The sequence below is a fragment of the Streptomyces sp. NPDC054796 genome (genome assembly GCF_053611545.1).
Window position 1 is genome coordinate 113,099 of record NZ_JBSHAO010000001.1, and the last position, 57,384, is coordinate 170,482.

Annotated in this window: 47 protein-coding genes (2 of these 47 only partly in view); 25 read left to right on the plus strand and 22 right to left on the minus strand. The window is 72.4% G+C overall.

Annotation, left to right across the window (positions count from 1 at the left end):
* The 4 genes from ACWGJ2_RS00490 to ACWGJ2_RS00505 all read right to left on the minus strand — a co-directional run.
* Positions 1–693 carry the 5' portion of a S1 family peptidase gene (locus ACWGJ2_RS00490; protein ID WP_453343677.1) on the minus strand. 831 nt of this gene lie to the left of the window's left edge, so 693 of the gene's 1,524 nt are visible here — the first part of the coding sequence; it begins with the start codon at positions 691–693; its stop codon lies off the left edge, out of view.
* Between the two features lie 540 nt (positions 694–1,233).
* On the minus strand, positions 1,234–2,202 hold the full coding sequence (locus ACWGJ2_RS00495) for a LysR family transcriptional regulator (RefSeq protein WP_453343678.1): 969 nt from the start codon (positions 2,200–2,202) through the stop codon (positions 1,234–1,236).
* A 127-nt stretch (positions 2,203–2,329) separates the two neighbouring features.
* Positions 2,330–3,166: an aldo/keto reductase gene (locus tag ACWGJ2_RS00500; protein WP_453343679.1), complete on the minus strand. Its 837-nt coding sequence runs from the start codon at positions 3,164–3,166 to the stop codon at positions 2,330–2,332.
* Between the two features lie 139 nt (positions 3,167–3,305).
* Entirely contained in the window at positions 3,306–5,132 is a 1,827-nt protein-coding gene (locus ACWGJ2_RS00505; protein ID WP_453343680.1) for an AMP-dependent synthetase/ligase, read from the minus strand.
* A 367-nt stretch (positions 5,133–5,499) separates the two neighbouring features.
* On the opposite strand from ACWGJ2_RS00505, the gene ACWGJ2_RS00510 reads away from it, so the two are divergent.
* Both ACWGJ2_RS00510 and ACWGJ2_RS00515 read left to right on the plus strand, forming a co-directional pair.
* Positions 5,500–6,606 (plus strand): bile acid:sodium symporter family protein, encoded by a 1,107-nt coding sequence (locus ACWGJ2_RS00510; RefSeq protein WP_453343681.1) that lies wholly within the window; start codon positions 5,500–5,502, stop codon positions 6,604–6,606.
* On the plus strand, positions 6,533–7,426 hold the full coding sequence (locus ACWGJ2_RS00515; protein ID WP_453343682.1) for a sulfotransferase family protein: 894 nt from the start codon (positions 6,533–6,535) through the stop codon (positions 7,424–7,426). Before ACWGJ2_RS00510 ends, ACWGJ2_RS00515 begins: the two co-directional genes overlap by 74 nt.
* A 61-nt stretch (positions 7,427–7,487) precedes the next feature.
* On the opposite strand, the gene ACWGJ2_RS00520 is transcribed toward ACWGJ2_RS00515, so the two are convergent.
* The 11 genes from ACWGJ2_RS00520 to ACWGJ2_RS00570 form a co-directional block, all read right to left on the minus strand.
* Positions 7,488–8,486, minus strand: a complete 999-nt coding sequence (locus ACWGJ2_RS00520; protein ID WP_453343683.1) for a transporter substrate-binding domain-containing protein — start codon at positions 8,484–8,486, stop codon at positions 7,488–7,490.
* Positions 8,461–9,276, minus strand: coding sequence for a hypothetical protein (locus ACWGJ2_RS00525; protein ID WP_453343684.1), 816 nt, complete (start codon positions 9,274–9,276; stop codon positions 8,461–8,463). The genes ACWGJ2_RS00520 and ACWGJ2_RS00525 overlap by 26 nt, the downstream gene beginning before the upstream one ends.
* Entirely contained in the window at positions 9,273–9,737 is a 465-nt protein-coding gene (locus ACWGJ2_RS00530; protein WP_453343685.1) for a hypothetical protein, read from the minus strand. The genes ACWGJ2_RS00525 and ACWGJ2_RS00530 overlap by 4 nt, the downstream gene beginning before the upstream one ends.
* 201 nt (positions 9,738–9,938) lie before the next feature.
* A complete protein-coding gene (locus ACWGJ2_RS00535; protein ID WP_453343686.1) occupies positions 9,939–11,849 on the minus strand; it encodes an exo-alpha-sialidase in 1,911 nt (636 codons plus the stop codon).
* A 211-nt stretch (positions 11,850–12,060) separates the two neighbouring features.
* Positions 12,061–12,915 (minus strand): formate dehydrogenase accessory sulfurtransferase FdhD, encoded by an 855-nt coding sequence (fdhD, locus tag ACWGJ2_RS00540; RefSeq protein ID WP_453343687.1) that lies wholly within the window; start codon positions 12,913–12,915, stop codon positions 12,061–12,063.
* Between the two features lie 6 nt (positions 12,916–12,921).
* Complete coding sequence (locus ACWGJ2_RS00545; RefSeq protein WP_453343688.1) at positions 12,922–13,782, minus strand: 2Fe-2S iron-sulfur cluster-binding protein; 861 nt, start codon at positions 13,780–13,782, stop codon at positions 12,922–12,924.
* On the minus strand, positions 13,779–15,872 hold the full coding sequence (locus ACWGJ2_RS00550; protein ID WP_453343689.1) for an NAD(P)H-dependent oxidoreductase subunit E: 2,094 nt from the start codon (positions 15,870–15,872) through the stop codon (positions 13,779–13,781). The genes ACWGJ2_RS00545 and ACWGJ2_RS00550 overlap by 4 nt, the downstream gene beginning before the upstream one ends.
* An 8-nt stretch (positions 15,873–15,880) precedes the next feature.
* Complete coding sequence (locus tag ACWGJ2_RS00555; RefSeq protein WP_453343690.1) at positions 15,881–17,848, minus strand: molybdopterin oxidoreductase family protein; 1,968 nt, start codon at positions 17,846–17,848, stop codon at positions 15,881–15,883.
* 10 nt (positions 17,849–17,858) lie between these two features.
* Positions 17,859–18,851 carry a 2-dehydropantoate 2-reductase gene (locus ACWGJ2_RS00560; protein WP_453343691.1) on the minus strand — a complete coding sequence of 331 codons (993 nt, stop codon included), beginning with the start codon at positions 18,849–18,851 and terminating at the stop codon, positions 17,859–17,861.
* 186 nt (positions 18,852–19,037) lie between these two features.
* The gene (locus ACWGJ2_RS00565; protein ID WP_453343692.1) at positions 19,038–19,169 is read right to left on the minus strand and encodes an MFS transporter small subunit; all 132 of its coding nucleotides are present in this window, start codon (positions 19,167–19,169) and stop codon (positions 19,038–19,040) included.
* On the minus strand, positions 19,166–20,569 hold the full coding sequence (locus ACWGJ2_RS00570; RefSeq protein WP_453343693.1) for an L-lactate MFS transporter: 1,404 nt from the start codon (positions 20,567–20,569) through the stop codon (positions 19,166–19,168). The genes ACWGJ2_RS00565 and ACWGJ2_RS00570 overlap by 4 nt, the downstream gene beginning before the upstream one ends.
* A 212-nt stretch (positions 20,570–20,781) precedes the next feature.
* On the opposite strand from ACWGJ2_RS00570, the gene ACWGJ2_RS00575 reads away from it, so the two are divergent.
* Positions 20,782–21,294 carry a phosphatase domain-containing protein gene (locus ACWGJ2_RS00575; RefSeq protein ID WP_453343943.1) on the plus strand — a complete coding sequence of 171 codons (513 nt, stop codon included), beginning with the start codon at positions 20,782–20,784 and terminating at the stop codon, positions 21,292–21,294.
* Positions 21,295–21,374: 80 nt separating this feature from the next.
* Here the strand turns inward: ACWGJ2_RS00575 and ACWGJ2_RS00580 are convergent, their stop codons facing one another.
* On the minus strand, positions 21,375–22,220 hold the full coding sequence (locus ACWGJ2_RS00580) for an IclR family transcriptional regulator (protein WP_453343694.1): 846 nt from the start codon (positions 22,218–22,220) through the stop codon (positions 21,375–21,377).
* A 23-nt stretch (positions 22,221–22,243) separates the two neighbouring features.
* Between ACWGJ2_RS00580 and asnB the strand changes: the two genes are divergently transcribed.
* Complete coding sequence (asnB, locus tag ACWGJ2_RS00585) at positions 22,244–23,833, plus strand: asparagine synthase (glutamine-hydrolyzing) (protein WP_453343695.1); 1,590 nt, start codon at positions 22,244–22,246, stop codon at positions 23,831–23,833.
* A gap of 133 nt (positions 23,834–23,966) precedes the next feature.
* Positions 23,967–24,644, plus strand: a complete 678-nt coding sequence (locus tag ACWGJ2_RS00590) for a GntR family transcriptional regulator (protein WP_453343696.1) — start codon at positions 23,967–23,969, stop codon at positions 24,642–24,644.
* A gap of 10 nt (positions 24,645–24,654) precedes the next feature.
* Here ACWGJ2_RS00590 and ACWGJ2_RS00595 read toward each other — a convergent pair whose 3' ends face one another.
* Positions 24,655–25,008, minus strand: a complete 354-nt coding sequence (locus tag ACWGJ2_RS00595; protein ID WP_453343697.1) for a hypothetical protein — start codon at positions 25,006–25,008, stop codon at positions 24,655–24,657.
* Between the two features lie 265 nt (positions 25,009–25,273).
* Between ACWGJ2_RS00595 and ACWGJ2_RS00600 the strand changes: the two genes are divergently transcribed.
* Positions 25,274–26,263, plus strand: a complete 990-nt coding sequence (locus ACWGJ2_RS00600) for a winged helix-turn-helix domain-containing protein (RefSeq protein WP_453343944.1) — start codon at positions 25,274–25,276, stop codon at positions 26,261–26,263.
* Positions 26,264–26,288: 25 nt separating this feature from the next.
* On the opposite strand, the gene ACWGJ2_RS00605 is transcribed toward ACWGJ2_RS00600, so the two are convergent.
* Positions 26,289–27,128 carry a helix-turn-helix transcriptional regulator gene (locus ACWGJ2_RS00605; protein ID WP_453343698.1) on the minus strand — a complete coding sequence of 280 codons (840 nt, stop codon included), beginning with the start codon at positions 27,126–27,128 and terminating at the stop codon, positions 26,289–26,291.
* A 102-nt stretch (positions 27,129–27,230) separates the two neighbouring features.
* Between ACWGJ2_RS00605 and ACWGJ2_RS00610 the strand changes: the two genes are divergently transcribed.
* The 18 genes from ACWGJ2_RS00610 (at position 27,231) to ACWGJ2_RS00695 (ending at position 49,296) form a co-directional block, all read left to right on the plus strand.
* A complete protein-coding gene (locus ACWGJ2_RS00610) occupies positions 27,231–27,944 on the plus strand; it encodes an SDR family NAD(P)-dependent oxidoreductase (protein WP_453343699.1) in 714 nt (237 codons plus the stop codon).
* A 186-nt stretch (positions 27,945–28,130) separates the two neighbouring features.
* Complete coding sequence (locus ACWGJ2_RS00615) at positions 28,131–29,312, plus strand: ROK family protein (protein ID WP_453343700.1); 1,182 nt, start codon at positions 28,131–28,133, stop codon at positions 29,310–29,312.
* Positions 29,313–29,660: 348 nt separating this feature from the next.
* The gene (locus ACWGJ2_RS00620; RefSeq protein WP_453343701.1) at positions 29,661–31,247 is read left to right on the plus strand and encodes a sugar ABC transporter ATP-binding protein; all 1,587 of its coding nucleotides are present in this window, start codon (positions 29,661–29,663) and stop codon (positions 31,245–31,247) included.
* A complete protein-coding gene (locus tag ACWGJ2_RS00625; protein WP_453343702.1) occupies positions 31,241–32,335 on the plus strand; it encodes an ABC transporter permease in 1,095 nt (364 codons plus the stop codon). Before ACWGJ2_RS00620 ends, ACWGJ2_RS00625 begins: the two co-directional genes overlap by 7 nt.
* Before the next feature lie 47 nt (positions 32,336–32,382).
* Positions 32,383–33,417 carry a substrate-binding domain-containing protein gene (locus tag ACWGJ2_RS00630; RefSeq protein WP_453343703.1) on the plus strand — a complete coding sequence of 345 codons (1,035 nt, stop codon included), beginning with the start codon at positions 32,383–32,385 and terminating at the stop codon, positions 33,415–33,417.
* Positions 33,418–33,659: 242 nt separating this feature from the next.
* Positions 33,660–34,799 carry a Gfo/Idh/MocA family protein gene (locus tag ACWGJ2_RS00635; RefSeq protein WP_453343945.1) on the plus strand — a complete coding sequence of 380 codons (1,140 nt, stop codon included), beginning with the start codon at positions 33,660–33,662 and terminating at the stop codon, positions 34,797–34,799.
* 107 nt (positions 34,800–34,906) lie between these two features.
* The gene (locus ACWGJ2_RS00640; protein WP_453343704.1) at positions 34,907–35,905 is read left to right on the plus strand and encodes a sugar phosphate isomerase/epimerase family protein; all 999 of its coding nucleotides are present in this window, start codon (positions 34,907–34,909) and stop codon (positions 35,903–35,905) included.
* Between the two features lie 313 nt (positions 35,906–36,218).
* Positions 36,219–38,714 (plus strand): PQQ-dependent sugar dehydrogenase, encoded by a 2,496-nt coding sequence (locus tag ACWGJ2_RS00645; RefSeq protein ID WP_453343705.1) that lies wholly within the window; start codon positions 36,219–36,221, stop codon positions 38,712–38,714.
* Between the two features lie 16 nt (positions 38,715–38,730).
* The gene (locus ACWGJ2_RS00650; protein WP_453343706.1) at positions 38,731–40,176 is read left to right on the plus strand and encodes a ThuA domain-containing protein; all 1,446 of its coding nucleotides are present in this window, start codon (positions 38,731–38,733) and stop codon (positions 40,174–40,176) included.
* Entirely contained in the window at positions 40,173–40,331 is a 159-nt protein-coding gene (locus tag ACWGJ2_RS00655) for a hypothetical protein (protein ID WP_453343707.1), read from the plus strand. Before ACWGJ2_RS00650 ends, ACWGJ2_RS00655 begins: the two co-directional genes overlap by 4 nt.
* 345 nt (positions 40,332–40,676) lie before the next feature.
* Positions 40,677–41,768, plus strand: coding sequence for an inositol-3-phosphate synthase (locus tag ACWGJ2_RS00660; RefSeq protein ID WP_453343946.1), 1,092 nt, complete (start codon positions 40,677–40,679; stop codon positions 41,766–41,768).
* On the plus strand, positions 41,765–42,964 hold the full coding sequence (locus ACWGJ2_RS00665) for a UbiA family prenyltransferase (RefSeq protein WP_453343708.1): 1,200 nt from the start codon (positions 41,765–41,767) through the stop codon (positions 42,962–42,964). The genes ACWGJ2_RS00660 and ACWGJ2_RS00665 overlap by 4 nt, the downstream gene beginning before the upstream one ends.
* Positions 42,961–43,995, plus strand: a complete 1,035-nt coding sequence (locus ACWGJ2_RS00670; protein ID WP_453343709.1) for a sugar phosphate isomerase/epimerase family protein — start codon at positions 42,961–42,963, stop codon at positions 43,993–43,995. The genes ACWGJ2_RS00665 and ACWGJ2_RS00670 overlap by 4 nt, the downstream gene beginning before the upstream one ends.
* Positions 43,989–44,777: an EboA domain-containing protein gene (locus ACWGJ2_RS00675; protein ID WP_453343710.1), complete on the plus strand. Its 789-nt coding sequence runs from the start codon at positions 43,989–43,991 to the stop codon at positions 44,775–44,777. The genes ACWGJ2_RS00670 and ACWGJ2_RS00675 overlap by 7 nt, the downstream gene beginning before the upstream one ends.
* The gene (locus tag ACWGJ2_RS00680; protein ID WP_453343711.1) at positions 44,777–45,643 is read left to right on the plus strand and encodes a TatD family hydrolase; all 867 of its coding nucleotides are present in this window, start codon (positions 44,777–44,779) and stop codon (positions 45,641–45,643) included. Before ACWGJ2_RS00675 ends, ACWGJ2_RS00680 begins: the two co-directional genes overlap by 1 nt.
* 13 nt (positions 45,644–45,656) lie before the next feature.
* Positions 45,657–46,859: a metabolite traffic protein EboE gene (gene eboE / locus ACWGJ2_RS00685; RefSeq protein WP_453343712.1), complete on the plus strand. Its 1,203-nt coding sequence runs from the start codon at positions 45,657–45,659 to the stop codon at positions 46,857–46,859.
* Positions 46,856–48,265 carry an alkaline phosphatase family protein gene (locus ACWGJ2_RS00690; protein ID WP_453343713.1) on the plus strand — a complete coding sequence of 470 codons (1,410 nt, stop codon included), beginning with the start codon at positions 46,856–46,858 and terminating at the stop codon, positions 48,263–48,265. Before eboE ends, ACWGJ2_RS00690 begins: the two co-directional genes overlap by 4 nt.
* Positions 48,262–49,296, plus strand: coding sequence for a sugar phosphate isomerase/epimerase family protein (locus ACWGJ2_RS00695; protein ID WP_453343714.1), 1,035 nt, complete (start codon positions 48,262–48,264; stop codon positions 49,294–49,296). The genes ACWGJ2_RS00690 and ACWGJ2_RS00695 overlap by 4 nt, the downstream gene beginning before the upstream one ends.
* Positions 49,297–49,430: 134 nt before the next feature.
* On the opposite strand, the gene ACWGJ2_RS00700 is transcribed toward ACWGJ2_RS00695, so the two are convergent.
* The 4 genes from ACWGJ2_RS00700 to ACWGJ2_RS00715 all read right to left on the minus strand — a co-directional run bounded on the left by ACWGJ2_RS00700 (position 49,431) and on the right by ACWGJ2_RS00715 (position 56,246).
* Positions 49,431–50,819 (minus strand): OFA family MFS transporter, encoded by a 1,389-nt coding sequence (locus ACWGJ2_RS00700; protein WP_453343715.1) that lies wholly within the window; start codon positions 50,817–50,819, stop codon positions 49,431–49,433.
* Between the two features lie 259 nt (positions 50,820–51,078).
* Positions 51,079–53,259 carry an acetate--CoA ligase family protein gene (locus ACWGJ2_RS00705; protein ID WP_453343716.1) on the minus strand — a complete coding sequence of 727 codons (2,181 nt, stop codon included), beginning with the start codon at positions 53,257–53,259 and terminating at the stop codon, positions 51,079–51,081.
* A gap of 4 nt (positions 53,260–53,263) precedes the next feature.
* Entirely contained in the window at positions 53,264–54,547 is a 1,284-nt protein-coding gene (gene frc, locus ACWGJ2_RS00710) for a formyl-CoA transferase (protein WP_453343717.1), read from the minus strand.
* Positions 54,548–54,557: 10 nt separating this feature from the next.
* The gene (locus ACWGJ2_RS00715; RefSeq protein ID WP_453343718.1) at positions 54,558–56,246 is read right to left on the minus strand and encodes a thiamine pyrophosphate-binding protein; all 1,689 of its coding nucleotides are present in this window, start codon (positions 56,244–56,246) and stop codon (positions 54,558–54,560) included.
* Positions 56,247–56,474: 228 nt separating this feature from the next.
* On the opposite strand from ACWGJ2_RS00715, the gene sucC reads away from it, so the two are divergent.
* On the plus strand, positions 56,475–57,384 hold the 5' portion of the coding sequence (sucC, locus tag ACWGJ2_RS00720) for an ADP-forming succinate--CoA ligase subunit beta (RefSeq protein WP_453343719.1). It continues 245 nt past the right edge of the window; the window shows 910 of its 1,155 coding nt (coding positions 1–910); it begins with the start codon at positions 56,475–56,477; its stop codon lies beyond the right edge, outside the window.

Genomic DNA, 57,384 nt, shown 5'->3' on the forward strand with positions numbered 1-57,384 from the left:
GCCCTTGGTGACGGGGAAGCCGACGGAACAGCGGCCCCCGCCCATGTAGTAGGCGTCGCCGCCGCGCAGGTCGTAGTACGGGCGCGGCTGCTCCGCCGACTTCACCACGCGCACGGCGGAGGCGTCGGCGCCGCTGCGGTCCACGAACTGCCGTGCCTCGGCGGGCCGTGCGGCGAAGACGGTCACCGTGTTGTGCCGGACGTCGACGGACCAGGCGGGGATGCTGCCCGGGGTGCGGCGCTCGGCGGCGCGGTCGAGCGCGGCCTTGGCGGCATCCAGTTCGGCGAGGCCGTGGTCGACGACCTTCGGGGTGGCACCGGCCGCTGCGATGGTGTCCGCCTCGGTCGCGCTGGTGGTGCCCACCACCAGCTTCGACGTGGGGCCCGTCGTCCAGGCGCCCCCGTAGCGGGTGCCCAGCTCCATGCTGAGGGCCTTCTCCACCGTCGGGGCACGGTGTTCGCTGGCCACTCTGGTTCTGACCTCGGCGGGGGTGAGGCCGAGGTCACGGCGCATGGCGTCGAGCATCGCTTCGGGGACCGGGGGCGCCGGACGGGCTTCGGCCGCCTTCGCCACGGAAGCGGCGTACGACGAGGGCGGGGGTGCGGGTTCGCCCGCTGTGGCGGGCATGGCGATGAGTGCGAGGGCACCGGCGGCCAGAGCCGATCCGGCGACCACGCCGACGTTGCGGAGCATGGGGGTCTCTCCTCGTGTCGGGGGGTGCGGATCAACGTAGCCGCGCGCCCGGTCGGCGTGTACCTGCCATTTCACCCCTCTCGCGATGCGATGCCTCAGCGCGCTCAGGCGCGCTGAGGAGCCGAGGGGACGCTCGCGGCCCCCGGCCGGCCCGGGGAACACCTCGCGGCCACCTGCCCGCCGACGCCCTCGCGGTCCGGGCCCGCCCTGGGACCAGGCCCTGGCCCCGCGGCGGTGGTGCGGCGGTGGTGCGCCCGGCGGCGCGCCCCACGGAGCGTGGCCGTGCGGCGGCGGCGCGGATCGGTGGCGCGCCAGGCGGCGCGTGCACGGTGCGTCCGGGTGCGGTGGCCGTGCGGATCGGCGGCGCGTGCACGGTGCGTCGACGGTGGGCGGTCGTGCGCATGCACGGTGCGGCGGTCGTGCGTCGACGGCCGCCCGCGTGGTGTGTCCACGGGGCGGTGGCCGTGCGTCGGCGCGTTCTTGGTGCGCCGGTGGCGCGTCGAGGGGTCCGCTCGCGTGGCCCTTACGCCGCATGGTGGGTCAGCCGTGGGCCTCGGCCCGGCCCGGCTGGGGCTCTCGCGCGAGCCACTCCGCGTAGCGCGGGTTGCGGTGCGCCGCCTCGTCGTGCGCCTGGCGGGCGTGCAGCAGCACGGCGGGCGCCGTCCCCGCGGCGGGGGATCCCGGGTGCCAGCCCAGCAGGTGCCGCCAGCGCAGCGGCGTCCCGCGCAACGGGACCGTCACGATGCCCGGCGCGGGCGCGAACGTGGCCCTGCACAGTCCGATCGCCCGCCCCACCTCCACCAGGTGGACCAAGGAGGCGGTGTCCGTCTCGTACACGGTCTGCGGGGTGAAGCCCGCCCGCGCGCAGGCGGCGGAGAAGCAGTCGCCGAAGCAGCCGTCGCCCGGTACGCAGGCCCAGCTCTCCCCGCCCAGTTCCCGCAGGCTCAGCTCCCGTTCGCCCGCGAGGCGGTGCCCCTCGGGCAGCATCACGAAGACCGGGTCACGGCCGACCGTGCGCCACGTCAGCCGTTCCGTGGCGGGCGGCGGGCTGTCGCCGCAGCAGCCCACCAGGGCGTAGTCGAGCCGCCCCTCGGTCACCAGGTCGCTGATCTCGGCGACGGACCAGGCGGTGTACGTGCTCAGCGGCGCCGACGGATGCACGGCGGCGATGCGGTCCACCAGCCTGCCCAGCAGGGGGCCGTGGGTGCCGCCGAGCCGGAAGCGGGGGATGCCCTCCCAGGCGTTGGCGAACCGGACGGCGTCGTCCTGGAGTTCGTGGATGGCGGGCAGCAGCACCCGCGCCCGGTCCAGGACGAGTTCGCCGAGCGGGGTGGGCCGCGCGCCCCCGCGGTCGCGGTCGAAGAGGGGCCCGCCGAGTGAGCGCTCGATGCGCTTGAGCTGGCCGCTGAGCGCCGACTGGGCGAGGCCGAGCGCCGTGGCGGCGCGGGTGAGGCTGCCCGCGTCGTCTATCGCGCGAATGATCTTCAGATGGCGCAATTCCAGCTCCATGTCCGGAAATTACGACGGGGCGCGCCGCGCGGCAAGGGAACGGCCGCGCGGCGAGGGAACGACGAAGGCCGCCACCCTCCGGCGGGGGAGGCGACGGCCTTCGTCGTGCGCGGTCACGCGGCGGGGCTCAGCCCAGCCAGTTCATCTCGTCCGGGTCGGCACCCAGCCGGGTGTCCGTGTTCAGGGACGCGATCCGCTCCAGGTCACCGGCGTCCAGCTCGAAGCCGAAGACGTCGATGTTCTCCTTGATCCGGGAGGGCGTCACGGACTTCGGGATCACGACGTTGCCGATCTGGAGGTGCCAGCGCAGCACGACCTGCGCCGGGGTCTTCCCGTGCTTGTCCGCGATGGCGGCCAGCGTGGGCTCCTTCAGCAGGTCCTTGCCCTGGCCCAGCGGGGACCACGCCTCGGTCGCGATGCCGTGGTCGGCGTGGAAGGCGCGCGGCAGGGGCTGCTGGAGGTGGGGGTGCAGCTCGATCTGGTTGACGGCGGGGACGGCGCCCGTCTCGTCGATCAGCCGCTGGAGGTGCGCGGGCTGGAAGTTGGAGACACCGACGGCCTTGGCGCGGCCGTCGGCGGCGATCTTCTGGAACGCCTTCCAGGTGTCGACGTACTTGTCCTGTTCAGGGACCGGCCAGTGGATGAGGTACAGGTCCACGTAGTCGAGGCCGAGCCGCTCCAGAGAGGCGTCGAAGGCGCGCAGGGTGGAGTCGTAGCCCTGATCCCTGTTCCACAGCTTCGTGGTGACGAACAGGTCCTCGCGGGGCAGCCCGGACGCCGCGATGGCCTGCCCGGTGCCCTTCTCGTTCTCGTAGATCGCAGCGGTGTCGATGCTGCGGTAACCCGCCTGGAGCGCGGTGCCCACGGCGTCCGCCGCCTCGTCGTCCGGGACCTGCCAGACGCCGAAACCGAGCTGGGGCATGGCGACGCCGTTGTGAAGAGTGATGGTGGGAACGTTGCGCACGAGCGATCGGTCCTCACGTTGAATCGTTGGTTCCGGTTGACACCAGGGTCAACGATCGCCGCGCTACGCGCATTCCCGGCGCGTTTGCCCAGGTCAGAGCGGTGCCATGTGAGGGGTGACGGTGAGCGGCGCGAGCAGCTCAGTTGTGGTAGAGCGCCTCGATCTCGACGGCGTACGCGTTCTCGATCTTCTGGCGCTTCAGCTTCAGCGAGGGCGTGACCATGCCCTGCTCCTCGGTGAACTGCGCGGCCAGTATCCGGAAGGTGCGGATCGACTCGGCCTGCGAGACCTGCGTGTTGGCTGCCACCACGGCGCGCCGGATCTCGGTCTCCAGATCCGGGTCGCGCACCAGGTCGGCGGCCTTCAGCTCGGGCTTCTCGCGCATCGCCAGCCAGTGCGCGACGGCCTCGGGGTCGAGGGTCACCAGCGCGGAGATGTACGGGCGGTCGTTGCCGACGACGATGCACTGCGCCACCAGCGGATGGGCCCGTACCCGCTCCTCCAGCACCCCCGGCGAGACGCTCTTGCCGCCCGAGGTGACCAGGATCTCCTTCTTGCGGCCCGTGATCGTCAGATAGCCGTCCTCGTCCAGCGAGCCGAGGTCGCCGGTGGCGAGCCAGCCGTCGTGCAGGGACTCGTGCGTGGCCTTGGGGTTGTTGAGGTAGCCCTGGAAGACCTGCCCGCCGTACAGCCAGATCTCGCCGTCGTCCGCGATGTGCACGGTCGTGCCGGGGATCGGGACGCCGACGGTGCCGAAGCGGGTCTGCTCGGGCGGGTTCGCGATGGCCGCCGCCGTCGACTCCGTCAGCCCGTACCCCTCGAAGATGCGCATGCCCGCGCCATCGAAGAAGAGCCCGAGGCGCCGCTCCATCGCCGAGCCGCCCGACATCGCGTGGCGGCACCGGCCGCCCATCGCGTCGCGCACCTTCGAGTAGACCAGCTTGTCGAAGACCTGGTGCTGGAGCCGCAGCGCGGCCCCGGGCCCCGGGCCCGTGCCGAAGGACTTCTGCTCGACGGCCTCCGCGTAGCGCACCGCGATGTCCACGGCCTTCTCGAACGGGCCGAGCCTGCCCTCCAGTTCCGCCTTGCGGCGCGACGCCTGGAAGATCTTCTCGAAGAGGTGCGGCACGGCCTGGATGAACGTCGGCCGGAAGGCGGCCAGGTCGGGCAGCAGTGCCGAGGCCGTCATCGACGGCTGGTGGCCCAGCTTGACCCGGCCGCGGATCGCCGCGACCTCCACCATCCGCCCGAAGACATGGGCCAGCGGCAGGAAGAGCAGCAGTGAAGCCTGCTCGCCGGTACGGGAGCGGAAGACCCGCTCATACTTCCCCACGACGTTGTCGGCCTCCGCCATGAAGTTGGCGTGGCTGATCACGCAGCCCTTGGGGCGGCCGGTGGTGCCGGAGGTGTAGATGACGGTGGCCGTCGAGTCCGGGGTCAGCGCGAGCCGGTGCCGGTGCACGACGTCGTCGTCGATGTGCGTACCGGCCCGCGACAGCTCGGCCTCCGCGTTCTCGTTGAGCTGCCACAGCCGCTTGAGCCCCGGCAGCCTGCCGATGACGGAGCCGATCGTCATCGCGTGGTCCTCGTGCTCGACGATCGCGGCCGAGACGTCCGCGTCGTGCAGCATCCAGAAGACCTGCTCGGCGGAGGACGTGGGATAGACCGGGACGACCTGGGCGCCGATGGCCCACAGTGCGAAGTCGAAGAGCGTCCACTCGTAGCGGGTACGGGACATGATCGCGACCCGGTCCCCGAAGCGGACGCCCTCGGCGAGCAGCCCCTTCGCCAGCGCCAGCACCTGGTCGCGGAACTCGCCCGAGGTCACATCGCGCCATGTGCCGCCCGCGTCCTTGCGGGCGAGCGCCGCCCGGTCAGGATCCTCGGCGGCATGGTCGAAGACGGCGTCAGCCAGCCCTCCTACCTGGGGCGCCGTCGCCACAGCCGGGACGGTGAACTCGTGCAATGGGTCTGCTCCTCGACGTGCAGGGCACCGCTGTATGACACAGCGCGAGCGACCGTATCGGATACGGAGCGCGCTGGGGAGGGGCGTCCGTGCTGGTCAGTCGGTCAATTGGGGTCACTTCGGTACGTGCGGGCCCAGGCCGTTGCAGATCGATCGACGTATCTGCACCGAACCTCCCCGAATCGGCGCACGGCCGGACAGGGAACGGGCGCCGCGCGGAGCGAATCGGGCCCGGCCCGGATGCGCGGCCGGGGTTCGGGGGACGCGGGGCCGGGGTTCCGGGGAAAAGGCCGGAAAGGTCCTTCCGTACTGTGGTACCCGTCCGGTGAAACGCCGCCGGGGTCGCCGCACGGTACCGAGGGAGCTCATGCGCCGCCTAGCACGTCTGGTCGATCCGTACATCGTCCTGCTCCTGGGCACGGTGCTGCTCGCCGTGCTGCTGCCCGCGGGCGGCGGCGTCGCCTCCGGCTTCGGCTGGGCCACCAAGATCGCAGTCGGGCTGCTCTTCTTCCTCTACGGAGCGCGGCTCTCCACCCGCGAGGCCGTGGACGGGCTGCGCCACTGGAAGCTGCACCTGGCCGTCGTCCTGTGCACCTTCGCGGTCTTCCCGCTGCTCGGCCTCGCCTCCCAGGGGCTCGTGCCCTGGCTGCTCACCCCCGAGTTGCAGTCCGGGCTGCTCTTCCTCTGCCTGGTGCCCTCCACCATCCAGTCCTCGATCGCCTTCACCTCCATAGCCCGCGGCAATGTGCCGGCCGCCATCTGCGCGGGCACGTACTCCAGCCTCATCGGCATGATCGCCACCCCGCTCCTGGTGGCCTGGCTCATCGGCGGCCACGCGAGCCTGAGCGCCGATGGACTCGTCGGCATCGCCTGCCAGCTCCTCGCGCCCTTCGTCGCGGGGCAACTGCTGCGCCGCTGGATCGGCGGCTTCCTCACCCGCAACAAGCGCGTCCTCGGCCTCGTCGACCGAGGCTCGGTCCTGCTCGTCGTCTACACCGCCTTCAGCCAGGGCATGAACGAGGGCATCTGGGGCCAGGTCACCCCGCTGCGGCTGCTGGCACTGCTCGGCGTCGAGGCGGTGCTGCTCGCCCTGATGCTGACGCTCACCTGGTACGGGGCACGCAAGCTCGGCTTCGTCCGCGCCGACCGCGTCGTGATCACCTTCGCGGGGTCCAAGAAGTCGCTGGCGGCCGGGCTGCCCATGGCCAGCGTGCTGTTCGGTGCGCAGGCCAGCCTCGCCGTGCTGCCGCTGATGCTCTTCCACCAGATGCAGCTCATGGTGTGCGCGTTTCTGGCCAAGCGCTGGTCGTCGCCTGCACTTCACCCCGAGTTTGCCGACGTCCCTTGGGATGGTGCCCCGACGGCGCCGAGGGACGAGCCGCGAGTGGAGAGTGGGTGGCATGGGGACCGTGCGCAAGGGGCTCAGGCGGAGGGGCAGGCTGCTGGCGGAGGCGCTGCGACCACCCGGCGTTGAGAGCGCGGCGGCGCGCGGCGGCCCGGGAACGGGGCCCGACGAGGGCTTCCGCGCCGACGGCTCCTTCGTCGCGCCCGTGGCGGGCCGCCTCGTGGAGTCGCCCGTCTTCATCCTCTCGCCCGTACGTTCCGGCTCCACCCTGCTGCGCGTGCTGCTCAACAGCCACTCGCGCGTCCGCGCCCCGCACGAGATGCACCTGCGCACCCTGCATGTGCGCATGGACCGCGAGTTCACGGCCGAGGCCATGCGCGAGCTGAGGCTGGACAAGGAGGAGCTGGAGCACCTGCTCTGGGACCGCGTCCTCGACCTGGAGCTGGAGCGCAGCGGCAAGGACGTCATCGTCGACAAGACCCCGCCCAACACCCTGATGTGGCCGCGCCTCCACCGCGCCTGGCCCCGGGCGCGGTACCTCTTCCTGCTGCGCCACCCCGGCGCCATCGTCACCTCTCTCGTCAACCGCAGAGACAAGCCGGACGTCGCGCTCATCCACGAGGAGGTGCTGGAGTACGCGGAGCGCCTGGAGGAGGCCCGCGCCGCGCTGAACGGGCACACGCTGACGTACGAGGACCTCACCGCCGAACCGGAGAAGGCCACCCGCGAGATCTGCGCCTACCTCGACCTGGAGTGGGAGCCGGGCATGCTCGCGTACGGCGAGCAGGACCACGGCACGTTCCGCCCGCAGATGGGCGACTGGAGCGAGAACATCAAGTCGGGCCGCGTCCAGGCCGCGCGCGGTGCCCGCGAGGCGGACTGCGCGGGCCTGCCGCCCCGGCTGCGGGAGATCGCCGGGGCGTGGGGGTACGAGGTCCCCGCGTCCTGAGCGGGGCGGTTCGCGGGCGCGACGGGCGCGGGCGCCGTGCTGATCGTGGGCGCGGCGCGGGTCACGGGCTGGGCCTGTCGCGGCACGACCGGGAGTCGATGGCGGCGGTGCTCGGCTTGTGGGTGCTGATCCAGCCGGGGTCCTGTGCGGGCAGTTGGGGCAGCGAGGTCTCGACGTCGCGTATCCACTCGCTCGTGCCGACGTACTCCTTGAGCCAGTCGGCCAGTCTCCGGCAGTCCTCCCGGAACCCTTTGCGCAGCCCGATGCCGTAGTGCTGGGGCGCGCCTATGGTGAGGTCCGCCACCACACGCAGGCCGTCCTTCGCGTGGTGGCGGGCGAAGCCGTAGAGGATGAGCTGGTCGGTGGTGACGGCGTCGACGGTGCCCTTCTTCAGCTCCTCGATGCAGTCCGACGCGTCGTCCAGCACCTGCGGGGTCACACCCGTGGCGGTCCTGACCTCGGCGAGGGCCGTCTCCGACGTGGTGCCGTCCCAGGTGCAGACGGTCTTGCCGCGCAGGTCCTTCAGCTCCTCGATGCCGCCGCTCCTCGGCCGGTCCTCGTCGACCAGGAAGCCCTGGCGGGTCTTGAGATACGGGCCCGCGAAGTCGATCCTGCGCATCCGGTCCGGGGTGATCGAGAAGGAGGCGATGACCATGTCGGCGTCCCCGTGCTCCAACTGCGAGATGCGGTCGGCCGACGACACGTCCACCGGTTCGCTGAACGAGACGCCCATGGCCTTCTCGATCCGCTCGTGGAGCAGGTGGTCGAAGCCGGAGCGGTCGTAGTTCTCGGAGTAGGAGATGCCGGGGAGGTCGTTGTGCATGGCCACGGTGACCCTGCTGGTGCCGAGGAACTGTCCGCTCTCGCCGGAGGCACAGGAGGCCACCAGGGCGAGGCCGAGGACGAGGACGAGAGGGAGCGTGACGGCGGGCGCGTCGGCGCGGATGTGCCGCAGCCCCCGCCTTCGCCCTCGTCCCCGCTGCTGTGACGGCCGTCGTAACGGCCGCCTTGAGCGCTGTCCTGACGAGGCGCCGTCACCCGGCGCTGTTCTGCGGTGCACGGTGACCCCCTGTGGCGTCGGTGTGGCAGTCGTGGAGGGTGGCCTCGGCCACGGAGAGGCGCATGAGGCACCCCTCGTCCGTCGTCACGGTGAAGCGGACCCGCACGTTCCCCTGCTGTCCGCCCAGGGGGAACTCGACGGCCTCGCCGGGCCGGATGCCCTCGGCCCTGCCGGGGGCGCCGCCTCCCACGAGAGAGGCGGCGAACTCCGTCTCCGGGGTGCACGTCTGGGCTCCGGGAGCGGAGTCCTCGGCCGTCAGCGCCAGCCGCAGCGTGGACCGCCGCGGCGTGTTGTCCACGAACAACTCGACCTCCGCGCCGTTCCCTGCCGGTGCGTTGGGTATGAGGCGGGCCGTGCCGGTGACGGCCACCTCGCCGTGGTCGGCGTAGTGGTCCATGCCGATGAGCCCGAGGACGGCCAGCAGCAGGGAACCGCCCGTCATCAGCCCGCGCCGGACCCCGGAGCGGCCGTCGGGCACGCCGACGACGCGCGCGAACGAGACGACGACGGCCACACCGAGCACGGCGTAGACCCAGCCGAGCTGCCGGGCGGGGCCGTCCGGCGCGGTGACCAGCGCGATCGTGGTCAGCGTCACGACGAGGAGGAACGGCGGCCAGTTCCAGCCGCTCCAGTGCTTGGCCCGCCCGTACAGTTCTCCGACATCTCCGGCGAAGAGGCTGAGAATCACCTGCCCGACCCGGCCTATCGCGGCGGAGTGCGGCCCGAACGTCTCGGCACGGGTCTCGTCGCCGTGACGGACGCCTCCGGGCGCGTCGCCCGGAGCGGTCACTCCCTCTCCTCTCGCCGGTCCCGGCGGCCGGTAGGGTCCGGCTGCTGCCCCATGTGCAGACCTCCGTAGAGCTGCCCGATGGCGTTCGACGACGGACCGTACGCCGCCACGGAGATGTTCCCGTGTGAGTGGTGCTCCTGGTGTACGAGGGCGAGGCGGCGGTGGAGCGCCGCGTCGCTCAGATCGCGGGCGGCGAGCCACTGCCCGAGCGCCTCGTCCAGCAGCAGCCGCTCCTCCTCCGGGAGGCGGCCGACGGCCTCCAGGGCCTCCTCCTCGTCCGGCGTGGCCGGAGGATCGCCTGGCTCGCGGCGCCGCATGCGGCTCAGCAGCTCACCGCCGTGGTCGAGCAGGCCCTCGGCGGCCCGGTTCTGGGCCGCCTGCACGACCGAGGCGGCGAAGGTCGTCGCCGCCGCGCTGGCGTAGGGAACGAGGGCCTGCGCCGTCGCCATCCATTCGGACATGGTCTTCCCCCGATTCTCGCGCACCCGCACGGCGACCCCCCGCTCGTGCGACCGACCGCGATGATGTGAAACCTGAAATGAGGGTGATTCCCCGATCCCAGGAGAATATCTGTCTGATTCTGGCCAAACTGCCCATACGCGCGAGCGGACTCGTGCGGCGGCGCAGCGGTGCAGCGTGCGGCAGTTCAGCGGTGCGGCAGTTCATCGCCCCCGCACATGGTCCAGCGGCAGCCACAGCACCGTCGTCCCACGCCCCGCGCCCTCGTCCGCGCGGACCCGGACATCGTCCAGGGCGCCGGTGAAGTGGGAGCGGCTGTCGGGCTTCTGGCCCAGGTGGACGCCGAAGGGGGAGGTGCGGCTCACCGTGCCCGGTACGTCGGGGGCCGTCACCGTGCTGTCGTCCACAGTCAGCCGCAGTTCGCCGTCCGCGCGGCGCAGTTCGGCGCGGTGCCAGCGGCCGTCGTTGTACGCGCGGTCCGTGGCGACCTCCGCCGTGGTCACGGGCGACGTGCCGCTGCGGGTGGTGATCGCGGCGGTGAGGCGGGAGCGCGCCGGATCGCCGACGAGCCGCACCTGCGGCTGGTTGGGCCCGACGCCGCCCATCCACAGCATCGGCTGCTCACCGCCCGTCGCCTCGTAGCGGAACCACAGGCTCGCCGTGAAGTCCCGTGTCCCGAGCGGGAGTTGGTGCCGGAGGGGCAGCCGGACGGCGTCGTCGCCGCCGTCGAAGGACAGGGCGCGCCCGCGCCCGTGCCGGTCCTCCGTGCGGGCCGCGCCGCCCAGCACCAGAGCGTCGCGGGCGCCCGGCGCGTGGTCGGGCGTGACGGGGTCGGGGCCGCGCCGCTCCCCGAGCCAGCCCTCGGTGAAGCGGGCGAAGCGGATCTCGTCGCGCGCGTCGACGGCGCCGCCCTCGTACAGCAGCCCCACCCGCTCGGGGGTGGCCTGCACCATGTCGGAGTAGCCGGACCAGTCCGTGGTCACCGTCCTGCCCCGGTCCACGCTCTCCCAGGTGGCGCCCTCGTCGTAGGAGGAGCGGATCATCATCGTCCGGCGGCGGTCGGGGTCGGCCGGTGCGGCGAACAGCAGCCGTCCGCTGTCGCCGAAGCGCAGCACCGAGCCCTGGACCTGCGGGGTGTAGAGGCCGGGCAGTGCGCGGAAGGGGCCGGTGAAGGTGCGCCCGCCGTCCCGGCTGACGGTCGCCGTCCGGTGCCCGAGGTCGGTGCCCTCGGTCTCCCTGCCGTTGACGTAGACGGAGCCGTCCTCGCGCTCGACGAGCGTCATCTCCTGCGGCTTCTGCCGAAAGGTGCCGTCGGCCTCGTACGGCCAGGTGTCGGTGGCCCCGCGCCGCCAGGTGTCCCCGCCGTCGTCGCTGTAGACGAGCGCAGCGTGGTTGTGGGTCTCGCCGCCGCCGCTCCACGTCTCCGCGTTGACGCCGAGGACGAGCCGTCCCGCGTGCCTGCCGCGCTGGAGCTGGATGCCGTGGACGGGGCCCGTGGCGTACCAGGAGTTCCAGTCGCGGGGAAGGATCTGGTCGCTCAGGTCACGGGGCTGCGACCAGGTCTCGCCGTCGTCGTCGCTGTACTGGAGGTGCGGTGTGCGGTCGCAGGGCGTCTCGCAGTTCCGGCCGTCGGTGCGGCCCGTGTTCCAGGTCTCCGCGAGCAGGACGCGCCCGGTGCGCTCGTCGACGACGGGCGCGGGGTTGCCGTGGGTGTCGCCGTCGCCCTCGCTGACGACCTGGAGCGGGCCCCAGGTGCGCCCGCCGTCGGTGGAGCGCTTGAGCACGAGGTCGATGTCCCCGGCGTCGGAGCAGTCCCGCACCCGGCCCTCGGCGAAGGCGAGCAGCGTGCCGTCGGTGGTGCGGACGACGGCGGGTATGCGGAAGCAGGCGTAGCCCTGCTCCTGCGACGCCTTGAACACCACCTGCTGGGAGAAGTCCGGCTCGGCCCCGGCCCCGGCCCCGGGCCCGGTTCCGGTTCCGGGCTCGGCGTGCGCGGGCGCCGCGAGCGGCCCCGTCGCGACGGCGAGGAGGGCCACGGCCGTCAGCGCGGCGCGGCGCACGGCGCCCCGGGCTCTGGTGCGGGATGTGGTGCGTGGGTCGACAACCGACGTCATCTTTCCGCCCCTTCACGCGACAACCGGACGTCGGATGTCCCACGTCCGGTGTCGCAGAAGGTACTGGGAGGGCCTGAACCCGACAAGAAGTCACGCACGGGTCAGATGTGACGCGTTCCGGCACCGTCGGCGGAGAGGCCCGGAAGGGCCCGGCCGGCGCAGGGGGCGCACCCCGCCGGCCGGACCCGTATCCCGTGCAGCGGGCGGACCGTCAAGCCCGGCCGGCCGCTGTGCGCAGGGCTAGCCGGTGCTCGCCCGCGTACACGTTCATGGAGGTGCCCCGCAGGAAGCCGACCAGCGTCAGCCCCGTCTCGGCCGCCAGGTCCACCGCGAGCGAGGAGGGCGCGGAGACGGCGGTGAGCGCCGGGATGCCGGCCATCACCGCTTTCTGGGCCAGCTCGAAGGAGGCGCGGCCCGAGACCATCAGCACCACGTCCCGCAGCGGGAGGCGGCCCTGCTGGAGTGCCCGGCCCACCAGCTTGTCGACGGCGTTGTGGCGGCCCACGTCCTCCCTTATGTCGAGCAGTTCCCCCTCGGGCGAGAACAGCGCCGCCGCGTGCAGGCCCCCGGTCCGGTCGAAGACCCGCTGCGCCGCCCTGAGCCGGTCGGGGAGGCGGGACAGGACGTCGGGCTCCAGCCGGACCGGGGCTTCGGGGAGGTCCTCGATGGCCCAGCGCGCGGTGGTCCGCACCGCGTCCAGGCTGGCCTTGCCGCACAGGCCGCAGGAGGAGGTGGTGTAGACGTTGCGCTCCAGGGCGATGTCCGGGAGCGGGACGCCGGGCGCGAGCTGGACGTCGACGACGTTGTACGTGTTGTGCCCGTCCTCCGTCGCGCCCGCGCAGTAGACGATGTTGCGCAGCTCGTCGGCCGAGCCGAGCACACCCTCACTGACGAGGAAGCCAGCGGCCAGTGCGAAGTCGTCGCCCGGGGTGCGCATGGTGATGGCGAGCGGTTTCCCGTTCAGCCGGATCTCCAGGGGCTCCTCGGCGACGAGGGTGTCGGGGCGGCTGCTGACCACCCCGTCGCGTACGCGGGTGACCCGCCGTCGCTCGGTGACCCGTCCCATGGGCGTTCACTCCCGAGTCTGTACGTGCTGATAGCCGAACCGGCCCTTGATGCAGAGGTTGCCGTGGGTCACCGGGTTGTCGTGCGGTGAGGTGACCTTGACTATGTCATTGTCCTGCACGTGGAGCGTGAGGTTGCAGCCCACACCGCAGTAAGCACATACGGTCGTCGTCTCCGTCTGCCGTTCCTCGTCCCATGTACCCGCCTCACGCATGTCGAACTCGCTCTTGAAGCTCAGCGCTCCCGTCGGGCACACCTCGATGCAGTTGCCGCAGTAGACACAGGCGGAGTCGGTGAGGGGTGCGTCGTGCTCGGTGGAGATGCGCGCGTCGAAGCCGCGCCCGGCGACGGCGATGGCGAAGGTGTTCTGCCACTGGTCACCGCAGGCGTCGACGCACTTGTAGCAGAGGATGCACTTGTCGTAGTCGCGCACATACAGATCGTTGTCGATCTTCGGTTCCTCGGCGAGGGTGGCGGCCTCCGGGCCGAAGCGGTCCGGCTCGGCGCCGTACTCCTCGATCCACTCGGCGGCCCTCGGCGTCGTGGACAGGTCGGTCGAGGACGCGAGCAGCTCCAGCACCACCTTGCGGCTGTGCCGGGCCCGCTCGGTGTCCGTGCGGACCTCCATGCCCTCCTCGGCACGGCGCGAGCACGCGGGCGCCAGCGTCCTGGCCCCCTCGACCTCCACCACGCACACCCGGCACGCGTTCTTCGGCGTCAGTGTGTCGCCCTGGCACAGTGTCGGCACGTCCTTGCCCTCGGCACGGCACGCGTCCAGGATCGTCGAGCCCTCGGGCACGCGCACGCTCTCCCCGTCCAGCGAGAACTCGACGAGGCGGCGCGGGGGCTGAAGCGGTACGGCGGTCATGCGTAGGCTCCCAAACGGTCGATGGCGGACTCCACGGCGTTCCACGCGGTCTGGCCCAGGCCGCAGATCGAGGCGTCCCGCATGGCGGTGCCCACCTCGCGCAGCAGCGCGATGTCGTCGGCCGCCTCGGCGCCCCTGCGCTCCAGCAGCCGGTGCAGCGCCTCCTCCTGGCGTACGGTGCCGACGCGGCAGGGCACACACTGGCCGCAGGACTCGTCGCGGAAGAACTCCGCGATGCGCAGCAGGATGCGCGGCAGCGGCACCGTGTCGTCCATGGCCAGTACGACGCCCGAGCCGAGCGTGGTGCCCGCCTCGCGGGTGCCCTCGAAGGTGAGCGGCACATCCAGCTCGTCGGGGCCGACGAAGCCGCCCGCCGCGCCGCCGAGCAGCACGGCCCGCAGCCCCTCAGCCGCGCCCGCCAGCTCCAGCAGCTCGCGCAGCGTGGCGCCGAACGGCAGCTCGTAGACCCCGGGCCGGGCCACGCTCCCCGACACGCAGAACAGCTTCGGGCCCGTGGACGTGCCCGTGCCGATCGCGGCGTACGCCTCGGCGCCCAGCTCCAGCACGGTGAGGACGTTGACGAGGGTCTCGACGTTGTTGGCCGTCGTCGGCTTCCCGAACAGGCCCTTCTCGACGGGGAACGGCGGCTTGCTGCGGGGCTCGCCGCGCTGTCCCTCGATGGAGTTGAACAGCGCGGTCTCCTCGCCGCAGATGTACGCGCCCGCGCCGCGCCGGATCTCGATGTCGAAGGCGTAGCCCTGGCCCAGCACGTCGGGGCCCAGCAGCCCGCGGGCGCGGGCCTGCGCGAGTGCGTGCGCCAGGCGGCGCAGGGCGCGCGGGTACTCGCCGCGCAGATAGATGTAGCCGAGGTGGGCTCCCGTCGCGTACCCGGCGACGGTCATCGCCTCGATCAGCGCGTACGGGTCGCCCTCCATCAGCACCCGGTCCTTGAACGTGCCCGGCTCGCTCTCGTCCGCGTTGCACACCACGTAGTGCGGGCGGTCCGGCTGCGATGCCGTGGCCTGCCACTTGCGGCCCGTCGGGAAGGCGGCGCCGCCCCTGCCGAGCAGCCCGGAGTCGGTCACCTCCCTGATGACCCCGGCCGGGCCGAGTGCGAAGGCACGGCGCAGTGCCTGGTAGCCGCCGTGTGCGCGGTAGTCGTCGAGCGAGGCCGGGTCGGCGACGCCGATCCGGCGCAGGAGGGTCAGCCCGGGGCCGCCCGCCTGCGGGACGGCCGAGCCAGGCGAGGGCTCGGCGGGGGCCGCGCCCGGATCCCGCGCGGCGTCGGCGACGGCCTCGGCCGTGGCGGGCGCGAGGACGGCGGTGGCGTACCGGGGCCCGGCCGCCACCGGCACGGCGCCGTCCCCGGCCAGGACGGGGCCACTCGTGGCGGGTGCGACAGCCTCCGCGCCCGGTGAGGTGTCGTCCCTGGCGGGTGCGGGAGTCTGCGTGTCCGGTGAGGTGGCGTCCCTGGCGGGTGCGGGAGTCTGCGTGTCCGGTGAGGTGGCGCCCCCGACCGGCGCGGCGTGACGTGTGCGGGTGTCCCCGGCCGCTGCGGCGGCGTCGGTGTGCGGTGCCGATGGCGAGCCCGCACCGGCCCGTACCGCCAGCGCCGCCGGGGCACGCTCGCACAGGCCCAGGCAGGGGCTGGGCTGCCAGACCGCGCCCCCGGCCGGGGTGCCCGCGGGGCCGAGACGCCGCTCCAGGCCGTCGCAGAGCGCGGCCGAACCGCTCCCGGCGCACGCGAGGTCCGTGCACACGTGCAGCACCGTCGCGGGGCGCGGCTTCAGCGAGAACATCGCGTAGAACGTGGCCACCCCGTACGCCTCGGCCGGGGGCACCGTCAGACGGCGGCACAGGTAGTCGAGCCCGCCCTCGCTGATCCAGCCGACGCGGTCGTTGAGCGCGTGCAGCCCCGGCAGCAGCAGATCGCGGCGCTCGCGTGCTTCCCTGCCGCCGCGCGCCCAGCGCAGATCCGCGTCGCTGCGGTCGTCCGCGCCCTCCCAGGCGGACTTGGGCGGGCCGAGCAGCGCGTCGACGGCCTCCCGTTCCTCGTCCGTCGGCTTGCTGTCACCGAAGTGCAGATCCATCGGGGGTCTCAGCTCCTCACGGCCGGGACGGGCAGCTTCTCGATCCGGATCGCCGACGCCTTGAACTCGGCCGTGCCCGCGATGGGGCAGTTGGCCTCGATCGTGAGTGTGTTGGTGTCGACCTCGTCCGGAAAGTGCATGGTCATGAACGCCAGCCCCGGGCGCAGCCCCGGGTCGATCCACACGGGCGCGACCACCTCGCCCCGCCGCGAGGCCACCCGCACCCTCTCCTCCGGGGCGACGTCAAAGCGATCCGCGTCCTCCGGGCTCAGCTCGACGTACTCGCCGCGCCGCATCGGGGAGGCGAAACTCCCGCTCTGCACACCGGTGTTGTACGAGTCCAGCCTGCGCCCGGTCGTCAGCCGCAGCGGGAACTCCTCGTCGGTCAGGTCGACCGGCGGATCGTGGTGGACGATGCCGAACGCGGCGAGCGTTCCGTGCCGCGCCGGTTCCCGCTCCCACAGCCGCCCGTGCAGGAAGCTGGGCTCGATCCGCTCGGTGCTGGGGCAGGGCCACTGGATGCCCTGGTGCTCGGCCAGCCGCTCGTACGTCATCCCGAAGTGGTCGGGGGAGAGGGAGCGCAGCTCGTCCCAGACGGCCTCCGCGTCCGCGAACTTCCAGTCGTGGCCCAGCAGTCCGGCCAGCTCGCAGATGATGTCGATGTCCTCGCGCGCCTCGCCGGGCGGGCTGACCGCCTTGCGTACGCGCTGGACACGGCGCTCGCTGTTCGTCGTCGTGCCGTCCGTCTCGCACCAGGCGGCGGTGGCGGGCAGCACGACGTCGGCCAGCTCGGCGGTCTTCGTCAGGAAGATGTCCTGCACCACCAGGTGGTCCAGGCGCCGCAGCCGCTCCACCGCCTGCTCGCTGTCGGCCTCGGACTGCGCCGGGTTCTCACCGATGCAGTAGACGGCGCGCAGCTCCCGCGACTCCATGGCCTCGAACATGTCGGTGAGGTTGAGCCCGTAGCGGGGCTGGATGGTGGTGTCCCAGAACGTCTCGAACTTCTCGCGTGTGGCCGGGTCGAGGATGTCCTGGAAGCCGGGGAAGCGGTTGGGGATGGCGCCCATGTCGCCGCCGCCCTGCACGTTGTTCTGTCCCCGCAGCGGCTGGAGGCCCGAGCCGTGGCGGCCCACGTGCCCGGTGAGCAGGGCGAGGTTGATGAGGGCGCGGACGTTGTCGGTGCCGTTGTGGTGCTCGGTGATGCCCAGGGTCCAGCACAACTGGGCCCGCTCGGCGGTGGCGTAGGTGTGCGCCAGATCGCGGATGGCCTCCGCCGGAACCCCGGTCACCTTCTCGGCGGCGCTGAGCGTCCAGGGCTCGACCTCGGCGGCGTACGCGTCGAAGCCGGTGGTCGCGCGCTCGATGAACGCGCGGTTGGCCAGCCCGGAATGGATGATCTCGCGCCCCACGGCGTGCGCGAGGGGGATGTCGGTGCCGACGTTCGGGCCGAGCCAGCTCTCGGCCCACTCGGCGGTCGAGGTGCGGCGCGGATCCACCGCGTACATGCGGGCGCCGTTGCGGATGCCGCGCAGCACGTGCTGGAAGAAGATCGGGTGAGCGAAGCGGGCGTTGGAACCCCACATGACGATGAGGTCCGTCGTCTCCACCTCCTGGTAGGAGGAGGTGCCGCCGCCCGAGCCCAGCGCCGCTGTGAGCCCCGCGACGCTGGGCGCGTGACAGGTGCGGTTGCAGGAGTCCACGTTGTTGGTGCCCATGACGACGCGGGTGAACTTCTGCGCGACGTAGTTCATCTCGTTCGTGGCCCGCGCGCACGAGAACATCCCGAAGGCGTTCGGCCCGTACGTGTCCCGTACGGCGCGGAAGCCGTCGGCCGCGCGCGTCAGCGCCTCCTCCCAGCTCGCGCGGCGGAACTCGCCTTCCTTGGTGTCCCGCACGAGCGGTGTGGTCAGCCGGGTGTACTGCCGGGGGCCCCTGGGATCCTTGGAGGCCCCGGGGGTGCGGTCGCGTTTCCTCATGGTGCGCTCCTCACGCTGCGCTCCGGAGGGTCCGGGCGAGCAGGTCGGTGACGGCGTGGATCGCGCAGAGCTTCGGCACCCGGGTGCCGGTCAGCGCGGCGAGTTCGACCACGGCGGCGAGCAGCACGTCCAGCTCGAGCGGCTTGCCCCGCTCCAGGTCCTGGAGGGTGGAGGTCTTGTGCTCGCCGACCCGCTCGGCCCCCGCCAGCCGCCGCTCGACGGAGACGTCGGGGCGGCAGCCCACCGCCTCGGCGACCGCGAGCGTCTCGCGCATCATCGTGGTCACCAGTGCCCTGGTGTCGTCGTGGCGGCAGATCTGGGCCATCGTCGCGCGGGACAGCGCGCTGAGCGGGTTGAAGGCGATGTTGCCGAGCAGCTTGATCCAGATGTCGTTGCGCACGTCGGGCTCGACGGGGCACTTGAGCCCTCCGGCCCGCATGGCCTCGCTGAACTCGTGGCAGCGCTTCGAGCCGTCGGCGGCGGAACCTTCGGGGTCCGGTTCGCCGATGGAGAAGCGGGTGCCCTCCAAGTGGCGTACGACGCCGGGGCCTTGCAGCTCGGTGGCCGCGTAGACGACGCACCCGATGGCCCGGTGCGGCGGCAGGACGGCGCTGACCGCGCCGTCCGGGTCGACGCTCTCGATGCGGCGGCCCTCGTACGGGCCGCGCAGGCCGTGGAAGTACCACCAGGGGATGCCGTTCTGGGCCGCGACGACGGCCGTGTGTGCGTGGAGAAGGGGGTGTACGAGCGGCCCGCACGCCGCGTACGAGTTGGCTTTCAGGCCCAGGAACACATAGTCGACGGGGCCGATCGCGGCCGGGTCGTCGGTGGCGTGCACCCGTGCGGTGAAGTCTCCGCGCGGGCTGAGCACCTGGACACCGTGCTGCCTCATGGCCGCCAAGTGCGGTCCACGGGCGATGAGATGGACGTCGGCTCCCGCGCGGTGCAGCGCGGCCCCGACGTAAGCGCCGATCGCACCGGCGCCGACGACTGCGACTCTCACGTGTAGCTCTCCGTTCGGTTGAGGGGGACCGACCGAGGGTTGAGCTCAGGCGCCAAATAGGCGACAGAATACTGTATACAGATCCGGAGCGAGAGGGGGCAAGAGTCGTGCGGCGGGTTCCTGACAGCGCGGTGGCCGGGACCCTGGGGTCCCGGCCACCGCGCCGCTGTTTCTCGTTCCTGCTTCCTAGCCCGTGAACAACTGGGTTGCCTTGCGGATGAGTTCGTAGAGGCCGTAGGCGAGGGGGACGCCCACCCAGAGCCAGGCGCCGACCGCCAGTGGTGTCCTGGACCTGGGCGTGCTGGTGTCGTCCGTCATCGGGAGGCCTCCTTGGTGGCGCTGGGCGCGGGATCAGGCGCCGATGCCTCGTCGCGCACGTGGTGTCTGGGATGCACGGGCCGCACCAGCTCGTTGGCGACGAAGCCGACGATCAGCAGCCCGATCATGATGGCGAGCGAGAGCCCGTAGAGCCCGGGACCGCTGTGTCCCGTCTCCTCCTGCGCGTCCGCGACGCGGTTGACGATGAGCGGCCCGAGCACGCCCGCCGTCGACCAGGCGGTGAGCAGCCGCCCGTGGATCGCGCCGACCTCGTACGTACCGAACAGGTCCTTCAGGTAGGCCGGGATCGTGGCGAACCCGCCGCCGTAGAAGGAGAGGATGACCAGCGCGCAGACGATGAACAGCGGCTTGGAGGAGTCGCCGAGCCGCTCGATGCCCAGGTACATCAGCGCGCCGACGCCGAGGTAGATCCGGTACATGTTCTTGCGCCCGATGAGGTCCGACGTGGAGGACCACAGGAGGCGGCCACCCATGTTGGCGAGCGAGAGCAGCGCGACGAAGCCCGCCGCGGCCGAGGCGGAGACGGGCGTGGAGGTGCCGGAGAAGAAGTCGGTGATCATCGGCGCGGCCTTCTCCAGGATGCCTATGCCCGCCGTCACGTTCATGCACAGCACGACCCACAGGCACCAGAACTGCGGCGTCCGCACGGCACTGCGCGCCGACACCTGTGCCGTGGTCACCATCGCGCGGCTCTCGCGCTGTTCCTGCGGCTTCCGGTTCGGCGGCTGCCACCCCTCCGGTGGCACCCGCACGAGCAGGACGCCCAGCGACATGAACACGGCGTAGACGATCCCGTGCACGAGGAACGCGGTGGCTATGCCGCCGCTGTCGGAGCCGAAGCCCTCCAGCATCTGCGACGACCAGGGCGAGGCGATCAGCGCCCCGCCGCCGAAGCCCATGATGGCGATGCCGGTCGCCATGCCGGGGCGGTCGGGGAACCACTTGATGAGGGTGGAGACGGGCGAGATGTAGCCGATGCCGAGTCCGATGCCGCCGACGAAGCCGTAGCCGAAGACCACCAGCCAGAACTGGTGGGTGGCCGCGCCGAGTGCGGCGAGGAGGAAACCGGAAGAGAAGCAGATGAGCGAGACGGTCATCGCCCAGCGCGGGCCGTTGCGTTCGACGAGGGTGCCGCCGAACGCGGCGGAGAGCCCGAGCATCACGATGCCGAGCTGGAAGGGCAGCGCACTGGCCGTGCCAGAGAGGTGGAGGGCCGATTCGAGGGCCGGCTTGAAGACACTCCACGCGTACGCCTGCCCGATGGAGAGATGCACGGAGAGTGCGGCGGGCGGTACCAGCCAGCGGCTCCAGCCTGCTGGGGCGACACTGCGAGAGCGGCTGAGCACGCCCTTGCTGAGGTTGGGGGGAGGCGACGTCATGGTTCGCAAGGCTAAGGAGATGAGGGCCGCCATGGCTAGTGGTTCAGAGCTGAACAATGAGGTGGGGAGGGGTGCCGGCGGGTGACGAGGGGGGAGAAAAGGGGAGATTGGAGGGTCGGGAAAGAGACACCGGGGCCGCGTCGGGCGGCCTGGCCGGTGCGCGCATAGGCTGGTCCCGTACGCGACCGGAGACGTCGGGAGGCACGCCAGTGGTGCGAGGGAAGGGTTCGCGGGCCCGGGACGGGGAGGCGAGGGCGCTCGCGGTCTTCGATCTGGACGGCACCCTCTCGGACACCCGGCACCGGCTGCACTTCGTGAAAGGGCCGAAGCGCGACTGGAACGCCTTCTTCCGCGCCGCTCTCGACGATGCGCCGCTCCCCGCGGGCATCGCACTCGCCCAGGAGTGGGCGCGCGAGTGCGACCTCGGCTATGTGACGGGCCGCCCCGAACGCTGCCGCCGCGACACCGTGCGCTGGCTCGAAGCGCAGGGCCTGCCGACGGGCGAGCTGTGGATGCGCGACAACGCCGACCGCCGCCCGGCCCGCGTCGCGAAGCCCGCGCTGCTGCGACGGCTCGCCGCCGAGCGTACGGTCGCCGTGGTCGTGGACGACGACGTGCGGGTCTGCGAGGCGTACCGCGCTGAGGGCTTTCACGTCATCGAGGCGGACTGGATGGCGGACTCGCCGACGCTCGAAGCGGCGCAGGAGGAGTCCGGCCGCACCTGATGCCCCCCGCCCGCATCCGGGGCCCCGCCGCCCGCACCGCCCCCACCCGTGACCGCAACCGCCACGCGTCACCGCCCCCGTCACGGACGGGCCCCGTTCAGCGCGGCGGACAGGCTGCGGGCCGCCTCCGTGACCGCCTCGGTCACCCGGGGCAGCGCCTCGGCGGGCAGCCGGAAGACGGGGGCCGAGACGTTGACGGCCGCCGCCACGGCACCCCGGTGGTCGTGCACGGGCGCGGCGACGGCGACCAGACCCGGCTCGTACTCCTCGGCGGCCACCACGTGCCCCAGCGCCCGCTCCGCACGCAGCCGTTCCAGCACAGCGCCCACCGAGCGCGGCGCTTGCTCCGTACCGGGCAGCGGGCCCGTACCGCCGCCCTCGTCGCCGCCCGGTCCGTCGGCGCCGAGCAGTGCCGTCACCTCGCTCTCTGGCAGGCCCAGCAGCAGTGCGCGCCCGGCCGAGGTGCAGTTGAGCGGGGAGGCGCGGCCGATCCACTCGTGTGCCTGAAGGCCGCGCGCGGGCCGTTCGGTGAGCACCGTGACGGCGCTGTGCGCGGAGAGGACCGTCAGGTAGGCGGGCTCGCCCAGGGCGTGGACGAGCCCGCGCAGCACGCCGGGTGCCTCGCGTTGCAGGCGGTCGCCGCTCGCCGAGGCGGCGAGCGCCAGCACCTCCCAGCCGATCCGGTACTCCAGCGTCCGCGCGTCGCGCTCCACGAAACCCGCCTCGGCCAGGACCTTCAACGTCCTGCTGACCTGCGACTTCTCCTTGCCCAGCGCTTCCGCGACGGACTGCACCCGCAGCGGCCCCGCACGCAGGGCGCGCAGCACGTCCAGCGCCCGGTGCACGCTGCTCAGACTCTCGTTCGCCATGGCGCCCACCCTGCCCGTCGCGTGCGTATGCGGCAACTCGCGATGCGCGATCGGCATCACACCTGCCTAGGGTCGGCGCCATGTGTGGAATCGCCGCGATACATGTGACCGATGAGGCAGCCCACGGGGCGCCCGACGAGGCCCTGGGCACGCGCATGCTCGACCGGCTCGCGCACCGGGGCCCGGACGACAGCGGTACGCGCGTGTGCGGGACACGCTCCTGGCTCGGGCACCGTCGGCTGTCGATCGTGGACCTCGACGGGGGCCGCCAGCCGCTGCCCGCGACCTCCCCGCCCCCGCCCCTGTCCCCGCCCCCGTACGACGGCTGGTCCCTCGTCTGCAACGGCGAGATCTACGGCCACGCCGAACTGCGCGCCGCCTTCGGCGAGGAGCACTTCACCTCCACCTCCGACTCCGAGGCGGCCCTCGTCCTGCTCCGCGAGCGGGGCCCGGAGGAACTGGACCTGCTGAGTGGGATGTGGGCGCTGTGCGCGGCGGCGCCCGACGGGCGGTTCGTCGCGGCGCGCGACCGGGTCGGGATCAAGCCGCTGTACTGGGCCCGCACGCCGGGCGCCGTCCACTTCGCCTCCGAACTGCGCGCCTTCGACCCCGAGGTGCGCCACGCGGCCGAGGCGTTCCCGCCCGGCTGCTCCTGGACGCCGGGGGAGGGGCTGCGCCGCTTCGCGGAGCCGGTGCCGCCGCGCGGGAGCCGGGCGTCGGCGGCGGACCGTTCGGACTGGGAGGGCCTGCCGGAGCGGGCCGTGGAGAAGGCCACGCGCGAGGTCGTCGCCGACTCCGTGCGGCGCCATCTGATGGCGGACGTGGAGGTCGGCGTCTTCCTCTCCGGCGGGCTCGACTCCGGCCTGGTCGCCGCCGTCGCCGCCGAGACGTATGCGCGCGAGGGGCGGCGGCTGAAGACCTTCGCCGTGGGCACCCCCGGCTCAGCGGATCTGCCGGCCGCGCGCGAGGCCGCCGCCTTCCTGGGCACCGAGCACCACGAGGCGGTGCTCGACCCGGCGGAGGCGGTCGCCGCGCTGGAGACGGTGGTCGCGTGCGTCGAGTCCTTCGACGCCAGCCTGATCCGCAGCGCCGTGCCCAACTGGTTCCTGGCGCGCCTCGCCGCGCGCCACGTCAAGGCCGTGCTGACGGGAGAGGGCGCCGACGAGCTGTTCGCCGGGTACGGCTACTACCACGAGGCGCACCCGGAGCCCGCGGCCCTGGAGCGCGAACTGCGCCGCACGGTGGGCGCGTTGCACGGCCTCAACCTCCAGCGCTGCGACCGCGTCACCATGGCGCACGGGCTGGAGGCGCGGGTGCCGTTCCTCGATACGGAAGTGATCGGGCACGCCATGTCCCTGCCCGCCGAGGTCAAGTCCCTGGAGCCGGACGGCATGGAGAAGGGGCACCTGCGGCGCGCGTTCGCGGGGTGGCTGCCGGAGGGGCTGCTGTGGCGGCGCAAGGAGGAGTTCGGTACGGGGAGCGGTGCGCGGGACGTGCTGGGCGCGGGCTGGGAGGAGCGGATCGGTGACGCGGAGTTCGCCGCCGCACGCGACGCGGAGGGTGCGCCGGAGCTGCGCGGCAAGGAGGAGCTGGCGTACTACCGCGCCTTCTGCCGTGCGCTGCCCGGCGTACGTCCGCAGGCCGTCCTCACCCGCTTCGCGACGGGGTGAGCACGCAGACCGTTCACGCGCCGCACCGCACCGCGCGCTGTGAAGCGGGTCACGGAGGCGTGAAGGGTGCTTCACAGTGCACTCCGTAGACTGTAGACAATAGCCACGCTGTCGAGTCGTCAGGGAGTCGTCCATGCTGTCAGCGGGACTGCCGCAAGGCGCCGTGCCCAAGCTGGAGCGTCCTGGGCCGCTGCGCGAGCGGGTCTACGACGCGTTGTTGGAGCTGATCACCACTCGCGCGCTGAAGCCGGGCCAGCACCTCGTGGAGAGCGAACTGGCCCAGCACCTCGGGGTGTCACGGCAGCCCGTGCGGGAGGCGTTGCAGCGCCTCAACACCGACGGCTGGGTCGATCTGCGCCCGGCGCAGGGCGCGTTCGTGCACGAGCCCACCGAGGAGGAGGCCGACCAGCTGCTGACCGTACGCACTCTGCTGGAGGCCGAGGCCGCGCGCCTGGCGGCGGCCAACGCGGACAAGGCGGGCATCACCGCGCTGGAAGAGCTGTGCGTACGGGGCGAGGCGGCGGTGGCCGAGGACGATGTGGAGGCGGTCGTCGAGGCCAACGCCGCGTTCCACGCGAAGGTCATGGACCTCGCGCGGAACGCGGTGCTGTCCGAGCTGGCCGCGCAGGTGGACCGCCGGGTGCGGTGGTACTACACGCCCATAGCGCGGCAGCGCGGCCTCCAGTCCTGGATCGAGCACCGCGAGCTGATCGCCGCCATCGCGGCCCGCGACGAACAGGAGGCGACGCAGGTCATGCGCACCCACACGGAGCACACCCGGCAGTCGTACCACGAGCGGGACCGCTCCTAGGCGGTGCGGCTTACCCCGGTGTGCAGGCCTGCTCGCCGTGGATCACCTGGCTCTGGCCCCCGAACACTTCCAGGACGGGGTAGACGCACTCCTTGGCCAGGTAGGTGTTCCACACGCGAGTGCCCGTGGTCCCTCCTGCCCCGAGGTAGTGGTGAGTGCCATCCATGTTGTAACCGCCGCCGCCGGTGTTCCGCCAGCCGACCCGCACCTCGACGGCCCCGCCCGCGTGCTTCCAGTAACCGACTCCGATGGCGCCGTTCGAACCGGCCGTGCCGGTGATGTCGATGCACAGCGTTCCGTTGCCGATGTCCGTGCACTTCTGTGTGTAAGCCTGCGCCGACTGATCGTCGGCCTGAGCGCTCATCGCGGGCATCGTCGCGATGAGGACGGACGCTCCCAGCGTGGCAAGCACGCGACCTCGTGACCGTAAAGGCATCGGAACTCCCCTGTCGTTGTGATGGGGCGCCCGCCTTGGGCGCCCCGGTCAAGACGGTCGGATCGTAGGCCGCTGGCACTTGCCAAAGCCCGGCTTTCGATCAGAATCAAAACCTCACGACACGCACCACGCGCACCACACGCACGTCACGCAGTTCACTCGCTCCCCTGGGGGTTCCTTGATACGCGTGCACATGCCGGCCGAGCGGCTCACCCGTCTGCGCTGGGCGGTGTCCCCGGTGGGCGAACTCGCCGCCGCGCTGGTCGCGGCCTCCGAGGCGCCCCCGGGGGATCCGTCGGTGGCGCGGGTCCGCGCGCTGCTGCGCTCCGGCAGGATGCCGACGCTCGCGGCCGTCGCGCGCGGCTTCACGGTGTATCTGCCGGAGCTGCTGACGCCACCGGCGCGCGGCTTCCTCCCCGGCGTCGAAGAGCAGTTGCACGCCGTCGCGACGGCGCGGACCAGCCAGGTCGGGGCGCAGTTCACGGCCTTTCTGGCAGGGGGGACCGCGCGTCGCCGACGCTGCCCGTGGCTGAAGGGCACGGATCTCGACGGCGCCGACGACCAGGTGCGCGCCCGCATCGAGACGAGCGAGTCAGGGCTGCGGGAGCGACTGGCCGGAGAACTTCATCTGCTGTGGTCGGAGCTGCTGGCCGGGCACTGGGCCGGGTTCGTCGCCGGGTACGAGGACTTCGTCGAGCGGCAGGCCCGTACGACGGCGCGCCACGGGCTCGGGGACAGTCTCGCGGCGCTGCACTCGTCGATGGCGTGGCGGGGCGGGGCGCTGGAGATCGCGTCCCCGCACGTGGGGGAGGTCGGCGGCGCGTCTCCCCTCACGCTGATCCCGTCACGGTTCCTGCGCCGCATCGCCCTGCACTCTCCGCTGCTGCGGCAGGGCGGGCAGCTCGTCGTTCCGGTGGCCGCGCCGGAGGACACGCGGCGGGTCCACGTCGCCCCGGTGCTCGGCGTGACCCGTCTGGCGATCCTGGAGAGCCTCACGCGGCCACGGACCACCACGGAGCTCGCCGCCCGCCACCACCTCACGCCGGGCACGGTGTCCTTCCACCTCTCCCGCCTGCTGGCCGCCGACCTGGTGCGACGTGCGCGCGCCGGGCGCCTCGTCCACTACAGCGCCACGGCGCGGGCGCGCACCCTCCTGCGCGAGGCGGGTGACCGGGGCGACTGAAACCGCGGCCCCCGGGGGCGCCGGGCTACCCCGCGAGCGTCTGCGTGCCGAGCACCGTGAGCAGCGCGAGGCGTGAGGCATCCTCGGTACCGGGCTCGGCGGTGTAGACCATGATGCGCAGATCGCTGCCCGTCACGGTGAGCACGTCGCAGTCCAGCGTCACCGCGCCCACCCGCGGATGGTCGACGGTCTTGCGCGTGGCCTCGTGATGGCCGACGGCGCCGGAGTCCCACAGCTCGGCGAAGCGTTCGCTGTGCGCCCGCAGATCCGCGATCAGGCGGCGCAGCCGCTGGTCGGCCGGATAGCGCGCCGCGGCGGTGCGCAGGTCCGCGACCAGCTTGGCCTCGAACGCGCGCCGGTCCTCCGGGGTGTGCCGGACCCGGGAGCCCTGGCCGACGAAATTGCGCCACACGCCGTTGCGCTCGTGGCCGCGCTGCCCCGACATGTCTCCCATCAGGGCCACGTAGGGCGGGTTGGCCACGAGAAGTGTCCAGGCGGCGTCGTAGACCGCGACGGGCGTGCCCGTCAGCCGGTCCAGCAGCCGCTGCACGCCCGGGGTGAGGTGCGCGGGGACGGTCTCCGGGCCGGGCGGCGCCAGCCCGGCCAGCTGGAAGAGGTGCGCGCGCTCCGTCGCCGTCAGCCGCAGCGCCCTGGTCAGCGCCTCGACGACCTGCGTCGACGGGTGGGAGGCGCGGCCCTGTTCGAGCCGGGTGACGTAGTCGACGGAGATCCCGGCCAGCAGCGCCAGCTCCTCGCGGCGCAGCCCGGCAGCCCGCCGCTGTCCGCCCGCGGGCAGCCCCGCGGCCTCGGGCGGTATCCGGTCGCGCCAGCGGCGCACGGCCTGCCCGAACTCCGCTCTCGCCATGTGCCTCAGTGTGCACCGCGCGCCGTCGGTGTGCCTGGTACCGGTGGTCCCAGGAAGCGGGGACGACTGGCCGGCCGTCCGACGCGGGCGGAACGTGGGGGCATGACCACCACACTGATCACCGGAGCGAACAAGGGTCTCGGCTTCGAGACAGCGCGCAGGCTCGTCGCCGAGGGGCACACCGTCTACGTCGGCAGCCGGGACGCCGGGCGCGGACGCCGGGCCGCCGAGAAGCTGGGCGCGCTGGCCCGGCCCCTCCTCCTCGACGTGACGGACGACGCGTCCGTCACGGAGGCCGCGCGGGCCGTCGAGGCCGACGGCGGACTCGACGTGCTGATCAACAACGCCGGGGTCGAGGGACGGGCCCCGGACGGCGGGGTCGTCGGCCCGGCCGACGTGACAGCGGACGCGATGCGCGCGCTGTTCGAGACGAATGTGTTCGGCCTGGTGCGCGTCACCCACGCGTTCCTGCCGCTGCTGCGCCGCTCCGCCGCGCCGGTCGTGGTCAACCTCAGCAGCGGGCTGGCCTCACTGACCCGGGTCTCCGAGCCGGGCACACCGACGCACGCCTACCCGGGCGTCGCCTACCCGGCGTCCAAGACGGCCGTCAACATGATCACCGTGCAGTACGCGAAGGCGTTCCCCGGCATCCGGATCAACGCGGTGGAGCCCGGCTACACCGCGACGGACCTGAACGGGCACACCGGCACCCAGACCGTCGCCGAGGGCGCCGAGATCATCGTCCGCATGGCGCTGGTGGACCCCGAAGGGCCGACGGGCGCCTACGTCGACGCCGAGGGGCCGCTGCCCTGGTAGCCCTGTCGTCCTTCCGCTCCGCGCCCCTTCGGGCACGGCTTTGTCCTGTAGCGGGAAAAAGTCGTGAGGTTTTCTGCGTAACTTCTTCCCCGTGGCGGTGACCGCTGCTACGTTCCCCGTTAATCCCGGCTGGCGTCCCGCCGGGGCCGATGCCGAGAGACGGCGGGAGGGGTAGCGGTGAGGCGGATGACAGCTCGGCCCGCGAACGCGCACCAGGCGCGTCTGCTCCGCCTGCTGCGTGACGGCGGCCCGAACTCCCGCGCCGAACTGGGGGACCAGGTCGATCTCTCCCGCTCCAAGCTCGCCGTCGAGATCGACCGGCTGCTGGAGACCGGGCTCGTGGTCGCCGACGGTCTCGCCGCCTCGCGCGGCGGGCGCCGCTCCCACAACGTGCGGCTCGCGCCCCAACTCCGCTTCCTCGGCATCGACATCGGCGCCACCTCGGTCGACGTGGCGGTGACCAACCCCGAACTGGAGGTGCTGGGACACCTCACCGAACCCATGGACGTGCGCGAGGGGCCCGTCGCGGTCTTCGAGCAGGCGCTCGCCATGGTCGCCAAGCTGCGCGACTCCGGCGTCGCCGAGGGCTTCGACGGCGCGGGCATCGGCGTTCCCGGCCCTGTCCGCTTCCCCGAGGGCGTCCCCGTGGCGCCCCCGATCATGCCCGGCTGGGACGGCTTCCCCGTACGGGAGGCGCTCAGCCAGGAGCTGGGCTGCCCCGTCATGGTCGACAACGACGTGAACCTCATGGCGATGGGCGAGATGCAGGCGGGGGTGGCGCGCCCCGTGCGCGACTTCTTCTGCGTCAAGATCGGCACCGGCATCGGCTGCGGTGTGGTCGTCGGCGGCGACGTCCACCGTGGCACGACGGGCAGCGCGGGCGACATCGGGCACATCCAGGTCGTGCCCGACGGGCGCCAGTGCGCGTGCGGCAACCGCGGCTGTCTGGAGGCGTACTTCGGCGGCGCCGCCCTCGCCAGGGACGCCAAGTCGGCGGCGGAGGAGGGGCGTTCGCGGGAACTGGCCGCGCGGCTGGAGAGCGCGGGACGTCTCACAGCGGCCGACGTGGCCGCCGCGGCGGCGGCGGGCGACGGCGCGTCGCTGGACCTCATCCGCGAGGGCGGTGCCCGCGTAGGGCAGGTCATCGCCGGACTCGTCAGCTTCTTCAACCCCGGCCTGGTGGTGATCGGCGGCGGGGTGACGGGCCTCGGCCACACTCTCCTCGCCAGCATCCGCACCCAGGTCTACCGCCAGTCGCTGCCCCTCGCGACCGGCAACCTCCCCATCGTGCTGGGCGAGTTGGGGCAGGCCGCCGGTGTGACCGGCGCGGCCCGGCTCATCAGCGACCACCTGTTCTCCCCGGCCTGACGCACCCTCACGGGCACGGAGCCCCGACGGCACGAGCGCGACACACGCACGGCACGCACCGCATGTACGTACGGCACGCACGGTAGACACGGCACGACGCACGGCACGAGCGCATGACTGCTCGCACGTACGACGGCTCGACCGCATGACGGCACGATCAGGCACCGCCGGGCACGGCCCGTAGCACCAGCGCCCAGCGGCCCCGCACCACAGGAACCGCGCCACCCGCACCCCGCACCACGCGCGCCCCCGCACCGCCCCGCACCCCCGCACCACGCGGCGGCCCCGCACGGCCGCTCGCGCGCGCCCCGAACGGCTCCGCTCTGCCCGCACGCACGGAGGTCCGCCTTGGCACCCCCACCCCTGCTCACCATGTCCCGTATCACCAAGTCCTTCCCCGGAGTACGGGCGCTCGACGGCGTCGATCTCGACGTCGAGGCCGGAGAGGTGCACTGTCTCCTCGGCCAGAACGGCGCCGGGAAGTCCACCCTCATCAAGGTGCTCGCCGGTGCGCACCAGCCCGACGCGGGCGAGATCGTCTGGCAGGGCGAGACGGTGCGGCTGCCCACCCCCGTGAGCGCCATGAAGCTGGGCATCGCGACCATCTACCAGGAACTCGACCTGGTGGAGCACCTGTCGGTCACCGAGAACGTCTTCCTCGGCCACGAGGTCGCCGCGCGCGGCTTCATCCGCGCCCGCGCGGCGCGGGCCAGGGCCGCCGCGCTGCTGGAACGCCTCGGCCACCCCGAGATCGACCCCGGCACGCTCGTCGGCTCACTCTCGGCGGCGGGGCAGCAGATCGTCTCCATGGCCCGCGCGCTCTCGCACGATGTGCGCCTCATCGTCATGGACGAACCCTCGGCTGCCCTCGATCCGGACGAGGTGGACAACCTCTTCCGCATCGTCGCAGGACTCACCGCCGAGGGCGTCGCCGTCGTCTACATCTCGCACCGGCTGGAGGAGATCCGCCGCATCGGGGACCGTGTCTCCGTCCTCAAGGACGGCCGTGTCGCGGCCCGCGACCTGCCCGCGCGCACCACGCCCACGCACGACTTCGTCACTCTGATGACGGGCCGCGACGTCGAGTACGCCTTCCCCCGCCGCGCCTCCGTTCCGACGGACGTCGCGCCGGCGGACGCCGTGCCTCCCGGCTCGCCACAGTCAGGCGCGCACGGTCCCGTCCGGGTCGCGCCCACCCCGCCGCCGGCGCTGCGTGCCGAAGGGCTCGCGCGGCAGGGGGAGTTCGAGCCGCTGGACCTGGAGCTGAACCCGGGCGAGATCGTCGGTCTCGCCGGGCTCGTCGGCTCGGGCCGCTCCGAGATCCTGGAGACCCTCTACGGCGCCCGTCGCCCCACCTCGGGGCGCGTCCTCGTCGACGGGCGCGCGCTGCGCCCCGGCAGCATCGTCGCCGCCGTGCGCGCGGGGATCGGCCTGGCGCCCGAGGAGCGCAAGTCCCAGGCGCTGCTGATGCTGGAGTCCGTCACCCGCAACGTCTCCGTCTCCTCCCTGCCGCGCTTCTCCACGGGCGGCTGGGTGGACCGTACGGGCGAACGCGCCGCCGCACGAGCGCGTACCAAGGAGCTGGCGCTCAGCCCCGACGACCCCGACAGGCCCGTGCGCACCTTCTCCGGCGGCAACCAGCAGAAGGTCGTCCTCGCCCGCTGGCTGCTGCGCGAGTGCCGGGTGCTGCTGCTCGACGAGCCCACGCGCGGTGTGGACGTCGGGGCCCGCGCCGAGCTGTACGCCGTCATCCGCGCGCTCGCCGACTCCGGCGTCGCCGTCCTCCTCGTCTCCAGCGAACTGCCCGAAGTCCTCGGACTCGCCGACCGCGTCCTGGTGCTCCGCGAGGGCCGCGTCGTGCACACAGCCCCCGCCCGGGATCTCGACGAGTCCCGGGTGCTCGACCTCGTCATGGAAGGGAGCCCGTCGTGGTGAACCCCAGCGGAGGGACGCCGCAGGCACCGCCGGCAGGGCCGGGCGACCCCCGGCCCGGCGCCGCAGGGGACCGGCAGGGAGGGTCAGCCGCACCCGGCGGGGGCGGCGACGCGCGCAAGGGGAACGGCGGGGCCCGGCGCGGGCCCGCCGCGCTCCGCGCCTTCGACCCGCTCCACCTCTCGCTGCTGGGCGTCCTGGCGGTGCTGGTGGTGGTCGGCGCAGCCACCAAGCCCGAGCAGTTCCTGAGCATCGACAACCTCCAGCTCATCCTCACCCAGGCGTCGGTGATCGGCGTCGTCACCGTCGGCGTCACCTTCGTCATCATCGGCGGGGGCATCGACCTGTCGGTGGGCGCGATCGTCGCGCTCGCCTCCGTGTGGGCGACGACGGTGGCCACCCAGGAGTACGGGCTCGGCGGCGTCCTGTTCACCGCCATGCTGGTGGGTGTCGGCTGCGGGCTGGTGAACGGGGTGCTCATCGCCTACGGGCCGATGGTGCCCTTCATCGCCACCCTCGCCATGCTCGCCTCGGCCCGTGGCCTCGCGCTCCAGATCAGCGACGGCAAGACCCAGGTGGTCACCGTCGAGCCGGTGCTCGACCTGGGGGTGCCCAGCTCCTACGTGCTCGGGGTGCCGCCGCTCGTGCTGGTCTTCGCGGCCGTCGCCGTGCTCGGCTGGCTGCTGCTGAACCGCACCACCTTCGGCCGCCGCACCGTCGCCGTCGGCGGCAACGCGGAGGCGTCCCGGCTGGCGGGCATCGCCGTCAAGCGGCAGCGCCTGCTGCTCTATCTGCTCTCCGGGCTCTGCTGCGGCATCGCCGCCTTCATGCTCGTCGTCCTCACCGGCTCGGGCCAGAACACCAACGGCAACCTCTACGAGCTGGACGCCATCGCCGCCGCGATCATCGGCGGCACCCTGCTGAGCGGCGGCCGGGGCACCATCACCGGCTCCGTGCTCGGCGTCCTGGTCTTCACCACCATCACCAACCTGTTCGTCCTCAACAACCTCCAGAGCGACGTCCAGCAGATCGCCAAGGGGGCGATCATCGTCGCGGCCGTCCTGGTCCAGAAGGGTCGTAAGACACCATGACCGAGCACCCGCACGCACACTCAGACCCGCGCACACCGCCACGCTCCATGACCTCCCGCAGAAACATGCTCTTCGGCACGGCAGCCGCCGGAGCCGCGCTCTTCGCGGCGGGCTGTACGAGCAACGAGAGCAACGAGGACGCCGGGAACGGCGCCGAGCAGGCGGGCGTCGCCGACGACAAGCCCGGCAAGAAGGTGACCATCGGCTTCGCCGGGCCGCAGGCCGACCACGGCTGGCTCAACGCCATCAACCAGCAGGCCAGGAACCGGGCCAAGAAGTACGAGGACGTCACGCTGGAGAGCACCGAGGGCTCCAACGACAACGCCCAGCAGATCGGGCAGATCGAGACCCTCATCAACAAGAAGGTCGACGTCCTCGTCATCCTCCCCGCCGACGGCAAGGCCCTCACCCAGGTCGGCCTCAAGGCGATGCGCGCGGGCATCCCCGTCGTCAACCTCGACCGTGTCTTCGCCTCGCAGCAGGCGTACCGCTGCTGGATCGGCGGCGACAACTACGGCATGGGCCTCAACGCGGGCCACTACATCGGCGAACAGCTCAAGGACAAGAAGAACGCGCGCGTCGTCGAGCTGGCCGGCATCGACAACCTGGAGCTGACCCGGCAGCGCACCGACGGCTTCGACGCCGCGCTCAAGAACTACCCCAACATCAAGAAGGTGGCGCGTCAGGCCGCCGAGTTCACCGTCGAGTCAGGGCAGGAGACGATGGCCCAACTCCTGCGCGCGGAGCCGAAGTTCGACGCGCTGTGGAACCACGACGACGACCAGGGTGTGGGCGCCGAGCGGGCCATCAAGCAGGCGGGCAGGGACGAGTTCCTGATGGTGGGCGGTGCGGGTTCCAAGCGGGCCATGACCGCCATCAAGGCCGACAACACCGTCATGAAGGCCACCGTCCTCTACCCGCCGACCATGGCCGCTTCCGCCATCGACCTCGCACGGGCACTGGGCCAGGGCAAGGGTGTCGGAGGGCTCGCCGAGTTCGAGATCCCCGCCTCCCTCACCCTCTACTCGGCCGTCGTCACCAAGGACAACGTCGAGGAGTACCTGCCCATCGGCTTCACGTGACCGTGCCCGCCGGTCCGCCCGGCGCCCAGGACCCCGGCAGCACCGCCGGCAGCGCCGCCACCGCACGTCCACGCCCCGGTCTCCCCGACGACCGGAAGCGCCCGACAGGGAGGAGCCCCATGTCGAACGACACCACCGAGCCTGCCCCGGCTCCCGCCGAGCCCGGCCCCCAGCACCAGGCCGGGGCCCAGCACGGGGCCGGCGCCCCACCGGGCGGGTCGGCGCCGCCGATCGGGGTGGGCATGGTCGGCTACGCCTTCATGGGGGCTGCCCACTCGCAGGGCTGGCGCACCGTGGGCCGGGTCTTCGACCTGCCGTTCGCCCCGGCCATGGCCGCCGTGTGCGGGCGCGACGCGGCGGGCGTGCGCGCGGCGGCGGGCAAGCTGGGCTGGGCGGCGGCCGAGACGGACTGGCGCGCCCTCGTCGAGCGCCCCGACGTGCAGCTCGTGGACATCTGCACCCCGGGCGACAGCCACGCCGAGATCGCCATCGCGGCGCTGGAGGCGGGCAAGCACGTGCTGTGCGAGAAGCCGCTCGCCAACACCGTCGCCGAGGCCGAGGCGATGGAGGCGGCGGCGAGCGCGGCCCGCGAGCGCGGTCAGTTGGCGATGGTGGGCTTCAACTACCGCCGCACCCCCGCGCTCGCCCTCGCCCGCCGCATGGTGGCGGAGGGGCGGCTCGGGGAGGTGCGGCACGTGCGCGTGACGTATCTCCAGGACTGGCTGGTGGACCCCGCCTTCCCGCTGGCCTGGCGGCTGCGCCGCGAACTGGCGGGGTCGGGTGCGCTCGGCGACCTCGGCGCGCACGCCGTCGACATCGCCCAGCACGTGGCGGGTTCGCCGCTGACGGGTGTGTCGGCGCAGACGGAGACGTTCGTCCGCGAGCGCCCCCTGCCGGGCGAGGGCCCCGACGGGCGGCGCGGGCCCGTCACCGTCGACGACGCGGCCCTGTTCACGGGCAGGCTCGCGTCGGGCGCGCTGGCGTCCTTCGAGGTCAGCCGGGTGGCGGCGGGTCGCAAGAACGCGCTGCGCGTCGAGGTCAACGGCACCGGCGGCTCGCTCGCCTTCGACCTGGAGCGGCTGAACGAGCTGCACTTCCACGACCACGCCGACGACGCGGCCGAGTCCGGCTTCCGCCGCATCCTGGTCACCGAGGACAGCCACCCCTACCTGGAGGCGTGGTGGCCGCCAGGGCACGGTCTCGGCTACGAGCACACCTTCGTCCACCAGGCCCGCGACCTGCTCCACGCGATCGCCTCCGGAACCCAGCCGGAACCGTCCTTCGCCGACGGGCTCCAGGTGCAGCGAGTACTGGCGGCGGTCGAGGAGAGCGCCGAGAAGAACGCGGTGCTCACGCCCGTGGGTCCACCGCGTACGGGTTGACGCGACGGGGGCGGGCGGGGCGCGGGGGCGCCTCGGCCTGACGGAGGAGGCCCGCCCCGAGACACGAACGAGACGAACACGCACGACCGAGCCGCGAGGAGTACCGCATGTCCCGACAGTTCACGCTCTTCACGGGCCAGTGGGCCGACCTGCCGCTGGAGGAGGTCTGCCGACTGGCCCGCGACTTCGGCTACGACGGCCTCGAACTCGCCTGCTGGGGCGACCACTTCGAGGTGGACCGGGCGCTGAAGGAGCCCGGCTACGTCGACGGGCGGCGCGCCCTGCTCGACAAGTACGGGCTCCAGTGCTGGGCCGTCTCCAACCACCTCGTCGGCCAGGCCGTGTGCGACCACCCCATCGACGAGCGCCACCAGGCCATCGTCCCGGCCCGCATCTGGGGCGACGGCGAAGCGGAGGGTGTGCGGCGGCGCGCGGCCGAGGAACTCAAGGACACGGCCCGCGCCGCGGCCGCCCTCGGTGTGCGGACGGTGGTCGGCTTCACCGGCTCGTCCATCTGGCACCTCGTGGCCATGTTCCCGCCCGTGCCCGAGGGCATGGTGGACCGCGGCTACGAGGACTTCGCCGACCGCTGGAACCCGATCCTCGACGTGTTCGACGCGGAGGGTGTGCGCTTCGCGCACGAGGTGCACCCGAGCGAGATCGCGTACGACTACTGGACGACGCGGCGCGCTCTGGACGCGGTCGGCAACCGGCCGGCCTTCGGCCTCAACTTCGACCCCAGCCACTTCGTGTGGCAGGACCTCGACCCCGTGGGCTTCCTCTACGACTACCGCGAGCGGATCTACCACGTCGACTGCAAGGAGGCACGCAAGCGCCTCGACGGGCGCAACGGCCGCCTGGGCTCCCACCTGCCCTGGGGCGACCCGCGCCGTGGCTGGGACTTCGTCTCCGCCGGGCACGGCGACGTGGCCTGGGAGGACGTGTTCCGCATGCTGCGCTCCATCGGCTACGAGGGGCCCGTCTCCGTCGAGTGGGAGGACGCGGGCATGGACCGGCTCACGGGCGCGCCGGAGGCTCTTCGCCGCCTGAAGGCGTTCGACTACGACCCGCCGTCGTCGTCTTTTGATGCGGCGTTCAGTAGCTGACGTCGCCTCCCAGCGGTCCAAGTGGCCTCGCGCCCCTGCGGGAAGGGTGCGCGAGGACTCACTTTGTCCTAGCAGTGGATGAAGGCGACTTCATTGCTGTTAAAAGTCTTCCCGAATCGTACGAAGGTGGCTACCGTCCTGATGTGTACCGGACATGAGCCGCTCCCCCCCCTCACCCCGCCCACGGCGGACCCCGCACACTCCGGAGCCACCCCCCCATCCGGCGCGACGGCGCGCGCCTGTGCAACGAACGACGGTCAACGCTTCACGGTTCACCCCGTCAACCACCGTTACCCCTCTCTGGAGGAGACGCGTGCACAGGACAATCCGCACACACCAACCGAAGCCACCCGGACGCCGCCTGCTCCGCAAGCAGCTCGCGGTCCTCACCAGCGCCCTGCTCGTCGGCGGGGGCCTGGCCTTCGGCACGGTCACCACGCACGCCGCGTCGCAGGACGGCCCGGCGCAGGGCGGCAAGCAGGCCGCCGCCGACTTCCAGCAGGTCACCCTCGCCAAGGGCGAGCCGGAGACCGGCGAACCCATGACCCTCGCCGTGCTCCCCGACAGCTCCGTGCTGCACACCTCGCGTGACGGCACCCTCCGGCTGACCAGCCAGTCAGGAGACACCAAGGTCTCCGGCAAGCTGGATGTCTACAGTCACGACGAGGAAGGGCTCCAGGGCGTCGGGGTCGATCCCGGCTTCGAGAAGAACCGGGCCATCTACCTCTACTACGCGCCGCCCCTGAACACCCCCGAGGGCGACGCCCCGGAGACCGGCACGGCCGAGGACTTCAAGCCCTTCGACGGTGTCAACCGGCTCTCCCGCTTCACGCTGAACAAGGACGGCACACTCGACAAGGCCAGCGAGAAGAAGGTCCTCGACGTGCCCGCCAACCGCGGCCTGTGCTGCCACGTCGGCGGTGACATCGCCTTCGACGCCAAGGGCAACCTGCTGCTGTCCACGGGCGACGACTCCAACCCCTTCCAGTCGGACGGCTACACGCCCATCGACGAGCGCGCCGACCGCAACCCGGGCTTCGACGCCCAGCGCTCCTCAGCCAACACCAACGACCTGCGCGGCAAGATCCTGCGCATCAAGGTCAAGAAGGACGGCACCTACACCGTGCCGAAGGGCAACCTCTTCGCGCCCGGCAAGAAGAAGACCCGTCCCGAGATCTACGCCATGGGCTTCCGCAACCCGTTCCGCATGACCGTCGACAAGCCCACCGGCACCATCTACGTCGGCGACTACGGGCCCGACGCGGGTGCCGCGAACCCCGACCGAGGCCCGGCAGGCCAGGTCGAGTTCGCCCGGGTCACGGGCGCGGGCAACTACGGCTGGCCGTACTGCACGGGCGACAACGACGCCTACAAGGAGTACGACTTCGCCACCGGCACCTCCGGCGCCGCCTACGACTGCAAGGCGCCGGTGAACAACTCGCCCCGCAACACCGGGCTCACGAAGCTGCCCGAGGCCAAGCCCGCGTGGATCCCGTACGACGGCGCCTCCGTACCCGAGTTCGGCGACGGCTCCGAGTCCCCGATGGGCGGCCCGGTCTACCGCTACGACGCGGACCTCGACTCGGACGTGAAGTTCCCCGAGGAGTACGACGGTGACTTCTTCGCCGGGGAGTTCGGCCGCCAGTGGATCAAGCGCATCGAGCAGGACCAGAACGGCGGCGTCACCTCCATCAACGACTTCCCCTGGCAGGGCACCCAGGTGATGGACATGGAGTTCGGCCCCGACGGGGCGCTGTACGTGCTCGACTACGGCACCGGCTACTTCAACGGCGACGAGAACTCCGCCGTCTACCGCATCGAGAACGCCACGGACGGCCACTCGCCCGTGGCCCAGGCCAAGAGCGATGTGACCAGCGGACAGGCACCGCTGGAGGTCGCCTTCTCCTCGGAGGGCACCAGCGACGAGGACGGCGACGCGCTCACGTACGCCTGGGACTTCGGCGACGGCGCCACCTCGACGGAGGCCGGCCCGACGCACACGTACACCGAGAACGGCACCTACACCGCGACCGTCACCGCGAAGGACCCGGGCGGGCGCACGGGCAGCGCCAGCGTGCACATCACCGTCGGCAACACCGCGCCGAAGGTGGAGCTGCAACTGCCCAAGGACGGGCAGCCGTTCGCCTTCGGTGACGCGGTGCCCTTCGAGGTGAAGGTCACCGACCCGGAGGACGCGGAGATCGACTGTTCCAAGGTCGAGGTCACCTACATTCTCGGCCACGACAGCCACGGCCACCCGATCAGCTCGGCCAAGGGCTGCTCCGGCACCATCCAGACCACCAACGACGGCGAACACGACCCGAACGCCAACATCTTCGGCGTCTTCGACGCGCAGTACACGGACGGCGGCGGTGGCGGCCAGCCCCCGCTGACCAGCCACGGCCAGAGCATCCTCCAGCCCAAGCACCGGCAGGCCGAGCACTTCACCAAGGCCGCCGACGGTGTCACGGCGGGAGCGGCGGAGGGCGCCGAGGGCGCGCGCGCCGTCAACGGGGCCCAGAACGGCCAGTGGATCGCCTTCGAACCGTACGCGCCCGGCGGGCTGACAGAGCTGAGCGCACGGGTCGGCTCGGGGGGCGGCGCCGCGGGCGGAGCACTGGAGGTACGGGCCGGAGCACCCGACGGACCGCTGCTCGGCACGGCGCAGGTCCCCGCGGCGGACGGCTGGACGGACGTGAGCACCGCCATCGAGAACCCGCCCGCCGACGCCACGTCCCTGTACCTGGTCTTCACCGGGGGCGCGGGCGAGCTGTACGACCTGGACAGCTTCACCGTCACGACGAGCTGAGGGAGGGACGACGCACATGACACACCCACGTTCACACCAGCGTTCACGTGGACGCCCGCGTGCGGGCCGACGCCCGCGCCTGCGCCTGGCCGGTGCGGTGCTCGCCGCGACGGCCCTGCTCCTCGGCGCCGCCTCCCTGCCCGGCTACGCGGCCCCGTCCGGCGGCGGCGCGGAACGGGCAGGGGAGCAGGAGCAGGCGGGGAAGCGGCCGGGGAAGCCGGGGAAGGGGGCGGAGGAGCGGGTCCTGGTCTTCTCCAAGACCGCCGGATTCCGCCACGACTCCATCCCCGACGGCATCGCCGCACTCCAGCGGCTCGGCACCGAGCACGGCTTCACCGTCGAAGCCACCGAGGACGCCGCCGCCTTCACGGCCCGCAACCTCGCCAAGTTCGACGCGGTCGTCTTCCTCTCCACGACGGGAGACGTCCTCAACGCGAAGCAGCAGACCGCCTTCGAGGGCTACGTGGAACGGGGCGGCGGCTACGTCGGCGTGCACGCGGCGGCCGACACCGAGTACGACTGGCCCTGGTACGGCGGGCTCGCGGGCGCCTACTTCCAGTCGCACCCGCACATCCAGCCCGCCACCGTCAGCGTCGAGGACCACGCGCACCCGGCCACCTCGCACCTCGGCGAGAGCTGGGAGCGCACCGACGAGTGGTACAACTACCGCTCCAACCCGCGCGGCCAGGCCCGTGTCCTCGCCGCATTGGACGAGAGCACCTACGAGGGCGGCACCATGGCGGGTGACCACCCCATCGCCTGGTGCCAGGAGTACGAGGGAGGCCGCGCCTTCTACACCGGGGGCGGCCACACCAAGGAGTCGTACACCGAGGAAGCCTTCCTCACCCACCTGCTGGGCGGCATCCGCTACGCCACAGGCGCTGCCCAGGCCGACTGCCGTCCGGAGAACGGCTACACGAAGCTGTTCGACGGTACGCAGGCCAGCCTGGAGAAGTGGAAGCAGGCCGGACCCGGCAGCTTCGAGCTGGGCGAGGACGGCACGCTGCGCACGGTCGGCGGCATGGGGATGCTGTGGTACGCGGACAAGGCACTGTCCTCGTACTCGCTCAAGCTGGACTGGCGGATGACAGGCGACGACAACTCCGGCGTCTTCATCGGCTTCCCCGCCTCCGACGACCCGTGGTCGGCCGTGGACAACGGCTACGAGATCCAGATCGACGCGACCGACGCGCCGGAGAAGACCACGGGCTCGGTCTACGGGTTCCAGTCCGCCGACCTGGAGGCGAGGGACAGTGCCCTCAACCCGCCGGGGGAGTGGAACACCTACGAGATCCGCGTCAAGGGCGAGCGCATCCGCGTCTGGCTCAACGGCGTCAAGATCAACGACTTCACCAACACCGATCCCGCACGCAGTCTCGCGGACGGCCACATCGGCCTCCAGAATCACGGCGACGAGGACGAGGTGGCCTTCCGCGACGTCCGGCTCAAGGAGCTGAAGTGACGACCGCGGGCGACGGCGGAGGAACGGCGCACGGCACGACGTACGGCACGAGGCACCGCACCACGCACACGGCGACGACGTACAGCACGACGTACAGCGCGACGCACGGCGTACGACCGTCCGCCCGCGTGCACCTCGCGCGGGTGACGGCCTGACGTCCGCGGCCCGAGGGGGGCCGTGACGTCGGGTGAGCGGCGGAGAGGGGAACGCCGACCCCTCCCCGCCGCGACCGCCGCCGCGGGCCCCGGCCCGCGGCGGCGGCAGGCCGTGCCCCGTGCCCGTACGGCCCACCGCCGGTCCCCGCGCCCACCCCCCTCACCTCCGTCCTTCCAGCACCAGCCGAGCACCACGTACCAGGCAACCCAGGGAGGCAGGCCGTGACCGAAGACCGAACCCACCGGACCGACCGGACCCAGCGGACCGACCGGACCGACCGGAGCGAAGCCGCGACGGGCTCGCACACCCCGGCACATACCGGCGCGACCGCGACACGCACCGGCGTGTGGCTCGTCGGGACCCGGGGTTCCGTCGCCACCACGGCGATCGCGGGCTGCGCGGCCGTCGCCGCCGAACTGCACCCGGCCACGGGCATGGTGACCGGGACCGAGGCGTTCGCGGAATGCGGGCTCCCGCCCCTGGACTCCCTCGTCTTCGGCGGCCACGACACCGACACCTGCCCCCTCCCCAAGCGCGCGGAGAACCTCGCGGAGGAGGGCGTGCTGCCGTACGGCCTCCCCTCGGCCGTGCGCGCGGAACTCGAAGCGGCCGACGCCGCCGTACGACAGGGCGGGCCGCAGCCCGACGACCCGCGCGGCGAGGAAGAGCTGATCGCGGCCTTCGCCGACGACATCCGCGCCTTCACCAGGGAACACCGGCTGGCCCGCACCGTCGTCGTCAACGTCGCCAGCACCGAGCCCGCACCCGAGCCCGGCGACACGGCCCTGCCCGCCAGCTCCCTCTACGCGGCGGCGGCGCTGCGCGCGGGCAGCCCCTACGTCAACTTCACCCCCTCCACCGGACTCCACCACCCCCGCCTCGCGGAGGCCGCGCGCAGCTCCGGGCTGCCGTACGCGGGGCGCGACGGCAAGACCGGGCAGACACTGCTGCGGTCCGTGCTCGCGCCGATGTTCGTGCAGCGCGCGCTGGCCGTACGGGCGTGGTCCGGCACGAACCTGCTCGGTGGCGGCGACGGCGCGGCCCTCGCCGACCCGCGCGCCGCAGCCGCGAAGAACGCGGGCAAGGCCCGCGTACTGTCCGACACGCTCGGTGTGCTGCCCGACGGGCAGCTGCACATCGACGACGTACCGGCGCTCGGCGACTGGAAGACCGCCTGGGACCACGTGGCCTTCGACGGCTTCCTCGGCTCGCGCATGGTCCTCCAGACCATCTGGCAGGGCTGCGACTCGGCCCTCGCCGCACCCCTCGTCCTCGACCTCGCCCGCCTCACGGCACGCGCCGCCGAAGCGGGCATCTCCGGCCCCGTCGAAGGGCTCGGCTTCTACTTCAAGGACCCCGACACGGGGCCGAGTTCACTCTCCGAGCAGTGGGGTGACCTCCTCGCCCTCGCCGCGCGGCTCCGGACAGGCCGATGACGGGGCGGCCGGTGCCGGGGCGGTTGGTGAAGGGGCGCGGTGCGGCGTGGCTCCAACTGCTGCGCGTCTCGGCCCTGTTCACGGTGCCGGGTGACGCGCTGGCGGGCGCGGCCGTGACGGGGTGCCGTCCGAACCGGGGCACGGCGCTGGCGGTGGGCGCGTCACTGTGCCTGTACGAGGCGGGCATGGCCCTCAACGACTGGGCCGACCGCGAGACCGACGCCGTCGAGCGCCCCGACCGCCCCCTCCCCTCGGGCCGCCTCACCCCGAACGCGGCGCTGGCCGCTGCGACGGGGCTGACGGTGGCGGGGCTCGGGCTGGGCGCGGCGGCTGGGCGGGGCCCCGCGTGTGTCTCGGCCGCACTGGCGGCGACGGTGTGGGCGTACGACCTCCACCTGAAACACACCCGCGCGGCCCCGGCCACCATGTCCACGGCCCGCGCCCTGGACCTCACCCTGGGCGCGCTCTCCACGGTGTCCACGGCGACGGCCGGGGGTGTGCGCGTGTCGGGAGCGGTGGACGCGGGTTCGCCCGTGCCTGCGGTGAAGGGGACGGTTCCCCCTCTGTCCGCCGCGACGGCGAGTCGTCGTACGGCGCGGACCGGCGGTGCCGAACCGGTCGTCGCACGGCGGCCCGCTGACAAGGGCGCGGCGCGGCACGCTCGGCCCCGGCCACCAGGGCCGTTCCCCGCGAGCCCGCGCTCAGCGGGTACCCGTGCCACGGCGCGAGGTGTCATGGGCGCCGCCGGGCTGCTCGGCGCGCACACGTACGCCGTGACCGCCGTGTCCCGGCGCGAGGCACAGGGCGGCGCCCCCCTCGTACCCCTGGGCGCCCTGGCAACGGCGGCAACCGTCGCCGCCACGGTCGTCGGCCGCACACTCACCGGCGCGGCAGAGACGGGCCCGACATGTTCCCGTACCGCATCCGCGAACCGGACACGCCCCCGTACCGCGGCGGCGGCAACCGCGGCAGGTGCCGTCGCCGCGTATCTGGGGGCGTACGCCCGGCCCCTCGTGCACGCGGCGCTCAACCCCTCTCCACCCCTCCTCCAGCGCGCGGTCGGCGCGGGCATCGGCGCCACGATCCCCCTCCAGGCAGCGCTCGCCGCGAAGGCGAGCGCGCCCCGTACCGCGCTCGCCCTGCTCGCGCTCGTACCGCTCGCCCGCCGGGTCTCACGGAAGGTCAGCCCGACATGACCGCCCTGCGCTACGCCTACGGCACCAACGGCCTCGCCGACCTGCGTCTCGGCGACGCGCTGGCGATGCTCGCCGACCTCGGCTACGACGGCGTCGGCCTGACGCTCGACCACATGCACCTCGACCCCCAGGCCCCCGGCCTCGCCGACCGCACCCGGGACGTCGCGCGAACGCTGGCGCGGCACGGGCTCACGGTCACCGTGGAGACCGGCGGGCGCTATGTGCTCGACCCGCGCCGCAAGCACCACCCCACCCTCCTCGACCCGGACCCGGAGGCGAGGGGCGCGCGGCTCGGGCTGCTGCTGAAGGCCGTACGGGTCGCGGCCGACCTCGGCGCCCACGCCGTGCACTGCTTCAGCGGGGTGCCCCCGGCCCGTACGAGCGGCCAGGACGCCTGGGCGCGGCTCACCGCGGGCATGGAGTCGCTGCTCGACGCGGCGCGTGCCGTCGGCGTACCGCTCGCGGTGGAGCCGGAGCCGGGGCACCTCGTCGGCGATCTGGCCGCGTTCCACCGGCTGCGCACCGCGCTGGGGGAGCCGGAGGAACTGGGCCTGACCCTCGACATCGGCCACTGCCAGTGCCTGGAGCCGGAGCCGCCCGACGCGTGCGTGCGCGCCGCCGCGCCCTGGCTGCGGCATGTGCAGATCGAGGACATGCGACGTGGCGTGCACGAGCATCTGCCCTTCGGCGAGGGCGAGATCGACTTCCCGCCCGTGCTGGACGCGCTGCGCACGACGGGGTACGAGGGCCTGGTCACCGTCGAGCTGCCCCGCGACTCCCACGCCGGCCCCGACCGCGCACGCGACTCGCTCCGGTTCCTGAAGCGCGCCGAGCACGCGGAACGGCCCGCGCTGACGGGCCCCGTCGAGCACCCCGTCCGGACCGAGGCCCCCGCGTGGGGCGCGGCGCGGCCGTACCCGCCCGCCGCGTCCGGGCCCGTGTCCGGGTCCGTCGACGGCACCGTCCACCCCACGCCCCCGCCCGCACCCCCGTCCGCCGACGGCCGAGCCAGGAGAGCCGCCTCATGCTGACCCCCCTCGCCTCGCTCCGTACCGGGCTGGAGCTGCGTCTCGACCACGCGGCGCGCGAGTGGCTGCACCGCGCGCTCGCCGACGCGGCCGACGCCGGTTCACCGGTCCGGCCCACGTCCCCACCCTCGTCCCCGGCCGGGGCCAACGGCCGCGCCCCGCTTCCTCCGTGGGAGCGGCACTTCGCGGAGGCGGGCCGCAAGTGCGCCACCCCCACCGCACCGCACCCCACGAGCACGAGCACGAGCACGAGCACGAGCACGGGCACGAGTACGAGCACCCCCGCCCCCGCCGAAGCCGCCCGCATCCTGCTGCTGCACGCCGCGGGCGCGGAAGCGCCCACCGTCACCCGCCTCTACGAGCACGGAAGCGCGGAGGAGCGCCGCGCCGTGCTGCGGGCGCTGCCGCATCTGCCCTTCGCCGCGCGGCCCGACGCGCTGCCCCTCGTCGAGGACGCGCTGCGGGCGAACGACACCAGCCTCGTCGCGGCGGCCGTCGGCCCGTACGGCGCGGCCCATCTCGACCCGCACGCATGGCGGCACGCGGTGCTCAAGTGCCTGTTCACCGGAGTGCCCCTGGACGCCGTCGCGGGCCTGGAGACGCGGGCGCGCGGCGACGCCGAGCTGGCGCGGATGCTCGTGGACTACGCGCGCGAGCGCGAGGCCGCGGGCCGCTCCGTCCCGGCCGAACTCCACCGCGTGCTGGACCTCGCCAACACCCCGCCCCCGCCCCCGTCCCCGTCCCCGCCGCACCCCCAGCCTCAGTCCCAGCCCGAGGAGTCCTGATGCGCATCTTCGACCCGCACATCCACATGACCTCCCGGACCACCGACGACTACGCGGCCATGCGCGCGGCGGGCGTGCGGGCTGTCGTCGAGCCCTCCTTCTGGCTCGGCCAGCCCCGCACCTCGCCCGCCTCGTTCTACGACTACTTCGACTCCCTCCTCGGCTGGGAGCCCTTCCGCGCGGCCCAGTACGGCATCGCACACCACTGCACCCTCGCCCTCAACCCCAAGGAGGCCAACGACCCGCGCTGTGTGCCCGTACTGGACGAACTGCCGCGCTACCTCCTCAAGGACAAGGTCGTCGCGGTCGGCGAGATCGGCTACGACTCCATGACGCCGGCCGAGGACACGGCGCTCGCGGCCCAGCTCCAGCTCGCCGCCGAGTACGGGCTGCCCGCGCTCGTGCACACCCCGCACCGCGACAAGGCAGCGGGCCTGGCCCGTACGCTCGACGTGCTGCGCGAGTCGGGGCTGCCGCCCGAGCGGGTCGCGCTCGACCACCTCAACGAGACGACGGTCGGCGCCGCGGCGGACAGCGGCTGCTGGCTCGGCTTCTCCATCTACCCCGACACCAAGATGGACGAGCAGCGCATGGTGCGCCTGCTCCGCCTGCACGGCACCGAGCGCGTCCTCGTCAACTCGGCCGCCGACTGGGGCCGCAGCGACCCCCTGAAGACCCGCGCGGTGGGCCAGGCGATGGCCGAGGCCGGGTTCTCCGAAGACGACATCGACCAGGTGCTGTGGCGCAACCCCGTCGCCTTCTACGGGCAGAGCGGACGCCTCGACCCGGCCCTGGGCGCCGACGAGGAACAGCGCGAGCCGGGCGGCCTCCACGAGGGCAACTCCATCCTGCGCGGCGGGGAATGAGGAGGGCACGCCCATGCGCTTCCGGCACCCCGACGGCTCCACCGTCCACCTCGCCTACTGCACCAACGTGCACGCCGCCGAAGACCTTGAAGGCGTCATGCGCCAGTTGCGCGAGCACGCCGAGCCCGTACGCCGCAGGCTCCACCGCGACCGCCTCGGCATCGGCCTCTGGCTCGCCCGCGACGCGGCCCGCACCCTCACCGACGACCCCGCCTCCGTACGGGCGCTGCGCGCCGAGCTGGACCGGCGCGGCCTGGAGGTCGTCACCCTCAACGGCTTCCCGTACCAGGGGTTCGGGGACCAGCGCGTCAAGTACCGCGTGTACCGGCCCGACTGGACCGAGCCCGCGCGTCTGGACCACACCACGGAGCTGGCCAGGCTGCTGAGCGCGCTCCTGCCCGACGACGTGACCGAGGGCACCGTCTCCACGCTCCCGCTCGCCTGGCGCACCGGCTTCACCCCCGAACGCCGCCGCGCCGCGCTGGACGCGCTGACCACCCTCGCCCAGCGGCTCGACGCGCTGGAGGAGATGACGGGGCGCTCCGTGCGCGTCGGCCTGGAGCCCGAGCCGGGCTGCACGGTGGAGACCACGGCCGACGCCGTCGCCGCGCTGACGGGTGAGGGCGCGCCGCCCGCGCACCGCGTCGGTGTGTGCGTGGACACCTGCCACCTGGCCACCTCCTTCGAGGACCCGGGCACGGCGCTCGAAGCGCTCACGGGCGCGGGCATCGCCGTCGTCAAGTCGCAGTTGTCGGCCGCGCTGCACGCGGAGGAGCCCGGCAGTCCCGAAGTCCGCGCGGCCCTCGCCGACTTCGCCGAGCCCCGCTTCCTCCACCAGACCCGCGCCCGTACGCGCGAGGGTGTCGCCGCGACCGACGATCTGGGCGAGGCACTGGCCACCGAGGGCACCCCGCTGTCCGCGTCCGCGCCCCTGCCGACGGACACACCGTGGCGCTCCCACTTCCACGTACCGCTGCACGCCCCGCTCGCGCCGCCGCTCACCGCCACCACCGACGTGCTGCGCGACACGCTGACCCGGCTCGTCGGCGGGCCCTCGCCGCTGACCCGGCACCTGGAGGTGGAGACGTACACCTGGCAGGCGCTGCCGCCCGTACTGCGCCCCCGCACCCGTGCCCAGCTCGCCGACGGCATCGCGGCCGAACTCGGCGTCGCGCGCGACATGCTCACCGACCTCGGCCTCAAGGAGCTGCCATGACCGGCACCCAGGACCCCCAGGACCGGCCCGAGCCGCTTCTCGTCCTCGACGTCGTCGGCCTCACCCCGCAACTGCTGGCGCACATGCCTCGCCTTCGCGCGCTCGCCGACTCCGGCTCGTCCGCACCCCTGGAGACGGTGCTGCCCGCCGTCACCTGCGCCGCGCAGTCCACGTTCCTGACCGGGGAACCGCCCTCGGGGCACGGCATCGTCGGCAACGGCTGGTACTTCCGCGAGCTGGGCGAGGTGCTGCTGTGGCGGCAGCACAACGGGCTCGTCGGCGGCGAGAAGCTGTGGGACGCGGCACGCGCCCGCCACCCCGGCTACACCGTCGCCAACGTGTGCTGGTGGTACGCGATGGGCGCGGACACCGACTGGACCGTCACACCCCGACCCGTCTATTACGCGGACGGCCGCAAGGAACCCGACTGCTACACGCGCCCGCCCGCGCTCCACGACGAACTCACCGACAGGCTCGGCACGTTCCCCCTCTTCCACTTCTGGGGACCGGGCGCCGACCTCGTCTCCTCGCGCTGGATCGTCGACGCCACCCGCCATCTGCTGCGCACCCGCCACCCCGACCTCGCCCTGTGCTACGTGCCGCACCTGGACTACGACCTCCAGCGCTACGGACCCGACGACCCCCGCGCGCACCAGGCGGCGGCCGAACTCGACGCCGTACTCGGCCCGTTGCTCGATCAGGCCCGCGAGGAGGGGCGCACCGTCGTCGCCCTCTCGGAGTACGGCATCACCCGGGTGCGCCGACCCGTCCACCTCAACCGCGCACTGCGCGAAGCCGGTCTGGTGGAGGTGCACACGCAGGACGGCATGGAGTACCTCGACCCGATGACCTCGCGGGCCTTCGCCGTCGCCGACCACCAGCTCGCCCACGTCTATGTGCGCCGTCCCGAGGACCTGGAGGCGGCCCGCGCCGTCCTCGCGGAGCTGCCAGGGGTGGACGAGGTGCTGGACGAGCGCGGCAAGAAGGCACACGGGCTCGACCACCCGCGCTCGGGCGAACTCGTGGCCGTCGCCGAACCCGACGCCTGGTTCACCTACTACTACTGGCGCGACGACGCCGACGCACCCGACTTCGCCCGCCTCGTCGAGATCCACCGCAAGCCCGGCTACGACCCGGCCGAGCTGTTCATGGACCCGCACGACCCCTACGTACGGCTGCGCGCCGCCACGGCGCTGGCCCGCAAGAAGGCCGGGATGCGCTACCGCATGGCCGTCGTGCCGCTGGACGCGTCGCCCGTACGCGGCAGCCACGGCCGCCTCCCCGCCCGTACGGACGAGGGCCCCGTCCTCATCTGCTCACGCCCAGGGTCCTTCACCGGCGACACCTTCGCCGCCACCGATGTCAAGGAACTGCTCCTCCACCTCGCACTGGGAGACCCCTCATGACACGCAAGAGCCGCACGCACGACCACCCCGAACTGCGGCATGCGGTGCGCCGCCGCGGCGTCCTCGGCGTCGCGGCCGGCGCCACGGCAGCCGCGCTGCTGGGCTCCGTCGGCACGACGGCGCAGGCGGCGCCCGTGACCGCGACGGGCAGGGGCGGGCACGGACGGCCCGTCGTCCCGCCGGGGAAGCTGGGCATCCAGCTCTACACCCTCCGCGACCAGGTGCGGTCCGTCGGCTTCGCCAAGGTCTTCGAGGAACTGGCCGACTACGGTTACGACACCGTCGAGTTCGCCGGGTACACGCAGGGCACAGGGGACATCACCCTCGCCCAGCTGAGACGGCTGGTGCGCGAGCACGGGCTGCGCGGGGTCGGCAGCCACGTCGGCTACTACTCGGACGACCCGGCCGCCTACACCTTCGCCACCCAGCTGGAGCGGGTCGTCGACGACGCCGCCGCGCTCGGTCTGCCGCACGTCGGCACGGCAGCGAGCCCCGACAGATACGGGCGCACCGTGGACGGCTGGAAGCGGGCCGCGCAGGACTTCAACACCTACGGCGAGGCCGCGAAGCGGCGCGGCCTGAAGTTCTATCAGCACAACCACCAGATGGAGTTCGGCTTCGCCGAGGACCGCCCCGACGTCCGCCTCTACGACGTGCTGCTGGCCGAGACCGACCCCGAGCTGGTGTACCTGGAGATGGACATCTACTGGGCCTACGCGGGCCAGTACCGCTTCAGCGTACGCCCGGACGGCACCCCGGCCCCCTTCGAACCCCTCGACTACGTGCTGGCGCAGCCCGACCGCTATCCGCTGTTCCACGTCAAGGACGGGGAACACGACGAGTCCTCGCCGGACGGGCTGACGATGGTGGACGTGGGCGACGGCGACATCGACTACCGGCGGTTCCTGACGGAGGTGGGCCGCACGAAGGGCGGCCGCCGCGACCACGGGTGGCTCGTCGAGCACGACCAGCCCGAGGACTCCCTGCGCACCGCCCGCCGCTCAGCGCGCTACCTCCACCGCCTCCGCTGACGGGGCGGCCCGGCGACCCCCATGGCGGAGCGCCCGGGGTGGGAGGGGGAATCCCCTGCCATCCCGGGCGCTCCGTCGTCGGGGCCGGGTGAGGCGGTGTCAGGCGGCGTGACGTGCTGTCAGGTGACGGTGTGTCACATCGCCTCGCGGCTGATCGGGTTCGGGTTGGGCTGGATCGACTTCCTGCGGGGACGGCCCGGCTGGTACAGGAAGAGCGCGATGAAGCCCGCGAAGAGGGAGATGGAGCCCGCGAGCACGAACGCGCCGCCGTAGCCCCAGGCGCCCACCACGACCGCGCCGAGCCCGGAGCCCGCGAGCCCGGAGAGCAGCTTGGAGCTGTAGACCATGCCGTAGTTGGTGGCGTTGTTGTTCTCGCCGAAGTAGTCGGCGGTCATGGCGGCGAACATCGGGAAGATGGCGCCACCGCCGAAGCCGGAGATCATCGAGCAGAGCAGGAACAGCCACAGCGACCCGGCCTGGCCCGACAGCAGGATGCCGTACTGCGCCAGACCCAGCACCACACAGACGAAGATGAGGCACTGCTTGCGCCCGTAGCGGTCCGAGAGCCAGCCGATGACACCGCGCCCCGTGCCGTTGACGATCGCCTTGAGCGACATGGCGGTGGCGACGATGCCGCCCGCGAAGCCCATGTCGTCACCGAACGGCACCTGGAAGGCGATGCCGAAGATGTTCACGCCGGAGGTGCACAACAGGCAGAACCACATGAGGGGCACCCGGCCCGTCTGGAACGCCTCCTTGGCCGTGTACTGCTTGACTGCCGGGGGGTTCTTGAGCAGCGAGCGCCGTGCTCGCGGGTCGTCCGGCGGGCGCAGCGGGTCCACGTGCGGCGGCCACCAGTTCTTGGGCGGGTCCTGGAAGAACCAGCCGCTGACGCCGACGACGGCGGCCAGGAAGACACCCACGGCGACGAGGACCCAGCGGAAGTTGGAGAGGTCCATGAAGCCGGTGAAGATGAAGACGAAGGGCACCGAGCCGTAGGCGAAGCCGCCGTTGACGAAGCCCGTCTTGCCGCCCCGCCGCTCCGGGTACCACTTGCCGACCATGTTGACGCAGGTCGCGTACACCATCCCGGCGCCCATGCCGCTGAACGCGCCGAAGCCGAGGTAGGCGAAGATGACGTGCGGTGCGTAGGCCAGGGAGAGGTAGCCCAGGAGGGTGCCGACCGCGCCGCACACCATCGCCCACCGCGCGGGGAGCCGCCCCGATTCCCGCAGCTTGCCGGCGGGGAAGGCGACGGCGCCCTGGAAGAAGACCCAGACGCCGAGCATCCAGAAGATGTGCAGGCTGTTCCAGCCGTGTGCGTGGTGCAGTGTGTCCTCGGCCGAGGCGAACGCGTACTCGGCGGAGCTGATGCCCATCATGCCGATCCACGGCAGGATGACCATCCAGCGGCGCCGCCGCCCCATGATGTCGATATCGGTCTCGCCGACCCGGTAGACGCGGCCGTTGCGGTCGGTGACCTCCCGGTAGGGGACGGCCGATGGCACTTCTGTGGTTGTCATGTGATGCACCCCTTGCGTTGAGAGTCTGGCCAGCGCCCCCTGTCCGGATCCCACTACTGCGGTGGTGCGTGGTGCATGCTGCGGTGTGCGTGCGTGGTGCGTGGTGTGGCTCGCGCTGTGCTTCCGTCGTGTACGTCGGGGTGGTGCCGGGCCCGGCGCCCCCGGGCTCCGCCGTCGTGGTGCGCGCCGCGGCGGAAGCGGCGGGGACGCGGCCGTGCCCCGCGCTCCGCGTCGCGACGGTGTGCCGCGGAACGGTGTGCTACAGCAGGCCCGCCGCGCGGGCCCACCGGTACTTCGCGCCGAGAACCGCGACCGGCTTCTCGGTGGTGTAGGGATACGCCACGACTCCGTGCTCGAAGAGGTAGGCGCACGCCTCCTCGACCTCCGTGTCACCGGCGAGGGATGCCACCACCGGCTTGTGGATCCCCTTCTCCTTCGCCTCCGCGACCACGCGCGCGGTCAGCTCGGCGAAGACCATCGGCGGGGTGACGATGGTGTGCCAGTAGCCGAGCACCAGCGAGTGGATGCGGGGGTCCTCCAGGCCGAGCCTGATGGTGGCCTCGTATGTGGAGGGCGGTTCGCCGCCGGTGATGTCCACCGGGTTGCCCACCGCGCCGAACGGGGGGATGAAGCGCCGGAACGCCTCGTCCAGGTCCGGCGGGATCTCCATCAGCGACATCCCGTTGTCCACGATCGCGTCCGAGAGCAGCACGCCCGAGCCGCCCGCGCCCGTGATGATGACGGTGTTGTCGCCCTGGGGCGCCGGGAGTACGGGCAGCGCCCGCGCGTACTCCAGCATCTCGTTCAGGCCCGGCGCCCGGATGACGCCCGCCTGCCGCAGGATGTCGTCGTACACCGCGTCGTCGCCCGCGAGGGCGCCCGTGTGGGAGCCCGCGGCCTTCGCGCCCGCGCTGGTGCGGCCCGCCTTGAGCACGACGACCGGCTTCTTCTTCACCGTCTCCCGCGCGGCGTCCACGAAGGCGCGGCCGTCCTTCAGGTCCTCCAGGTGCATGGCGATGCACTCGGTGTGCGGGTCGTCGGCGAAGTAGGTGAGCAGGTCGTCCTCGTCGATGTCGGACTTGTTGCCGAGCCCGACGATGGCGGAGACACCCGTGCGCGTCGTGCGTGCGAACCCCAGGATGGCCATGCCGATGCCTCCCGACTGGGAGGTGAGTGCCACACCTCCCTTCACGTCGTACGGGGTGCAGAAGGTGGCGCACAGGTCCTGCCACGGCGAGTAGTAGCCGTAGATGTTCGGGCCCAGCAGCCGGATGCCGTGCCGCCGTCCGATCTCGACGATCTCTTCCTGGAGGGCGTGTTCGCCGGTCTCGGCGAAGCCGGAGGGGATCAGCACGGCGTTCGGTATCCCCTTCCTCCCGGCCTCCTCCAGCGCGGCGGCGACGAACTTCGCGGGGATCGCGAAGACCGCCACATCCACCTCGCCGGGAACATCCTGAACAGACTTGTACGCCTTGCGGCCGAGAATGTCATCGGCCTTGGGGTTCACCGGGTGGATTTCCCCGGGGAAGCCGCCGTCGATGAGGTTGCGCATCACCGAGTTGCCGATCTTGCCCGGCTCGTTGGAGGCACCGATGACGGTGACCGAGCGCGGCTGCATCAGCCGCCGCATCGCGGTGAGGATCTCCGCCTTGGTGTGCCGGGGCCGCTCGACGGGCGCCTCCGTCGTGAGCAGCACGCGGATGTCGGCCGCCACCGCGCCACCGGCCGAGGCGAACACGGGGTTGAGGTCGATCTCGGCGATCTCGGGGAAGTCGTCGGCGAGCCGCGAGACGCGGGAGACGAGCCCGGCCAGCGCGGCCCGGTCCACGGCCTCGCCGCCCCGCACACCCTTGAGCACGTCGGCCGCGCGTATCCCGTCGAGCATGGACAGCGCCTCCTCCTCGCTCGCGGGCGCGAGCCGGAAGGTGACGTCCTTGAGGACCTCCACCAGCACCCCGCCGAGCCCGAAGGCGACGACCTTGCCGAAGGTGGGGTCGGTGACGGTGCCGATCAGCACCTCCTGTCCTGGCGGCGCCATCTGCTGCACCTGCACCCCGTGCACCCGCGCCTCCGGGTCGTACGTGCGCGCGTTGCCGACGATCGAGGTGAACGCGCCCCGCGCCTCGGCGGCCGAGGAGACACCGACCACGACACCGCCCGCGTCCGTCTTGTGCAGGATGTCGGGGGAGACGATCTTCATGACGACGGGGAAGCCGATCCTGTCGGCCAGCGCCACCGCCTCGTCGGCCGACTCGGCCAGGCCCTCCTGGGGCACCGGTATGCCGTAGGCGTCGGCGAGGAGCTTGCCCTCCGGCGCGGTGAGTGCGGTCCTGCCCTCGGCGTGGGCAGCGGCGAGCACGGCCCGTACCGCGTCCTTGTCGGGCTCTCCCGGCGCGCCAGGTGCTCCCGCGTGGGTGCCGCCGTGGTCTTCAGAGGCCATCGGTTCAGATCACTCCGTTCGTCTTGAGCAGCCGCACTTCCTCGTCACCGAGGCCCAGTTCGCCGACGTACACCTCTTCGTTGTGCTCGCCCAGCAGTGGCGAGGAGGTGATCTCGACGGGGGAGTCGGAGAGCTTCATGGGGGAGCCGACGGTGGTGAAGCTGCCACGGGTGGGGTGCTCGACTTCGACGATCATGCCGTTCTCGGCGAGCGACGCGTCCTCGACGATCTCGCGCGTGGAGAGGATCGGGCCGCAGGGGATGTTGTGCGCGTTGAGCGACTCCAGCACCTCCCACTTGGGGAGCGTCGAGGACCACTCCTCGATGAGCTGGAACATCTTGCCCAGCTTCGGCAGCCGCGCCTCCGGTGTGTTCCACTCCGGGTCCGAGGCCAGCTCGGGCCGCCCGATGAGGTGGCTCAGCGGCTCCCAGCCGACGGGCTGCACGATGACGTACACATAGTCGTTGGGCCCGCCAGGCGCGCACTTGACGGCCCAGCCCGGCTGGCCGCCCCCGCTCGCGTTGCCCGAGCGCGGCACCTCGTCGCCGAAGTCCTCGTTCGGGTACTCCGCGAGGGGCCCGTGCGCCAGCCGCTGCTGGTCGCGCAGCTTGACGCGGCACAGGTTGAGCACCGCGTGCTGCATGGCCACGTTCACGCGCTGGCCCTTGCCGGTGCGCTCGCGCTGGTAGAGCGCGGCCAGGATGCCCGCCACCGTGTGCACCCCGGTGCCCGAGTCACCGATCTGCGCGCCCGTGGCCAGCGGCGGCCCGTCCTCGAAGCCGGTGGTCGACATGGAGCCGCCCATCGCCTGTGCGACGACCTCGTACGCCTTGAACTTGGTGTACGGGCCCTCGCCGAAGCCCTTGATCGAGGCGTAGACGATCCGGGGGTTGATCTCCCGGATGCGGTCCCACGTGAAGCCCATCCGGTCCACGGCCCCTGGCCCGAAGTTCTCCACCAGCACATCGCTGCGCCGGATCAGCTCGGTCAGGATCTCCTTGCCGCGCTCGGTCTTGGTGTTGAGGGTGATGCTGCGCTTGTTGCAGTTGAGCATCGTGAAGTAGAGCGAGTCGACGTCGGGCAGGTCCCGCAGTTGCTTGCGGGTGATGTCCCCGGTCGGCGCCTCCAGCTTGACGACGTCGGCGCCGAGCCAGGCGAGCAACTGCGTCGCGGAGGGCCCCGACTGGACGTGGGTCATGTCCAGGACGCGCACTCCGTCAAGTGCCCTGGTGCCCGGGGGAGTTCGCGGGGGTGCCGACGTGCCACTCGCGTCGTTCGTGACGGTCACGGGAGTCACCTCACTTGTACATCGTCTGGTTCATGGTTCCGGGTGCGTACGCGTCCGGGTCGACCCAGACGTTGATGAGCGACGGCTTGCCCGACTCGCGCGCCCGCTCCAGCGCCGGCCGGATCTGCGCGGGGTCGCGGACCTCTTCGCCGTGTCCGCCGAGCATCCGCGCGAACTGGTCGTACGGCACGTCCCCGAGCGTGTTGCCGACCCGCTCGCGCTCGTCGCCGTACTTGGCCTTCTGGCCGTAACGGATCTGGTTCATCGAGGAGTTGTTGCCGACGATGCCGACGAACGGCAGGTCGAAGCGGACCAGCGTCTCGAAGTCCCAGCCGGTGAGCGAGAAGGCGCCGTCGCCGAAGAGCGTGACGACCTCCTTGTCCGGGCGTGCCTGCTTGGCCGCCATCACGAAGGGGACACCGACGCCGAGCGTGCCGAGCGGCCCCGGGTCCATCCAGTGGCCCGGCGACCTGGGCTGCACGACCTGCCCGGAGAAGGTGACGATGTCGCCGCCGTCGCCGATGTATATCGAGTCCTCGGTGAGGAAGTCGTTGATCTCGCTCACCAGCCGGTAGGGGTGGATGGGCGAGGCGTCCGAGCGCAGTTGCGGCAGCCTCTTCTCCAGGGCCGTCTGCTCGGCCGTGCGCAGCTCGGCGAGCCACGCCTCGCGCTTGGCGGTGCCCCCGTTGACGCGCCCGGAGGCGGCCTGGGTGACGGCGGCGAGCACGAGGTCGGCGGAGCCGACGATCCCCAGGTCGATGTCGCGGTTCTTGCCCACCGTCCGGTAGTCCAGGTCGATCTGGACTACGGTGGCGTCGGGGGAGAGGCGCTTGCCGTACCCCATGCGGAAGTCGAAGGGTGTGCCGACGATGATGATGAGGTCGGCGTTGGTGAACGCGTAGCGGCGCGAGAGCTGGAAGTGGTGCGGGTCGCCGGGCGGCAGTGTGCCGCGCCCCGCGCCGTTCATGTACGCGGGCACGTTCAGGGTGCGCACCAGCTCGGTGGCCGCTTCGGTGGCGCGGGTGGTCCAGATCTGGCTGCCCAGCAGGATGGCGGGCCGCTCGGCGTGTACGAGCAGATCGGCCAGCTTCTCGACCGCCTCCGGGTCACCTGCCTGCCGGGTGGAGGCGCGGTACTGCCCCGTCTGCGGCACCCGTGCCTTCTCGCGTGGCACCTTGGCGTCGAGCACGTCGCGCGGGATCTCCAGGAAGGAGGGCCCCGGCGCGCCGTGGTAGCACTCGCGGAACGCCATGGAGACCATGTCGGCGGCGCGCGCCGTGTCGGGCACCGTGGCGGCGAACTTGGTGATGGGCGTCATCATGTCGACGTGCGGCAGGTCCTGGAGCGAGCCCATCTTGTGCTGGGTGTGTGCTCCCTGGCCGCCTATGAGCAGCATCGGTGACTCGGCACGGAAGGCGTTGGCGACACCGGTGACGGCGTCGGTGGTGCCGGGTCCGGCGGTGACGACGGCGCAGCCGGGCCTGCCGGTGAGGCGCGCGTAGCCGTCGGCGGCGTGTGCGGCGACCTGTTCATGGCGGACGTCGACGACGTCGATGCCCTCGTCGACGCAACCGTCGTAGATGTCGATGATGTGGCCGCCGCAGAGGGTGTAGATGACGTCCACACCTTCCGCCTTCAGTGCCTTGGCGACCAGATGCCCGCCGGAGATGAGGTCCGGGTCCTGGCTGTCGTCGGGCATGGCGAATCGCGTCCCTTCGTCGGGTGGTGAGGCAGGGTTCGAGTAGATTGCATACAGTCGACGAATACTGTATGAACCTTGTTATCCCGCATCGGCACAGTGATGTCCAGGGGGCGTGCAGCGATCGTTTGAGGACGGCGATCTCCCAGGAACGGGCGACGGCGAACCTCCAGGAAGGCGATCGTCCAGGAACTTCCAGGATCTTCCAGGAATGGGAGAGGAGCGCGGATGGATCTGTACGAGCACCAGGCCAGGGAACTCTTCGCACACCACGGCGTGGCGGTGCCCGAGGCGGAGGTCGCCGCCACGGCCCGCGAGGCCAGGGAGGCGGCACACCGGCTCGGCGCCGACGACCGGGGCGTCGTGGTCAAGGCGCAGGTGAAGACCGGCGGCCGGGGCAAGGCGGGCGGGGTCAAGCGCGCCGCCGACGCCGCGGCGGCCGAGATCACCGCACGCCAGATCCTCGGCATGGACATCAAGGGCCACACCGTCCACACCGTGATGCTGGCCCGACCCGTGGACGTGGGGCGGGAGTTCTACGTCTCCTACGTACTCGACCGCGCCGCGGGCCGCTTCACCGCCATCGCCTCGGCCGAGGGCGGCATGGAGATCGAGGAGGTCGCGGCGCGACGGCCCGAGGCGGTCGTCCGCGTGCCCGTCGACCCCGCGGAAGGTGTCACCGAGGCGGAGGCGGCCGAGATCGCCGCCGCTGCCGGGCTCCCGGAGGACGTGGCACCCGTGCTGCGGCGCCTGTGGCGGGTCCTCGTCGACGAGGACGCGCTGCTGGTCGAGGTCAACCCCCTCGTCCGCACCCGCGAAGGTGACATCCTCGCCCTCGACGGCAAGGTCACCCTGGACGACAACGCCCGCTTCCGGCAGGCCCGTTGGGGCGAGGAACACGACACGGCGGGGCTCGACCCGCTGGAGGCCGAGGCCGCGGCGAAGGGGCTCGGCTATGTGAAGCTCGACGGCGAGGTCGGCGTCATCGGTAACGGCGCGGGGCTGGTCATGTCCACCCTCGACGTGGTCGCGGGCTGCGGGGCACGCCCCGCCAACTTCCTCGACATCGGCGGCGGCGCCTCGGCCCAGGTCATGGCGGACGGCCTCGCGCTCGTCCTCGGCGATCCCGCCGTCAAGT

Excerpts from the sequence above, each read along its gene's own strand:
- ACWGJ2_RS00495 (WP_453343678.1), bottom strand. The coding sequence starts at position 2,202 with ATGGAGCTGGAATTGCGCCATCTGAAGATCATTCGCGCGATAGACGAC.
- ACWGJ2_RS00510 (WP_453343681.1), top strand. The coding sequence starts at position 5,500 with ATGCGCCGCCTAGCACGTCTGGTCGATCCGTACATCGTCCTGCTCCTG.
- ACWGJ2_RS00515 (WP_453343682.1), top strand. The coding sequence starts at position 6,533 with ATGGGGACCGTGCGCAAGGGGCTCAGGCGGAGGGGCAGGCTGCTGGCG.
- ACWGJ2_RS00530 (WP_453343685.1), bottom strand. The coding sequence starts at position 9,737 with ATGTCCGAATGGATGGCGACGGCGCAGGCCCTCGTTCCCTACGCCAGC.
- ACWGJ2_RS00535 (WP_453343686.1), bottom strand. The coding sequence starts at position 11,849 with ATGACGTCGGTTGTCGACCCACGCACCACATCCCGCACCAGAGCCCGG.
- fdhD (WP_453343687.1), bottom strand. The coding sequence starts at position 12,915 with ATGGGACGGGTCACCGAGCGACGGCGGGTCACCCGCGTACGCGACGGG.
- ACWGJ2_RS00545 (WP_453343688.1), bottom strand. The coding sequence starts at position 13,782 with ATGACCGCCGTACCGCTTCAGCCCCCGCGCCGCCTCGTCGAGTTCTCG.
- ACWGJ2_RS00550 (WP_453343689.1), bottom strand. The coding sequence starts at position 15,872 with ATGGATCTGCACTTCGGTGACAGCAAGCCGACGGACGAGGAACGGGAG.
- ACWGJ2_RS00555 (WP_453343690.1), bottom strand. The coding sequence starts at position 17,848 with ATGAGGAAACGCGACCGCACCCCCGGGGCCTCCAAGGATCCCAGGGGC.
- ACWGJ2_RS00565 (WP_453343692.1), bottom strand. The coding sequence starts at position 19,169 with ATGACGGACGACACCAGCACGCCCAGGTCCAGGACACCACTGGCGGTC.
- ACWGJ2_RS00570 (WP_453343693.1), bottom strand. The coding sequence starts at position 20,569 with ATGACGTCGCCTCCCCCCAACCTCAGCAAGGGCGTGCTCAGCCGCTCT.
- ACWGJ2_RS00580 (WP_453343694.1), bottom strand. The coding sequence starts at position 22,220 with ATGCCGATCGCGCATCGCGAGTTGCCGCATACGCACGCGACGGGCAGG.
- asnB (WP_453343695.1), top strand. The coding sequence starts at position 22,244 with ATGTGTGGAATCGCCGCGATACATGTGACCGATGAGGCAGCCCACGGG.
- ACWGJ2_RS00590 (WP_453343696.1), top strand. The coding sequence starts at position 23,967 with ATGCTGTCAGCGGGACTGCCGCAAGGCGCCGTGCCCAAGCTGGAGCGT.
- ACWGJ2_RS00595 (WP_453343697.1), bottom strand. The coding sequence starts at position 25,008 with ATGAGCGCTCAGGCCGACGATCAGTCGGCGCAGGCTTACACACAGAAG.
- ACWGJ2_RS00600 (WP_453343944.1), top strand. The coding sequence starts at position 25,274 with ATGCCGGCCGAGCGGCTCACCCGTCTGCGCTGGGCGGTGTCCCCGGTG.
- ACWGJ2_RS00605 (WP_453343698.1), bottom strand. The coding sequence starts at position 27,128 with ATGGCGAGAGCGGAGTTCGGGCAGGCCGTGCGCCGCTGGCGCGACCGG.
- ACWGJ2_RS00610 (WP_453343699.1), top strand. The coding sequence starts at position 27,231 with ATGACCACCACACTGATCACCGGAGCGAACAAGGGTCTCGGCTTCGAG.
- ACWGJ2_RS00615 (WP_453343700.1), top strand. The coding sequence starts at position 28,131 with ATGACAGCTCGGCCCGCGAACGCGCACCAGGCGCGTCTGCTCCGCCTG.
- ACWGJ2_RS00630 (WP_453343703.1), top strand. The coding sequence starts at position 32,383 with ATGACCTCCCGCAGAAACATGCTCTTCGGCACGGCAGCCGCCGGAGCC.
- ACWGJ2_RS00635 (WP_453343945.1), top strand. The coding sequence starts at position 33,660 with ATGGTCGGCTACGCCTTCATGGGGGCTGCCCACTCGCAGGGCTGGCGC.
- ACWGJ2_RS00640 (WP_453343704.1), top strand. The coding sequence starts at position 34,907 with ATGTCCCGACAGTTCACGCTCTTCACGGGCCAGTGGGCCGACCTGCCG.
- ACWGJ2_RS00650 (WP_453343706.1), top strand. The coding sequence starts at position 38,731 with ATGACACACCCACGTTCACACCAGCGTTCACGTGGACGCCCGCGTGCG.
- ACWGJ2_RS00665 (WP_453343708.1), top strand. The coding sequence starts at position 41,765 with ATGACGGGGCGGCCGGTGCCGGGGCGGTTGGTGAAGGGGCGCGGTGCG.
- ACWGJ2_RS00670 (WP_453343709.1), top strand. The coding sequence starts at position 42,961 with ATGACCGCCCTGCGCTACGCCTACGGCACCAACGGCCTCGCCGACCTG.
- ACWGJ2_RS00675 (WP_453343710.1), top strand. The coding sequence starts at position 43,989 with ATGCTGACCCCCCTCGCCTCGCTCCGTACCGGGCTGGAGCTGCGTCTC.
- ACWGJ2_RS00680 (WP_453343711.1), top strand. The coding sequence starts at position 44,777 with ATGCGCATCTTCGACCCGCACATCCACATGACCTCCCGGACCACCGAC.
- eboE (WP_453343712.1), top strand. The coding sequence starts at position 45,657 with ATGCGCTTCCGGCACCCCGACGGCTCCACCGTCCACCTCGCCTACTGC.
- ACWGJ2_RS00690 (WP_453343713.1), top strand. The coding sequence starts at position 46,856 with ATGACCGGCACCCAGGACCCCCAGGACCGGCCCGAGCCGCTTCTCGTC.
- ACWGJ2_RS00695 (WP_453343714.1), top strand. The coding sequence starts at position 48,262 with ATGACACGCAAGAGCCGCACGCACGACCACCCCGAACTGCGGCATGCG.
- ACWGJ2_RS00700 (WP_453343715.1), bottom strand. The coding sequence starts at position 50,819 with ATGACAACCACAGAAGTGCCATCGGCCGTCCCCTACCGGGAGGTCACC.
- ACWGJ2_RS00705 (WP_453343716.1), bottom strand. The coding sequence starts at position 53,259 with ATGGCCTCTGAAGACCACGGCGGCACCCACGCGGGAGCACCTGGCGCG.
- ACWGJ2_RS00715 (WP_453343718.1), bottom strand. The coding sequence starts at position 56,246 with ATGCCCGACGACAGCCAGGACCCGGACCTCATCTCCGGCGGGCATCTG.